The sequence below is a fragment of the Ktedonobacter sp. SOSP1-85 genome (assembly GCF_016587415.1).
Taxonomy (GTDB): Bacteria; Chloroflexota; Ktedonobacteria; order Ktedonobacterales; family Ktedonobacteraceae; genus Ktedonobacter.
This window is the reverse complement of sequence record NZ_BNJI01000003.1, coordinates 342,027-399,156: the sequence shown is the minus strand read 5'-3', so window position 1 is coordinate 399,156 and position 57,130 is coordinate 342,027. Positions and strand designations below refer to the sequence as shown.

56 protein-coding genes and 3 pseudogenes (2 of these 59 only partly in view) are annotated in these 57,130 nt (G+C 53.0%); 27 read left to right on the top strand and 32 right to left on the bottom strand.

The features are described 5' to 3' along the window. Positions 1 to 196: the final stretch of an RNA polymerase sigma factor gene (locus tag KTE_RS39860; protein ID WP_201391789.1), read on the top strand. The gene continues 1,082 nt to the left of window position 1, outside the view; 196 of the gene's 1,278 nt are visible here — the last part of the coding sequence; its start codon lies off the left edge, out of view; the stop codon is at positions 194 to 196. A gap of 1,390 nt (positions 197 to 1,586) precedes the next feature. Next, complete coding sequence (locus tag KTE_RS39855) at positions 1,587 to 2,102, top strand: DUF302 domain-containing protein (RefSeq protein ID WP_201391787.1); 516 nt, start codon at positions 1,587 to 1,589, stop codon at positions 2,100 to 2,102. A gap of 612 nt (positions 2,103 to 2,714) precedes the next feature. On the opposite strand, the gene KTE_RS39850 is transcribed toward KTE_RS39855, so the two are convergent. Both KTE_RS39850 and KTE_RS39845 read right to left on the bottom strand, forming a co-directional pair. Then, positions 2,715 to 3,284, bottom strand: a complete 570-nt coding sequence (locus KTE_RS39850; RefSeq protein WP_236600945.1) for a transposase — start codon at positions 3,282 to 3,284, stop codon at positions 2,715 to 2,717. Positions 3,285 to 3,456: 172 nt separating this feature from the next. Continuing rightward, entirely contained in the window at positions 3,457 to 5,196 is a 1,740-nt protein-coding gene (locus tag KTE_RS39845) for an ISL3 family transposase (RefSeq protein WP_201387531.1), read from the bottom strand. 416 nt (positions 5,197 to 5,612) lie between these two features. Between KTE_RS39845 and KTE_RS39840 the strand changes: the two genes are divergently transcribed. Together KTE_RS39840 and KTE_RS39835 are read left to right on the top strand one after the other, a co-directional pair. Next, positions 5,613 to 6,218 (top strand): helix-turn-helix domain-containing protein, encoded by a 606-nt coding sequence (locus tag KTE_RS39840; RefSeq protein WP_201391785.1) that lies wholly within the window; start codon positions 5,613 to 5,615, stop codon positions 6,216 to 6,218. Between the two features lie 72 nt (positions 6,219 to 6,290). Next, positions 6,291 to 7,108, top strand: a pseudogene (locus tag KTE_RS39835) (IS6 family transposase). 152 nt (positions 7,109 to 7,260) lie between these two features. Here the strand turns inward: KTE_RS39835 and KTE_RS48420 are convergent. After that, positions 7,261 to 7,470, bottom strand: a pseudogene (locus KTE_RS48420) (IS6 family transposase); the annotation flags it as partial. A gap of 333 nt (positions 7,471 to 7,803) precedes the next feature. Between KTE_RS48420 and KTE_RS39830 the strand changes: the two are divergent. After that, complete coding sequence (locus tag KTE_RS39830) at positions 7,804 to 11,100, top strand: PAS domain S-box protein (RefSeq protein WP_201394539.1); 3,297 nt, start codon at positions 7,804 to 7,806, stop codon at positions 11,098 to 11,100. Between the two features lie 132 nt (positions 11,101 to 11,232). Further along, entirely contained in the window at positions 11,233 to 12,303 is a 1,071-nt protein-coding gene (locus KTE_RS39825; protein ID WP_236600944.1) for a glycosyl hydrolase, read from the top strand. 48 nt (positions 12,304 to 12,351) lie between these two features. On the opposite strand, the gene KTE_RS39820 is transcribed toward KTE_RS39825, so the two are convergent. Both KTE_RS39820 and KTE_RS39815 read right to left on the bottom strand, forming a co-directional pair. Further along, positions 12,352 to 12,630, bottom strand: a complete 279-nt coding sequence (locus KTE_RS39820; protein ID WP_201391783.1) for a hypothetical protein — start codon at positions 12,628 to 12,630, stop codon at positions 12,352 to 12,354. A gap of 174 nt (positions 12,631 to 12,804) precedes the next feature. Further along, positions 12,805 to 13,353: a 2-deoxy-5-keto-D-gluconate 6-phosphate aldolase domain-containing protein gene (locus tag KTE_RS39815; RefSeq protein WP_374226871.1), complete on the bottom strand. Its 549-nt coding sequence runs from the start codon at positions 13,351 to 13,353 to the stop codon at positions 12,805 to 12,807. Between the two features lie 70 nt (positions 13,354 to 13,423). Here KTE_RS39815 and KTE_RS39810 point away from each other — a divergent pair, with 70 nt between their 5' ends. Then, complete coding sequence (locus tag KTE_RS39810; RefSeq protein ID WP_201391781.1) at positions 13,424 to 14,140, top strand: IS6 family transposase; 717 nt, start codon at positions 13,424 to 13,426, stop codon at positions 14,138 to 14,140. A gap of 249 nt (positions 14,141 to 14,389) precedes the next feature. Next, positions 14,390 to 14,776 carry a helix-turn-helix domain-containing protein gene (locus KTE_RS39805; RefSeq protein ID WP_201391779.1) on the top strand — a complete coding sequence of 129 codons (387 nt, stop codon included), beginning with the start codon at positions 14,390 to 14,392 and terminating at the stop codon, positions 14,774 to 14,776. A gap of 28 nt (positions 14,777 to 14,804) precedes the next feature. On the opposite strand, the gene KTE_RS39800 is transcribed toward KTE_RS39805, so the two are convergent. Then, positions 14,805 to 15,719, bottom strand: a complete 915-nt coding sequence (locus KTE_RS39800) for an LLM class flavin-dependent oxidoreductase (RefSeq protein ID WP_201391776.1) — start codon at positions 15,717 to 15,719, stop codon at positions 14,805 to 14,807. A 123-nt stretch (positions 15,720 to 15,842) separates the two neighbouring features. Next, on the bottom strand, positions 15,843 to 16,133 hold the full coding sequence (locus KTE_RS39795) for an antibiotic biosynthesis monooxygenase (protein ID WP_201391774.1): 291 nt from the start codon (positions 16,131 to 16,133) through the stop codon (positions 15,843 to 15,845). A gap of 303 nt (positions 16,134 to 16,436) precedes the next feature. On the opposite strand from KTE_RS39795, the gene KTE_RS39790 reads away from it, so the two are divergent. Together KTE_RS39790 and KTE_RS39785 are read left to right on the top strand one after the other, a co-directional pair. Beyond that, on the top strand, positions 16,437 to 16,760 hold the full coding sequence (locus KTE_RS39790) for a hypothetical protein (RefSeq protein ID WP_201391772.1): 324 nt from the start codon (positions 16,437 to 16,439) through the stop codon (positions 16,758 to 16,760). A gap of 375 nt (positions 16,761 to 17,135) precedes the next feature. Further along, positions 17,136 to 17,786, top strand: a complete 651-nt coding sequence (locus KTE_RS39785) for an isochorismatase family protein (protein WP_201391770.1) — start codon at positions 17,136 to 17,138, stop codon at positions 17,784 to 17,786. 173 nt (positions 17,787 to 17,959) lie between these two features. On the opposite strand, the gene KTE_RS50230 is transcribed toward KTE_RS39785, so the two are convergent. From KTE_RS50230 to KTE_RS39765, 4 genes are all read right to left on the bottom strand, one after another. Continuing rightward, the gene (locus KTE_RS50230; RefSeq protein WP_374226884.1) at positions 17,960 to 18,340 is read right to left on the bottom strand and encodes an arylamine N-acetyltransferase; all 381 of its coding nucleotides are present in this window, start codon (positions 18,338 to 18,340) and stop codon (positions 17,960 to 17,962) included. A gap of 75 nt (positions 18,341 to 18,415) precedes the next feature. Next, complete coding sequence (locus KTE_RS39775; protein WP_201391766.1) at positions 18,416 to 18,835, bottom strand: DUF302 domain-containing protein; 420 nt, start codon at positions 18,833 to 18,835, stop codon at positions 18,416 to 18,418. 148 nt (positions 18,836 to 18,983) lie between these two features. Beyond that, positions 18,984 to 20,291: an FAD-dependent oxidoreductase gene (locus tag KTE_RS39770; RefSeq protein WP_201391764.1), complete on the bottom strand. Its 1,308-nt coding sequence runs from the start codon at positions 20,289 to 20,291 to the stop codon at positions 18,984 to 18,986. 209 nt (positions 20,292 to 20,500) lie between these two features. After that, the gene (locus tag KTE_RS39765) at positions 20,501 to 21,397 is read right to left on the bottom strand and encodes a cupin domain-containing protein (RefSeq protein WP_374226870.1); all 897 of its coding nucleotides are present in this window, start codon (positions 21,395 to 21,397) and stop codon (positions 20,501 to 20,503) included. Positions 21,398 to 21,502: 105 nt separating this feature from the next. On the opposite strand from KTE_RS39765, the gene KTE_RS39760 reads away from it, so the two are divergent. The 4 genes from KTE_RS39760 (at position 21,503) to KTE_RS48410 (ending at position 25,147) form a co-directional block, all read left to right on the top strand. Beyond that, a complete protein-coding gene (locus tag KTE_RS39760) occupies positions 21,503 to 22,345 on the top strand; it encodes an NmrA family NAD(P)-binding protein (RefSeq protein WP_201391760.1) in 843 nt (280 codons plus the stop codon). 13 nt (positions 22,346 to 22,358) lie between these two features. After that, positions 22,359 to 22,769: a VOC family protein gene (locus tag KTE_RS39755; RefSeq protein WP_201391758.1), complete on the top strand. Its 411-nt coding sequence runs from the start codon at positions 22,359 to 22,361 to the stop codon at positions 22,767 to 22,769. Between the two features lie 464 nt (positions 22,770 to 23,233). After that, positions 23,234 to 24,463 (top strand): hypothetical protein, encoded by a 1,230-nt coding sequence (locus KTE_RS48415; RefSeq protein ID WP_236600942.1) that lies wholly within the window; start codon positions 23,234 to 23,236, stop codon positions 24,461 to 24,463. Between the two features lie 48 nt (positions 24,464 to 24,511). Next, the gene (locus KTE_RS48410; RefSeq protein ID WP_236600941.1) at positions 24,512 to 25,147 is read left to right on the top strand and encodes a hypothetical protein; all 636 of its coding nucleotides are present in this window, start codon (positions 24,512 to 24,514) and stop codon (positions 25,145 to 25,147) included. 510 nt (positions 25,148 to 25,657) lie between these two features. On the opposite strand, the gene KTE_RS39745 is transcribed toward KTE_RS48410, so the two are convergent. The 3 genes from KTE_RS39745 to KTE_RS39735 are packed head-to-tail and all read right to left on the bottom strand — an operon-like array spanning position 25,658 to position 27,035. Beyond that, positions 25,658 to 25,822 (bottom strand): hypothetical protein, encoded by a 165-nt coding sequence (locus KTE_RS39745; RefSeq protein WP_201391756.1) that lies wholly within the window; start codon positions 25,820 to 25,822, stop codon positions 25,658 to 25,660. Continuing rightward, entirely contained in the window at positions 25,804 to 25,962 is a 159-nt protein-coding gene (locus tag KTE_RS50225) for a Tn3 family transposase (protein WP_201391754.1), read from the bottom strand. Before KTE_RS50225 ends, KTE_RS39745 begins: the two co-directional genes overlap by 19 nt. 11 nt (positions 25,963 to 25,973) lie before the next feature. Then, on the bottom strand, positions 25,974 to 27,035 hold the full coding sequence (locus KTE_RS39735; protein WP_236600940.1) for a MarR family winged helix-turn-helix transcriptional regulator: 1,062 nt from the start codon (positions 27,033 to 27,035) through the stop codon (positions 25,974 to 25,976). Positions 27,036 to 27,218: 183 nt separating this feature from the next. Between KTE_RS39735 and KTE_RS39730 the strand changes: the two genes are divergently transcribed. Continuing rightward, a complete protein-coding gene (locus KTE_RS39730) occupies positions 27,219 to 28,163 on the top strand; it encodes an ATP-binding cassette domain-containing protein (RefSeq protein WP_201391752.1) in 945 nt (314 codons plus the stop codon). Next, complete coding sequence (locus KTE_RS39725; RefSeq protein ID WP_201391742.1) at positions 28,160 to 28,951, top strand: ABC transporter permease; 792 nt, start codon at positions 28,160 to 28,162, stop codon at positions 28,949 to 28,951. The genes KTE_RS39730 and KTE_RS39725 overlap by 4 nt, the downstream gene beginning before the upstream one ends. Here the strand turns inward: KTE_RS39725 and KTE_RS39720 are convergent. The 7 genes from KTE_RS39720 to KTE_RS39690 form a co-directional block, all read right to left on the bottom strand. After that, complete coding sequence (locus KTE_RS39720; protein ID WP_201391740.1) at positions 28,927 to 29,244, bottom strand: hypothetical protein; 318 nt, start codon at positions 29,242 to 29,244, stop codon at positions 28,927 to 28,929. The genes KTE_RS39725 and KTE_RS39720 overlap by 25 nt on opposite strands. A gap of 13 nt (positions 29,245 to 29,257) precedes the next feature. Next, positions 29,258 to 29,446 (bottom strand): hypothetical protein, encoded by a 189-nt coding sequence (locus KTE_RS39715; RefSeq protein ID WP_201391738.1) that lies wholly within the window; start codon positions 29,444 to 29,446, stop codon positions 29,258 to 29,260. A 339-nt stretch (positions 29,447 to 29,785) separates the two neighbouring features. Then, on the bottom strand, positions 29,786 to 30,370 hold the full coding sequence (locus KTE_RS39710; protein ID WP_201394533.1) for a dihydrofolate reductase family protein: 585 nt from the start codon (positions 30,368 to 30,370) through the stop codon (positions 29,786 to 29,788). 98 nt (positions 30,371 to 30,468) lie between these two features. Further along, on the bottom strand, positions 30,469 to 31,302 hold the full coding sequence (locus tag KTE_RS39705; protein WP_201391737.1) for an AraC family transcriptional regulator: 834 nt from the start codon (positions 31,300 to 31,302) through the stop codon (positions 30,469 to 30,471). Positions 31,303 to 31,946: 644 nt separating this feature from the next. Next, positions 31,947 to 33,716, bottom strand: a complete 1,770-nt coding sequence (locus KTE_RS39700; protein WP_201391735.1) for an ISL3 family transposase — start codon at positions 33,714 to 33,716, stop codon at positions 31,947 to 31,949. Between the two features lie 157 nt (positions 33,717 to 33,873). Continuing rightward, positions 33,874 to 34,647 carry an IS21-like element helper ATPase IstB gene (istB, locus tag KTE_RS39695; RefSeq protein WP_201391733.1) on the bottom strand — a complete coding sequence of 258 codons (774 nt, stop codon included), beginning with the start codon at positions 34,645 to 34,647 and terminating at the stop codon, positions 33,874 to 33,876. Continuing rightward, complete coding sequence (locus KTE_RS39690) at positions 34,644 to 35,660, bottom strand: transposase (RefSeq protein ID WP_201391731.1); 1,017 nt, start codon at positions 35,658 to 35,660, stop codon at positions 34,644 to 34,646. Before KTE_RS39690 ends, istB begins: the two co-directional genes overlap by 4 nt. On the opposite strand from KTE_RS39690, the gene KTE_RS39685 reads away from it, so the two are divergent. Next, positions 35,645 to 36,067 (top strand): hypothetical protein, encoded by a 423-nt coding sequence (locus tag KTE_RS39685; protein WP_201391729.1) that lies wholly within the window; start codon positions 35,645 to 35,647, stop codon positions 36,065 to 36,067. The two genes, KTE_RS39690 and KTE_RS39685, sit on opposite strands and share 16 nt — an antisense overlap. Positions 36,068 to 36,363: 296 nt before the next feature. Here KTE_RS39685 and KTE_RS39680 read toward each other — a convergent pair whose 3' ends face one another. Then, on the bottom strand, positions 36,364 to 37,683 hold the full coding sequence (locus KTE_RS39680; protein WP_236600938.1) for a hypothetical protein: 1,320 nt from the start codon (positions 37,681 to 37,683) through the stop codon (positions 36,364 to 36,366). Positions 37,684 to 37,770: 87 nt separating this feature from the next. Here KTE_RS39680 and KTE_RS39675 point away from each other — a divergent pair, with 87 nt between their 5' ends. Then, on the top strand, positions 37,771 to 38,058 hold the full coding sequence (locus tag KTE_RS39675) for a hypothetical protein (protein ID WP_201391727.1): 288 nt from the start codon (positions 37,771 to 37,773) through the stop codon (positions 38,056 to 38,058). Between the two features lie 46 nt (positions 38,059 to 38,104). Here KTE_RS39675 and KTE_RS39670 read toward each other — a convergent pair whose 3' ends face one another. Further along, positions 38,105 to 38,389 (bottom strand): hypothetical protein, encoded by a 285-nt coding sequence (locus KTE_RS39670; protein WP_201391725.1) that lies wholly within the window; start codon positions 38,387 to 38,389, stop codon positions 38,105 to 38,107. Between the two features lie 65 nt (positions 38,390 to 38,454). Next, on the bottom strand, positions 38,455 to 39,501 hold the full coding sequence (locus KTE_RS39665) for a LacI family DNA-binding transcriptional regulator (protein WP_201391723.1): 1,047 nt from the start codon (positions 39,499 to 39,501) through the stop codon (positions 38,455 to 38,457). Between the two features lie 654 nt (positions 39,502 to 40,155). Between KTE_RS39665 and KTE_RS39660 the strand changes: the two genes are divergently transcribed. The 4 genes from KTE_RS39660 (at position 40,156) to KTE_RS39645 (ending at position 44,947) form a co-directional block, all read left to right on the top strand. Continuing rightward, the gene (locus tag KTE_RS39660) at positions 40,156 to 41,181 is read left to right on the top strand and encodes an ABC transporter substrate-binding protein (RefSeq protein ID WP_201391721.1); all 1,026 of its coding nucleotides are present in this window, start codon (positions 40,156 to 40,158) and stop codon (positions 41,179 to 41,181) included. 82 nt (positions 41,182 to 41,263) lie between these two features. Continuing rightward, complete coding sequence (locus tag KTE_RS39655) at positions 41,264 to 42,808, top strand: sugar ABC transporter ATP-binding protein (RefSeq protein WP_201391719.1); 1,545 nt, start codon at positions 41,264 to 41,266, stop codon at positions 42,806 to 42,808. After that, positions 42,805 to 43,803: an ABC transporter permease gene (locus KTE_RS39650; protein WP_201391717.1), complete on the top strand. Its 999-nt coding sequence runs from the start codon at positions 42,805 to 42,807 to the stop codon at positions 43,801 to 43,803. Before KTE_RS39655 ends, KTE_RS39650 begins: the two co-directional genes overlap by 4 nt. Positions 43,804 to 43,864: 61 nt before the next feature. Beyond that, complete coding sequence (locus KTE_RS39645) at positions 43,865 to 44,947, top strand: ABC transporter permease (RefSeq protein ID WP_201391715.1); 1,083 nt, start codon at positions 43,865 to 43,867, stop codon at positions 44,945 to 44,947. A 379-nt stretch (positions 44,948 to 45,326) separates the two neighbouring features. Here the strand turns inward: KTE_RS39645 and KTE_RS39640 are convergent, their stop codons facing one another. Then, positions 45,327 to 46,049, bottom strand: coding sequence for a VC0807 family protein (locus KTE_RS39640; protein ID WP_201391713.1), 723 nt, complete (start codon positions 46,047 to 46,049; stop codon positions 45,327 to 45,329). A gap of 51 nt (positions 46,050 to 46,100) precedes the next feature. Continuing rightward, on the bottom strand, positions 46,101 to 46,964 hold the full coding sequence (locus KTE_RS39635; protein ID WP_201391711.1) for an SDR family NAD(P)-dependent oxidoreductase: 864 nt from the start codon (positions 46,962 to 46,964) through the stop codon (positions 46,101 to 46,103). 509 nt (positions 46,965 to 47,473) lie between these two features. Here KTE_RS39635 and fxsT point away from each other — a divergent pair. Together fxsT and KTE_RS39625 are read left to right on the top strand one after the other, a co-directional pair. Next, a complete protein-coding gene (gene fxsT, locus KTE_RS39630; RefSeq protein ID WP_201391709.1) occupies positions 47,474 to 50,161 on the top strand; it encodes an FxSxx-COOH system tetratricopeptide repeat protein in 2,688 nt (895 codons plus the stop codon). 573 nt (positions 50,162 to 50,734) lie between these two features. Next, positions 50,735 to 50,890 (top strand): hypothetical protein, encoded by a 156-nt coding sequence (locus KTE_RS39625; RefSeq protein ID WP_201391707.1) that lies wholly within the window; start codon positions 50,735 to 50,737, stop codon positions 50,888 to 50,890. A gap of 202 nt (positions 50,891 to 51,092) precedes the next feature. Here KTE_RS39625 and KTE_RS39620 read toward each other — a convergent pair whose 3' ends face one another. Next, complete coding sequence (locus KTE_RS39620; protein WP_201391705.1) at positions 51,093 to 51,386, bottom strand: hypothetical protein; 294 nt, start codon at positions 51,384 to 51,386, stop codon at positions 51,093 to 51,095. A gap of 210 nt (positions 51,387 to 51,596) precedes the next feature. On the opposite strand from KTE_RS39620, the gene KTE_RS39615 reads away from it, so the two are divergent. Next, the gene (locus tag KTE_RS39615) at positions 51,597 to 52,022 is read left to right on the top strand and encodes a heme-binding protein (protein ID WP_201391704.1); all 426 of its coding nucleotides are present in this window, start codon (positions 51,597 to 51,599) and stop codon (positions 52,020 to 52,022) included. Between the two features lie 71 nt (positions 52,023 to 52,093). Here the strand turns inward: KTE_RS39615 and KTE_RS39610 are convergent, their stop codons facing one another. The 5 genes and pseudogenes from KTE_RS39610 to KTE_RS39590 form a co-directional block, all read right to left on the bottom strand. Further along, a complete protein-coding gene (locus tag KTE_RS39610) occupies positions 52,094 to 52,276 on the bottom strand; it encodes a hypothetical protein (RefSeq protein ID WP_201391702.1) in 183 nt (60 codons plus the stop codon). 132 nt (positions 52,277 to 52,408) lie between these two features. Beyond that, a complete protein-coding gene (locus KTE_RS39605) occupies positions 52,409 to 53,326 on the bottom strand; it encodes a GDSL-type esterase/lipase family protein (protein ID WP_201391700.1) in 918 nt (305 codons plus the stop codon). A 100-nt stretch (positions 53,327 to 53,426) separates the two neighbouring features. Continuing rightward, positions 53,427 to 53,840, bottom strand: a pseudogene (locus tag KTE_RS39600) (nucleotide disphospho-sugar-binding domain-containing protein); the annotation flags it as partial. Between the two features lie 79 nt (positions 53,841 to 53,919). Next, on the bottom strand, positions 53,920 to 54,609 hold the full coding sequence (locus KTE_RS39595) for a TetR/AcrR family transcriptional regulator (protein ID WP_201391698.1): 690 nt from the start codon (positions 54,607 to 54,609) through the stop codon (positions 53,920 to 53,922). A gap of 197 nt (positions 54,610 to 54,806) precedes the next feature. After that, complete coding sequence (locus KTE_RS39590; protein ID WP_201391696.1) at positions 54,807 to 55,187, bottom strand: hypothetical protein; 381 nt, start codon at positions 55,185 to 55,187, stop codon at positions 54,807 to 54,809. A 142-nt stretch (positions 55,188 to 55,329) separates the two neighbouring features. Here KTE_RS39590 and KTE_RS39585 point away from each other — a divergent pair, with 142 nt between their 5' ends. Both KTE_RS39585 and KTE_RS39580 read left to right on the top strand, forming a co-directional pair. Further along, complete coding sequence (locus KTE_RS39585; RefSeq protein WP_201391694.1) at positions 55,330 to 55,968, top strand: hypothetical protein; 639 nt, start codon at positions 55,330 to 55,332, stop codon at positions 55,966 to 55,968. A 427-nt stretch (positions 55,969 to 56,395) separates the two neighbouring features. Beyond that, positions 56,396 to 57,130: the start of a glycoside hydrolase family 15 protein gene (locus tag KTE_RS39580; protein ID WP_201391692.1), read on the top strand. It continues 1,122 nt past the right edge of the window; the window shows 735 of its 1,857 coding nt (coding positions 1–735); the start codon lies at positions 56,396 to 56,398; the stop codon falls past the right edge of the window.

Here is a 57,130-nt window from a genome sequence, read left to right as displayed (position 1 = left end):
TCAACTTGTCTACTGGTCGCATCCCCGTACCCGGCAGTTTTTGCAACGCCACTCACGATGGAGCAGTATGCCGGGAAAGCTGATCGAGTATAATGGCGAGCCTGCTATTTACTTTCAACTCTCTAATAGAGAGAGCTCCAATAATCTAGCTGTTGTGGCTCATCGACAAACACTACATACTTTGGCAATTTTGTAGGATGCTTGGATCTTGCAGCGTACTAACAATTTATCTGTTAATTCGATCTACCTTCCTTCTGCGTTGACGAGTAGTGCGCATGGTATCTGAGATATTATCCCATACTTCTCGATCTGCATCTATTCATTTGGGGGGAGCACTTGGTAGATAAGAATGTGCCTTACTTGCATTGTAATTGGATAGAAAAGCCATACTGATAAGTTTATTGAATCGGGTGAAAGAGGTGGGAGAAAAAAGAATAGGATAGAGTTGCATTTGGAGATAGGAATAGTGAAAGTGTTAGATATTCCTGCATAGCTATCGAGAAGGAGCATCTAGAATATTGCGCAAAGAGGGAAGAAAAAACAGGGAAGGATAAAGCAAAAAGACCAGAAGGTGAGAGAAACAGAGCAAAAGCCGGGCGAGGCCTCCACCTCCTGTTGGGTATTTCACAAACACATGTATGGCGATTGGCTTCTTAAGACCATCCCAAAAGATGTGGGTAAGAATCAGGCCTAAAGGCAGGGGTTTCCAGAGGCCGACTTTGATGATCAGGTGGTGTTGCAAAAAATGTTGAGCGGAGAAAATGGAGCAAAAGAACAGAATGTTCTGCATCTTTTCCTTGGGAGATATGTTCATATAGACTTCAGTTTGCTGAACTTTAATTTTTTTTGCAACACTCCCCAACCAGGCCTACATAGACGGCTTTCCCACTCCGCACGCACAGGCTGTAGAAACCATCATCTATGGAGGCGAACGAAAGTCCTAAAAGGAAAACAGGAAGGCCGCTGCGCATAGTGCCCTCACAGCGGCCTTCCTGTTGCCAAAGTCAAATACATCTATATAAACGCATAAGAGCGCAAAAAGTAATGAGATCTTTACGAGCATTCGTGGTGCTCGCTGGGGCTGTGTTGCAAAGCCCACGGGTTGCGCAACGAGATTTATCTCAGCAGTGACTTGGTTTGAGAGCATCCTTCTTGCCTCTCTTGTTTCTATAAAGCAGAAGTATTTCCAATCCTTTGCCAGTAAAAAGCACGAGCATTGAACGAACCTGTAAGGGTATTTGAGCACAAAAGCACTTCTCGTTACGCAACTCTTCTGAAAACGTTTTTTTCATCCTGGGTGGTGTGGCCCTACATGAGCGTCTCGTGGGTAATGCGACCAGTTTGCATGGAGACGTAGGGAACCGTTCTCTCTTCTGCTTGCATCTCTCTGTGAGAGATATTATCCTTGCTCTAGGATCAGGAAAGCATGCGCAAAAAGGATGTCTCTTGACCACATTCCCCTATTGAGTTTGTTCTACGCTCTCTGCATCCTGTGAGAACCTGCTCCAAGGCAGTAATGTACAGGATACACAGCAGCCAAACGATCCCAATAGACGTACTTGGAAGATACAGAAAGGGCAAAGAGAATGTCTACCTCGGAACATCAGGCTCCTGTGAATCACATAGTGGTCGAAGCCACTCAGCCTTATGAACGTGTCATACAAGCATTTGAGGCACAAATTGGGAGAGAGAAACAGGAGAAGTTCATTGAGGTTGTGCAATCCAGTCGTACCCCAGAGGATTTTACGCACGGCATTGAGCACCTTCTGGGGCCTAGCGGATTCATGGAGTTTTACTCCATTGACCATGGACAGTGGTTTTCTCTCTACTTTCAACCCCTCAAATCAAAACTGTATGACATTGGGAACCCCCTGATTGCGCAACACTTCTTGAAGTACTCTGCTGAAGCAGGGCTGCATGTTCCCATTCGCGTGGAGATCTACGAAAATGCGCAAGGGAAGACCTGTATTGGGTATGATCAACCATCGACGTTGTTGCAGCAATCAGGCGTCACGCAGGAAGAGTTTGTGCGCACCGCAACAGAACTTGATCAAAAAGCCGCGCATCTGGTCCAAAAGGCGGCGACCACACAAGCAGGATGATCAGCTCTTCAGAAGATCTGGTGGAGACATGTTTGTCGCTCCCTAACGATGACGGCTTCTCTGGGTGCAGATACAGAGGATTTGTAGCCAAAAGTCCAGGATACCACAAGAGCCATGTCCTCACACGGACTTGCCAGAGTACTTCGTCTACTTGAGTTTAGCTCGTTGCGCATCCTGTGGGCCATGTAACGCTCTTCATCTACAGCTACGAGTGGATATGGGTGTGGATTATGTGTAGTTGCTTTCCCTATCGTCTTCTATCGGTAGTAACCCTTGAGAGAAGTGGTAACATAGAGGTCAGGAGGGCTGACCATGACACCGCCACCATCCCTGCCAGCATGTGTATGATGTTGCGTCATCGTCTCCCCAGCCAAGTAGCCTCATCGAAGCCATGTCAGGGAAGAGGAGCAACAGATGAGAAAATGAGACGTTGCTGCTTATGAAAAGCGGAAAAAGGGGTGGATGGTCGAGGTTGAGAGGGAGTGGAAGTGGGTGCAAGGGAGTGGAAGTGGTGCAAAAGAGACGCTGCTGGACAGACGGCCCCAGCCGTTCAGCCGCAGAACTGAACAGATCGGAGAACGTCTCCATGGTGTTCGTTGGCCAAACTGCGCTTCACCAGAGAGCCAGTTGCTGGATATGCCGTTGGCTGGCTGAGAGGCGACGCACCTCGGCCAGCGCTTCCTGCACCATCAGGGTGAAATAGTCCTCCAGCGGCATGGGTGGCCCATGCAGGTGTTTGATCGGCACCGTTTTGAGCACAGTGGGGCCATGCCAGACCACAAACATCCTTTCACTTGCCACGACCTGTAAGGCCATATACTGGCCTGCGACCTGTTGACTCACGTAGTAGGTAGTGAGATCCACGTTCACGCAGCCATCCGCTCCCACTTTGCGCACGAAGATCTGCCCATCGATGGCTTTCAACCAGACATCGGGGTCCACTGTCTGTGGAAGCGCGGGCAACGTCGGCAAGGTCGGAAAAGCTACCCGCGGCGGGACGTTGCGGCAAGTGCGCCCTTGATGGGGCCGCTCGCCATTGTAGTGCTCCATAAACGCCTCAGTCACTTCTCGGACCTCTTGCAAGGTGCTGGGGTGCTGCACTTGAAGGCACTCTTGCTCGTAACATTTCTGATATCGCTCGACAAATGCGTTGTCGTTTGACTCATAAGTTGGCTCATACACAAGTTTGGTGAATGCTGAGTTTATGATGGCAGAAGTGATCCATTCCTTGAGCACAAACGCCAGAGTATTTACAAGGTTATTGAAGAGGTTTCACCAAACCTGTGTATGAGCCATAAGTTCGCCAGAACGGGGAGATATGCGTCAGAAGGAGAAAATGGCGAGGATATGATTCTTACGCAACCTTGCTGATCGCAGTTGTGGTATGCTGGGAAATTACGCCATTTTTCATACTCTTCGGTTTCTTCAAATGAGCCACTTGTTGTTTTTGCTTCCTTTTTCTCTCCTGACTCTTTTTGCTGTGATGGAGCACACGAAGCTTGAGCAGATCGATTTCGGCGCGACCATACATACTTCTTTTGATGAGCTTAAGCCGATTCACATTTCCTTCCAAAGGACCATTGCTCCAAGGTAACGTCAATCCCGCAAGAACGGCATCTTTGTCTTGTTGCACACCCGTCACAAAGGACTCAAACGCTTCAAGATGGCTGGCTTTCACCGCTGCCAGCCAGGCGTCAAGCTGTTCTCCTGTACGCTCACGGACCATGTGAAGAAACATCTCTACCAGTTGGTAGGCGGTCTCAAGGTGTGGGCTCATCTGCCTTAACTGTTGAAGGGTCTCCCGTTCTTCTTCCTTCAAATCCTCATGTTTGCGGAAAAAGAGCCAGGTGGCCTGTGGTGCCGAGAGAGTCAAGAGGGGATTGAGTGGTTTCGTCGCTAATTGGGAACCGCTTTTGCGGGCAGAAAAGCTCAACGCATCTACCGTCTCCAGGTAGCGATAGATGGCTCGTGGTGATCCTTTATACCCTTTTGCTCTCAGTTCTCTTTCCAGTTGTACTCCCTGGCGGCACCCTTGTTGCCAGCGTTCCAGGAGATAGGTCTTGTAGGGATCGATGAGACGTGTTCGAGGCTTGCGAGAACCGGAATAAGGAATATCTCCGCGATCAAGCCACTCCCGAACGGTTCGTGGTGCCATACCCATGTGAGCCGCAATCTCAATGCTTTTCATCCCTTGCTGTTGCAGTGCCATCATCTGCTCGTAACGAGTTGTTCGCTCCGCTTGACGAGCGTGTTGTGCTCGTTTCTCAGCGCGTGTCCTGGGATGACTTTGACGTTCAGGTGAGGGTTGCTGCCCGTCGAGGGTCTTGGCTTCTGTCTGCTCAGCACGACGCAGTTGCGTCAGGCTTTGGGTCAATTGCACTGAGACACATGCAGCTAGATTCTTCACCAAATGCCAGCGGTCACTTACCTGTACAGCTTGGGGGGCCCCTTTTTGAATAGCTGACGCATATTCCGAGGACCCATCGCGGCTAACCACCTTGATGGAGGGATGCTTGAGCAGCCAGGTGGAGACCGTTTTGACCGAGCGGTCGGGAAGCAGGTCAATGGGCAGGCCCAATTCCAGATCACAGATCAGGGTTCCATAGCGCAGCCTGCGCCTGCGTGCCCAGTCGTCCAGCCCAATAACGTGTGGGGCTGATTGAGCTGACGGGTGTGATTGGCGAACCAGACGCAAGATGGTATCGCGACTTCCGCTGATGCCCAACTCACTTCCCACATCCGCTCCGGCTTGGCCCCCGATTTTGAGTCCGAGCTCACAGAGGGCCTTTTGGAGCCGTTTGGTGCGCTGAGCGTGAGGGTGACAAAGCTCTGGAAGCCGTTCAACGAAGATCTTTTGCGCACAGGTATTCTTTTTGCAAAAGAAACGACGCACATGCAGAATGAGACGAAGCGGACGTCCAACCGAAGGAAGATCACGGAGTGCACGTGAATAGAGACTTTGGATGCGCGAAGATACGGTCCCACATGAGGGGCAAGGAGCAGTTGGGGAGGTCGTCCGTAAGGTCAGGGTGATCTCCTCAGCTATTTCTACTCCTTCTACTTCGACGTGAGGAAGGTCTGGAAAAATGATCATAGAATGGTTTTTGAATCCTCAAAAAAGCTCTAAAAAAGCGAAAAAATGTTCAACTTTTTAGTATACCACATTACTCATCAGCAAGGTTGCGTAAGATTCAGGATATGTGTCAAATTTCGATCGCAACTCGTTTCGCTTGTCAGTGCGAAACGTCAGAAAGACATTGACAGGCGACTTCATCTTCCGAGTTTTGAGCCTGGTTTCCTTATCTTCCCTGCTTTTCCATAATGCTTATGGCGTTTTGGAAAAATACATTATGGCACCATACACCTGGTATTTTCTTGAAGGTTCTCAATGCCGAGGAATGTGTAGCTGCTTTCACTCAAATTAAGAAGGCGTTACTTCATTCTGATGGGTAATGTAAGTTCAGAGAGATGAGGAGCAGAAGCATGGGCTTTATTTATGAGGAAAGACTATTGGACTCACCTTATGTAGAAACCATTACGCATGGGCGAACGGAGGGTAATGGTTCTTCTCTCCGTCCCGCAGAGACGCATTGGCACATGGTCTTCGTAAAATACAATGGCAAGACCCAGGTCATAGCCGCTGGACCTTTGACGACATCTGGCATTGTATCTTACACAGAAGGAGCTGAGATTATTTGGGTCAAGTTTCAACTTGGCACATTTATGCCCCATCTTCCCACAAGGAAACTCCTGGAGGCCCAGACCAGCCTTCCAGAAGCCTCTGGACAATCTTTCTGGCTGCATGGCTCGACGTGGCAGTTTCCGAATTACGAAAATGTAGAAACGTTTATAGATAGGCTTGTGCGTAAGGATGTGCTGGCTCATGATCCACTTGTGAGTGCGGTGCTACAAGACCGCCCGCAAGAGATGTCATCCCGTACAGTACGGCATCGTTTTTTACAAGCAACCGGATTGACCCAAAGCCAGATTCGCCAAGCCGAACGTGCTAAGCGGGCGGAGGCGCTCCTATTGCAGGGCACATCTATCCTTGATACCGTTCACGAGGCTGGCTATTTCGACCAGCCGCATCTAACCAGATGGAAGCGTCAGAACTGAGAGCACCGTCTGGTTTGAGAGCACTTCTTGTGGTACATTGGCAACTGTTAAGAACACCTCAGAGGAGTGACCATGAACTGTCCATACTGTCTCTCATTGAAAACCAAGCAACGTAACAAGAAAACCACCCTTGGCTATCGAACCTATCGATGCCAGCAATGCCAACGAGCTTTCAATGAACGGACAGGAACTCCTTTTAACTCCCTCGAATATCCGACGGATATCGTCTTACTCGTCGTTTTCTCTCGGCTGCGTTATACATTGAGCTTACGTGATCTCGCCGAGATCTTCCTGGAACGTGGTTTTGCGTTTACTCATGAGGCGGTGCGCGACTGGGAAGCCCGATTTGCTCCCTTAATAACTGATCAGTTGCGGAAGAGGCGTCGTGGACAAGCAGGGGCCTCCTGGCACGTTGATGAGACCTATGTAAGAGTCCAGGGAAAAGGTGCTACTTGTATCGTGCCATTGATCAGGATGGCAATCTGGTTGATTCAATGCTGAGTCAGAAGCGGGACATGGACGCCGCTCAGCGCTTTTTCCAGCAAGCACTCCAGACAGTCGGTCATGCTCCAGAGCGAGTAACCACGGATGGGCACCGTTCGTACCCACGTGCGATCCGTGAGATCCTTGGCCAGGACGTTCTCCATCGGTGTAGTCATTATCTCAATAATCAACTGGAACAAGATCATCGTGGCATCAAACAGCGTTACTATCCCATGCGTGGGTTTGGAAGCTTCACATCTGCATCGCGCTTGTGTCGGGCCTTTGAGGAAGTGCGTCAGTTTTTCCGGATCCGTACAACCATAAAGCAACGTACCTCTCTACAACAGCAACGCGAGATGTTTCTCCATCGATTGGTAGCTTTGCAGGCTCTGGTACAGGCGATCTAACAGACAGAAGTTTGGGCGAGGCGTGCCTCAGCACATTTGTTTGACTCTTGTGTTCCCAGTTCTGACACATCCGATGTTGCTCTGCCATGATTGGTCCTCTTTTTCTTCTTTTCTCACCATTCCGACAGATCAGCTTTCTTTTTGCAACACAGCCTCAAATAGGGACGACATCGCCTCTCCAGTTCTGGCGCATAGCACTGAACCCAGTGGTAGATGGTCGTGTGACCAACGCGTAAACCTCGCTCTATCATCATCTCTTCGAGGTCTCGATAGCTCAGCGAATAGCGCACATACCAGCGAACACAGAGCAAAATGATCTCAGACGGGAAGTGACGCCATTTGAACAACGAACCATTGTGCATAGAGAAATGCCTCTCACTCAGCAGGATCCTGTTGAGTGTACCTCATCACTGCCATTTCTTGCAACACAACCATCCTCGTCAATGCTTTGCCCACGCTTTGGGCGAGGTTTAGTTGGCTATGCTGTGATCAATAAGAACAAAGAGAAGGAAGCCAAAGACGCCAGCGACGGATCATATCGCCGCCAGATGGACGAGCGATTCCACAAGGAATAAAATGGGAAGCTTGCTTGTTTCTTCTATATATCATATGCATTGGGTGCTATTTCTTGATGTTCAGGAAAACCTCTTTGTCACTAGGGATGGGGGATACGTGAAAGGGAGACAGACCGCATGATGTTCAATCCACAAAGCAACGAGTCTCTCACGCTCACATCGCGTGACACGCTCCTCAGCACGCTTGAGACGCTTCCTGATGCGTTGTTTGTCGTCGATGACGCCACAACCATTGTGTATGCCAATGCGAGCGCGCAGACCATGCTCGGCGCATCACGAGCGCAATTACTGGGGAACCCCTTCTGGCACGGGGCTCCCCAACTGGTGAGCCCCTCACTCTATCAGGCTATGCGCAAGACCAGGCAAACCCAGGAACCGACCCAAATGGAGTATTGGTCTCCCATGACCCAGAACTGGCTGCACGCGCAACTCACTCCAACCATTGGGGGACTCGTCTTGCAATTCCACCAGATGAGAGCACCAACCCCACGCCAGGAGATGGTTCCCCAGGGCGAGCGCCTCTGCATCGATGACCTGGATGGCTTGCATACCAGGATCGGGATTCTGACGCCCGAGGGGATCGTGTTGGACATCAATGCAGTCCCGTTGGACGACGCGCACATCCGACGCGAGGAGGTGATTGGCAAACCGTTGGCTGAAGCCCCCTGGTGGTCCTTTGCTCCTGCCAGTCAAGAGCAGCTCCGCGCCGCCATCGCGCGAGCCAGCAGGGGAGAAACGGTGCGTTTCGAAGCCCTGGTTCGCCCGAGGGAAGGAATGCTCCTTTCCTTTGAGAGCGTGATCACCCCCCACCTGGATGCGAATCACCACGTCGAGTACCTCGTCATCGCCGGCATCGACATCACCGCGCGCAAGCGAGCCGAAAGAGACATCCATGCCTTGATCGATGCCATTCCCCAGTTGGTCTGGACGGGGCGACCGGACGGGTATGTCGACTCGTATAATCAACGCTGGCGCGATTATACGGGCCTGACCACTGCACAGGCCCAGGGGAATGGATGGATGCAGTGTACCCATCCTGCTGACCGGCAACGCGTCCTGGAGACATGGCAGCGCGCCATCCAGACCGGCGAGCCCTATGAAACGGAACAGCGCCTGCGCCATGGCACGACCGGGGAGTATCGCTGGTTCCTGATGCAAGCAACGCCCTACACCGATGCGCAGGGGACGATCCTCAAATATGTTGGTACCTGCACCGATATTCATGACAAAAAGCAGGCCGAAGCAGAACTGCGTGTCCTGATCGATGCCATCCCCCAACTCGTCTGGATGTTGGGCCCCGATGGCTCGAGTGAATACGGTAATCAACGCTGGTGTGACTATACCAACATGACCGTTGAACAATACCAGGGGGACGGCTGGATCCAGGCCATCCACCCCGACGATTCTCAGCACATGCTGACGCTCTGGCGTCATGCGCTTGAAACAGGTGAACCCTTCGAGTGCGAATATCGTCTCAAGAATGGCAAAACGGGGGTCTATCGCTGGTTCTTAGCTCGTGCGCTCCCGGTACGCGATGAGGCAGGCCAGATCCTCAAGTGGTTTGGCACCTGCACCGACATCGAGGAGCAGAAACGGATCGAGCAACAGCTCAAAACCAGCGAGGAGAATTTGCGCGTGCTAGCCGAAACACTGCCGCAACTGGTGTGGACAACGCAGCCCGATGGCCGTCTTGACTACTGTAATCAGCGCTACTGTGACCTGACGCAGACCGATTTCGAGCAGATACGGGACGATGGATGGCGTCAGTTCCTGCATCCCGAAGATGCCGAGCACACGCTTGCACTTCGGCAGCAATCCCTTACCACCGGTGAACTCTTTGAGAACGAACAGCGTCTCAGAGATGGGCGAACTGGAGAGTATCGCTGGTTTTTAGCCCGCGCGCTGCCGGTGCGCGATGCAACCGGTCAGATCCTCAAATGGTTTGGCACCTGCACTGACATAGAGGAGCAGAAACAGGCTGAGCAGCAGCTCAAAACCAGTGAGCAGAACTTTCGCACGCTCGCCGAAATGGTGCCGCAACTGGTGTGGACCATGTGGCCCGACGGCCGTCTAGACTACACGAATCAGCGTTATCGCGACGTAACGCAGGCCAATCTTACCCTCGAAGGAGACGATATATGGCGTCAGTTCGTGCATCCAGAGGACATTGAGCGGACACTGGTGCTCCGGCACCAATTACTCAGAACAGGGGAAATCTACGAGAACGAACATCGTCTTAAGGATGGACGGACTGGAGAGTACCGCTGGTATTTAACCCGTGCGCTCCCAGTGCGCGATGAAGCGGGTCAGATCATCAAGTGGTTCGGCACTGGCACTGATATTGATGACCAGAAGCGCGTCGAGGAAGCTTTACGCCAGAGTCAGGAACAAGCGAACGTCCTGATGAACTCTAGCATTATCGGGATCTATGTCGGTGAAAGGGAGCAGATTGTGGACGCCAATGACACCTTTCTGCGCATGACCGGCTATACACGAGAAGACCTCCGCGCGGGGCGTATGAACTGGATGCAGATGACGCCTCCAGACTATCTGGCTCGGAGCTTAGAGGCCTGGCAGGAACTTGACGCCCAGCAGTCGATAACGCCCTATGAGAAAGAATACGTGTGCAAAGATGGCAGTCGCCTTCCCGTGCTCGTGGGCGGGGTCCTCTTAGAGCATCACTCATTCCAGGTGATTACCTTTGTGCTGGATAACTCGGCACGCAAGGAACTGGAACAACGCAAGGATGACTTTATCAGCATGGCCAGCCATGAACTGAGGAACCCACTTACCGCCTTGAAACTGCAGACCACCTTGCTGCACCGGCAACTCGACAAGCAAGGCCTTCAGGCTGCTGCTCCAGCTCTTGTCAGCATGCAGACCCAGATTAACAAACTCACCCGGCTGGTGGAAGACTTGCTGGATGTCTCCAAAATCCAGGCGGGCAGGCTCGAGTATCGGCAGGAATCGGTGGATCTCGATGCCTTGCTGCGGGAGATCGTCGACACCATGCAGCAAACGCATCCCAGCCATACCATCCTGGTGCGGGGAGGCGTGCAGACAACCCTGCTAGGTGATCGCGACCGGCTGGGACAGGTCTTCACCAACCTGCTCAGCAATGCCATCAAGTATTCTCCCAGCGCAGAGACCGTCGAGATGGAGCTCTCCGCCTCCGCAGAGACAGTCACGATCCGTGTGCAGGATCATGGCCTGGGCATCCCACGCGAGCAGCGCGACAAGATTTTTGACCGCTTCTATCGCGTCACTGATCCCAAGCAGAAGGCGATTCCCGGCCTGGGCATGGGGTTATACATTGTCGCGGAGATTGTGAAACACCATGGGGGAACCATCACCGTCGAGAGCGAAATGGGAAAAGGATCGACCTTTCGGGTGACGCTTCCCTGCCAAAGAACATGAGGAACGCACATGGAGACTTCCCAATACCAGGAATGTAATGAGAGTGTAGTTGTCAAGAGTATTCTCATTGTCGAATATGTAGACGCGTGCTTGAGCAGCGTCGGTCTAATTTCCACAGAAAGGGGACGCGCTATGAAGATGTATCTCGCTATGCAGAGAGAGCTGGTCGTCGTTGAGCAGGCTGGTGAAGGCTGGCAGGCCCACTCGTTTCTTGAGGGCTTGCAGCCAACCTGCCTGGCGGTCGATCCTTTTAGGCCGGAGATCGTGTATTGTGGCACCTTTGGGCGAGGACTCTGGCGGAGCGCAGATGCGGGCAACTCCTGGCAACCCGTTGGTGATGCCGGAGCTGCTATGGAACCATACAATAACGATGGCATCACCCAGTCCCATATCACTTCGCTCGCGGTCAGCTCGACCGAGCAGAACCAGGGCTATGGTGTGGTGTACGCTGGCACTGAACCAAGCACTATCTATCGCTCTGATGATGGTGGGCTGAGTTGGCGTGAACTGAAAGCCTTGCGCGAGCTACCTTCCGCGCCCTCCTGGCGCTTTCCGCCTCGCCCCTACACCAGCCATGTGCGCTGGATTACGCCCGATCCCAGGGTGCCGGGACGCCTCTTCGCGGCCATCGAGGCCGGCGCGCTTGTGCGCAGCCTGGATGGTGGCGAGACCTGGGAGGATCGCGTCCCCGATGCCCCTATCGATACCCATACCCTGGTGATGCATCCCCAGGCACCCGACCGCCTGTACTCGGCGGCGGGTGATGGTTTCTCCTCACCAGGACGAGGCTACAGCGAGAGCTATGATGGCGGACAAAGCTGGCAGCGACCCGACGAGGGCTTGGAACAGCACTACCTCTGGGGCCTGGCTGTCGATCCCGCCAATCCGGATACCATTGTGGTCTCCGCCTCGCCGGGTCCCTATGCCGCCCATCACCAGCGCGAAGAGGCCCAGTCCGCCATCTACCTGAAGCAAGCTGGCCAGCCCTGGCGACGCATCTCGGATGGACTCCCCGATATAGAAGGAACGGTCGTACCCGTCCTGGCAAGTTACGAGGCCGAACCCGGCGTCTTTTACGCGCTCTGCAACCGTGGCCTCTACCGTCCAGTCGACGCAGGCCAACACTGGAAGGCACTTCCCATTCCCTGGAAAGAGGAGTACCTCACCCAACACCACCAGGCCCTCGCCCTCAGCCCAATCTAAACAACACCCAGCAGTAGCCGCGTACGCCAGTAGCAGAGTACGCGGCTACTAGATGCGGCTACTCTGCTGAACCGGTGACTTCGGCGATGATCTCCTGGTCATCGGTTTTTTGTAGCGAATCACAATCACATCCACAAACAGAATGACCATCGAGACACACCAGATAACGGTTACCGCCGCTTGCAAAATGTCATAGATGATAGTTGAAAGGTCGGCGGACTTGAGGCCAGCATTTAAGACATACGGAGCCAGGATAAAGTCCGCGCGAGGTCCGAGAATGGCTGCGCCAACCTCTCCCTTGTAGTTGATAAAACGGGTGGTTGTCAAAAAAAGGCAAAATCGGTAAGGATGGCTCAACAACACAGTAGCACAGCAGGACGGTCAGAAAACAGCCAAGCATGAGCATTTTTGCTTAGTGAACAGTTGATGAAGATTGCGCTCAACCAACCGCTAGCTCACATTCGGTGAGCGATTCAGACCGCCGTGGACCGCCATACCTGCCTAGCGTCCCGCCTCAAAGCACTGGTTCCACTCCTCAAAATGCTGCGCGATCTGCGTCGCGGCGGCGTCCAGAGAGAGGCGTTTTGCCTCAAAGTCAGCAACGGCGTTCCAGAAGCTGGTACGACCAACGGCAAAACCAATAAAACCCGGCACGCTTGCAGCCGTCTGGAGCCAGTGAATAACGCGCTCCTGGCTTGCTCCACGCCCAAGCACAATAAGGCCAACATTCTGGCCACCATTGCGGTGTGCGACTTCGACAATGTTCTCGCAATCAGCGCGTTGATCCAACCCTTCAATTTTCCAGACATCTGGTTCCACCCCAGCCTGCCGCAATTCTTCGATGGCCCATACCATTAAGCGAGGCCGAAGCTGGCTGTCATAGGCATCTTTATTCTGATCGACGAGTTCAAGTTGGTGGAACTCAGCTGGGACAAGGAGTTCAAACAGGAACAGATGTTGTGATTGGTGCAGGTAGTCGGAGAGACGTTTCAGACGTTGGGTTTGACGCTGATTCAGCATACAGTCTCCCTCGGGATTATAGCGAACCAACGCCTTGGCAAATGTCGGCTGGGCATTGTCAACTTGGGAACAGAGCTGAATACTGTGCTAAAATAGCTGCATGAAAATAAACCCCACCACTCCTGATTACAAAGGCTACCGCTTTCCGCCTGCAATCATTAGCCATACTGTCTGGCTGTATTTCCGCTTTTCGCTGAGTTTTCGCGATGTTGAAGAGCTTTTGGCACAGCGCGATATCGTGGTCACCTATGAAACCGTGCGTCAGTGGTGTCTCAAATTTGGGCAAAGGTATGCCAATGAATTGCGTCATCGTCGCCCTCGCTGTGGCGACAAATGGCATTTGGATGAGGTCTTCCTCACCATCCGTGGCGAAAGACACTACCTCTGGCGAGCGGTGGATCAGGATGGGAATGTGCTTGATATCCTGATGCAGAGCCGACGCAACAAACAAGCGGCCAAAAGATTTTCCCGCAAACTCCTCAAAGGGCTGCAATACGTGCCACGTGTGATTATTACCGATAAACTGAAGAGCTATGGGGCGGCGAAACGCGAGATCTTCCCTGGCGTGGAGCATCGGCAGCAGAAAGGCTTGAACAATCGGGCAGAAAACTCGCATCAACCCACGCGACTTCGAGAGAAGAAAATGCGGCGCTTTACATCAGCCAAACACGCCCAACGCTTTCTTTCCGCCTTCGGTCTGATCTCGGGACATTTTCAACCGCGACGACACCGTCTGAGGGCCGGAAAATATCGCGCTCTTTTACAGGACCGATTTCAGACGTGGAATGAACTGACTGGAGCAAAGCGAGTCGCATAACCATAGGTATCCCCCACATCTTCCATGACCCATCAACATCCTTCTTCGCTATAACTCAGCAATATTCTTCATTTTTCTGGTTAAGTTGACAATACCATCCATAGCAAAACGAATTTTCCTCTTACAACACAGCAAGCGCCCTTGACGACTAAATTAATAGCTTACTTACAATGTAAAAATAGCCTGGCTACTAAAAGTAATGAGGTGGTATAATACTTATACTGTCCAAAAAGAAAGGGAAGCGTTTCAATGAAGACATCAGATGCCAGCATACAATTACAACCATCTGAAGAGGGATCCAGTGATTCTTTACCTGCAACTGACCAGTTTACCAAGTTCTGTCCACGTTACCATCATGCGATGGTAATTATTGGCAAACGATGGACAGGTGCCATTTTGCGCGTCCTCATGTACGGACCCCATCGCTATAATGAGATCCTCTCCGCAATTCCAGGTATCTCAGACCGACTCTTAACAGAACGATTACGAGACCTGGAAGCGGAGGGACTTGTGACGCGCCGTATCGCCTCCACAACACCGATACGTGTCGAATACGCATTGACGGCACAGGGTCAGGAACTGGAAACAGCGGTACGCGCTATCTCAGCCTGGGCTGAAAAGTGGCTCCCAGTATAACCTATCATCTTGATTTTATCACTATTGATCAGGCAGATCGCTCCTTCGCAACAGCCGTACGCACGGCAGGAACGACCTCACGCGCGAAACGCTCTATCTGTATCTGCGAAGGCTCTTGCGGCCAATAAACAAATGTGTCAAATCCGTCCTCCAGTCCAAGCGCCGTCAGCACCTCAGCCCAATAGGTGCTGGTTCCCTCAAGTGGAGCATGTCCCTGTAGTGGCCTGTTAGCGGCACTGGTACCGCTATTCGAGATATGCCCAACGAGATTTGCTACACGCACGATACTAGATGGATCTCGCCCTACTTCACGCGCACCGTTATCAATCTTCTCCTGTGCCCATTTCCAGCGTTCATATGGGAGATAGGAAACAATAGGTGCAGCCCATCCATCCGCCAGTCGGCCCGTCAGACCGAGCATCTTTTCGCTCACCGATCCGATCCAGATGCCTATGGGATGAGCCGGTTGAGGGCCACCATGAGCGCCGTGCAACGAATAATACTTCCCTGAGAAACGCTGACCACGTTGCCCACTCCAGAAGGCACGCATGACGATGATCGCCTCCTCAAGAGCTTGGATTGCCTCTCCTGGCGCACGTCGTGGACCTCCCAGAGCCACAATACCGTCCCAAAAAGCACCTGCACCTATGCCTAACTCAAAGCGTCCTCCACTCAAAAGATCTATTGTTGCCGCCTCTTTGGCAAAAAGAGCCGGTTGATGCATGGGTAAGTTGGCAACATTTGGAAAAAATCGCAGCTTCCTGGTCTCAGCCAGAAGCGTGGCGATCAAACTCATTGTATCCAGATATTGTGGCACATAAGGATGATCTTGAATCCCACAGAGATCAAGATCCACGGTATCGGCCAGCCGGACAAGTTCACGCAGCGAACTGGCATCCGCTGCTCCTGGTTCTAACGAGATACCAAATTGCAGGGTCCGCATCTCTTTTCTCCTTCATGTTCGAAAATGACTATGGCAGATTACACCAGAGAGAAAACATCTCACCTCGTGACTCTCGAGCAGAAATACAGCCAGACGCTATAATCAGCACACAATCTGCAGCGACTAACTCGCGACAGTCTCTGTATAAAACACCTGGATATGCTGAGGGTCCATATACGATGAAAAACGTTGACCCGCTGGATCGCTTTGGAATACAGAAACTGCTTTTTTCGCCGCCTCTACCGACGCCCAGTCGAGGATATCCAGCCATTCACCACTCTCAGCCTGACTCACAGTACGACTCAGGAAGCCACCTTGCGTCTGTAGTAACGCAGTCGTTTCAGCAACGGCTGCGAGGAAATCCCCACGTGCTACATCTGGTAATACATGGAAGATAACAACTTCAATAGCCATAACAGATTTCATCCCTTCTTTTTACTCTCGATGAGAGAAACAGGATTTTTGCTTACTAATAGTAGCCTGGCAATAGTATATTGCCGAAAAATCTATCTGTCAAGATATTGTTAACACTTCTTGCAAGGAGAGTGTTGTGACATCTCAATTACTGGTGACGTCACCGAAATCTTCGTATGGACAATCCGAAAACATCCAGGAGCCCTTTCCCAGCGCACCCTTTTGAGTCAAGAGATGCAGAAACGCTCGTGTCTCTTAATGATCCATGGTTGCAGAGACTTCTGCGCAGCCAGGCGCGGCGACGTGGCGGCGAACCATTATGCTGCGATGCTCACCTGCAACTGGCATCTTCACTCCTGCCAGAAGCCGATGGGTGGTCACAAGGAGGCAATCAACGTCTATCTGGATGCGTGTCAGGAGGAGAATGGGAAGCGTTATGCACGTCTGGAAATCAAGCCATCATATAATCGAATGCCGGAGCTAATTACGGTGATGATCACGATCCCGGAGGAACCAGCCACATTTCCCTGGATTCAACCTGTGGAGGAAGAGCAGCCCGCTTTTGTTTTTTTTCTCGTGTATTGCTCCCCAAAAGTGAGGCCGTATGTGAAAGGAACAAACTTGTAGCAGGTCAGCACCTTGAACGCAGCATTGTCCGTTTCCATATCCTGAAGCAGCACAAAGAGTGCCACAGTGCAAAAACAGAAACGAGCATCCAGGTATTTCCACGTGTCTTGAGTGCTTCAACGAATGCGTAATATTCCACTATCGCACAAAAGAAGCAGGACGGTGAAGAGATGTACCAGCTCAATGTATCGTACCACTCTTTTGGTTCACGTTGCGACTTTCCACATACGTCAAACCTGTGACGGTGAAGTACCTGTTCCAGTTTGACAAAGCCTCTTTTAGGCAATATACTATTGCTAGGCTACTATTAGTAGCTTTGTTAAGAATCCATACTTTTTCGTATGGGGAATGGAACGTGAAAGGAACGCATTTCGTATGAACGCTTCTCACATCAATACAGATGATCGGAACGTTTTTTCTGAGCAGTTAACCCCTGAGAATACTGCGGTTGTCCTCGTCGATCATCAGATAGGCCTCTTCACCGGAGTCGTCGATACGGATGTGCTCACGCTCAAGCACAATGTTGTCGCGCTGGCACGGGCAGCAAAAGTATTGGGGGTACCAACCATTGTTACGGCCACCGCTCCTGATGGCATGTGGGGGCCCATTTTTCCTGAGTTGCTTACCGCTCGGCCTGATGTGTCGATTCTTGCTCGTACCACGGTCAATCCCTGGGATGAGCCGCGTTTTGTGCAGGCAGTTGAAGCTCTGGGGCGCCAAAAGCTGATTATTGCCGGTATTTCTACGGAAGTATGCCTGGGCTTGACGGCAATCAGAGCGGTTGGTCTTGGCTATCATGCATACGCAGCGATAGATGCCTCGGGAACCTTTAGTGTGACAAAACGTGAAACGGGCTTATTGCGTATGACGCAGGCAGGCGTTATCGTTACAGACTACGCCACGACGATGGTTGAGATCTTGAAAGACAATGCACATCCTCTGGCAAACGAGCTCTATGCGACGCTTGATATGCCCTTTGCCACGCTCGTCGGTCAGATTTTTGCAGCCAATAACAGGAAAGGGTAAGCTGCTGCTGTCGAGAGAAGGGAAAAGGATACGCCACATTCTGAGGCGTCCTTCTTGCGACGAAAGCAAGGTGTGCGGTCTGAGTGCATGAGAAAACGATCTTCTGGCCGCATATTCTTTTTGATACACCCCTTCCACGCGATTCCGAGAACCAGGCGCTTCATCCTTACCCTTTAAAGGCTGGGCGAAGCACCTGGTTCATATTGACCTGGGGGCTGCTGTAAATGTTGGCGTGCGCTTACTGGGGCTTCTTTAAGGTCTATAGTAACAGATGAAACAGAGAATAAGGAGACTGGTAAGGTATGCCCATGGGGCAGATCAATACCAAAATAGTGCTGTAGTGGCTCATGATAGACGTCTGTATCCGTGATATGCATTGTGATTGTCCCGTCCGAGCGGCGAATTCTCAACTCGTGACCCCGGAGAATAATATGAGCATCATTGGTTGCAATAATACAAAGACAATGCAGTGTAAACAGAGAAACCGAGGCATTCGAACGAAAAAATTTACCATAGCATAATTGACGGGATAATAGTCCTCCGGGACAAGACATGCAAGGAGTGTTAAACCCGGCGTCCATGCTCGCGTTCTGGCCAGTAGAAGGGCTCTATTATATTCAATTGAAGCATCAACCTTGCAGCGTCTGCTCAATCATAGTATCAGCTCCGGCGATATTACCAAGCAATTCCTCCGGGAACCCATAACGGGCTTTCATGTAGGTAGCGCTGGTAGAACTTACCCAGACCCGCTTGTCTCCATCCTGCCAAACGAGTACTTTTAGTGGTAGATCAAGTGCGATGAGTGGAGAGGCAATCATGAGGGGGGTGCCGGCTTTCGGATTGCCAAATATAAGTACATGTGTCTGCGGCATTATAAGTCCCACTTTGTCCGCCTCTTTCCCATGATCAATATGGGCAAAGAGTATCAGGTTTCGGCTGTGTATAGCCTCCTCAAGACGAGCCAGCGTGTCTTCCACAGAAAAGGGGCTCAATCGATTGACAATTCCTTCAACAAAAGGAGCGGAGCCCGCAGGTGTCGAATTCTTCATATTTCTTCCTTACCCCTTCATATTTCAGCAATAGAGATATAAATCGCCATCTTCTCGTATCACGCCATGGTATTGTTGGATCATTTTACTCACAATCGGTGATGTCACGAAGAAACCACTGTGAGGAGGAACATATACGTGAGAGTCCCTACTGAATCTGGCCAAAAAGATCATTTAAGACTTCAGAAACACTGGGATGGGTAAAAATCGTATCGCGGAGAACCCGATAATCCATTTGAGCGTGCATAGCCATTTGAACCGTATTAATAATCTCATTGGAATCAATACAGTAGAGTGTACATCCAAGGATTTTGTCGGTACGCGCATCAACAATTGCCTTCAACAATCCAACCGTTTTCCCCATCATCTGCGCACGTGTTGATGCCGCTGCGGCTAACTTTCCAACTTTAATCTCATAGCCGTGCTGCAATGCCTCTTCCTCAGAGAGTCCCACACGAGAGAGAACGGGGGAGAGGAAGACGGAATACGGAATATGCTGGCGGCTAAGGGTAGACCGTTGACGATTACCATAGAGTTGATCACGCACAATACGATAATCATCCAGAGAAATATAGGTAAACTGAGGACCGCCATTCACATCACCAATAGCCCAGATATCGGGTATATTGGTCCGTAGGTATTCATCAACCTCCACAAAACCACGCTTATTAACAACAACGTTTGCCCTTTCAAGCTCAAGCTGTGATGTCTCTGGCACGCGTCCAACCGCAACGAGAATGGTATCGCCAGTCACAATTTGGCACTGTCCATGACTATCAACAAAGGTGAGAGATGTGTGATCAGCACCATCCTCGATAGAGTTGACCGTCGCGTTGAAATGAAAACAAATTCCCTGTGCCACCATGGTTTGTTGCACTGCATCAGCGATATCACGATCCTGTCCGGGAAGAAAAACGGCATGCTGTTCTAAGACAGTCACCTGCGAACCAAAGGCCCGATAAATTGAGGCAAACTCTAACCCCACATACCCACTCCCGATTATGATCAGATGTCGAGGTAACTGCGTGCATTCCATAAGCGTCGTGCTTGTGTAAACGCGTTTACTCTGCGCCAGACCAGCAATCGGCGGAAGAAATGGCACGGTTCCGGTACTGATGATGATATGTTCTGCCTGAATCAGGAGCGCAGTCTGTGTCTCGCTCAGAATAACCTGAATCTCGTGAGAAGAAAGAAAACTGGCGGTCCCATCGATCACCTTAACATTCGCGTTGTTGTTGAGCATCTCATAGTTTTTCTGGCGCAGAAAAGTCACCAACCGATTTTTCTCTTCAATAGCCTGGAGATAATAGGATTGCTGCTCTTCAAAGGTTGCTGGATGGTGACTGGCGGCATGTTCAGCGGAAAGATCCAGCGATTTGGTGGGAATACAGGCCACATTGCCCACGGGATGCGCAACGAGGTACATATTCGGTTGAAATGGTCTCTCCAGGCTCATTCAACGTGTCCATTTTGGAATGAAACCTCAACATGTTCAGACAGCCTGGAGAGCATGTTCCGCAAAACCAAGCGGATATTTGTTGTCTGGCTGGTAGATAGTCGCAAGGGTCCCGGCACTGAGCCTCTTGCTTTCGACAAGCCGTAACTTCGTCGGAGCCGTCCCCTCTGGGAAGAACCGCCTTCCTGATCCCATGATGTAGGACACGACTAAGAACGGGCCAGTCGCCACTCACCTGGCCGTTGTTCGTGGTGTCGAAGAAATGCGGCCGAGAAAGCGTTTGTTGAGCTATAGCCAACTCGCCTTGCGATTTCGGTAATGCTCAGCTCTCCTGCTTGTAAGAAGTCTCGTGCAAGCGCCATTCTCCAACCAGTTAGGTAACGCATAGGTGGCTCGCCCAGTGCTCGTTCAAAGTTACGCGCAAATGCGGCTCTTGACATCCCACAGAGAGAGGCGAGTTCAGGAACAGTCCATGTATTCTCTGGCTGTGAGTGAATAACTTGCAGCGCCGCACCCAGTTGCGAATCAGTAGCAGCTCTAAACCAAGCTGGAGGTGCTGTGCTCCGCTCTAAGCTCGCACGAAGCGCGTACACAATGAGCAGATCTAATAACCGATCCAACACCGTTTGATGGCCAGCACTCGGTTGATTAAGCTCGTCCGAGAGGAGCGTAATGATTTGGCGTAGCGGCTCGTTGGGAGTTGTCTGTAGTATGAGAATTGGAGGAAGCGTTTTTAGCAGTCCCGATCCGATATCTCCTGAAAACTGGTAAGCTCCACACATAAAGACGGAGGGGTTTGGGTTACTTGATGTATCGTTACTGATACGTTTTGTTAAGAAGTCCTCATGTGGAATACAGGCAGAACCTGGGCTATGCGCAAGGTGGTGTTTTCGCCCACCAGGAACAAGCGCAAGATTACCAGGTACCAGTTCCTGAGCGTCCGAGTGGTCATCAGTCCATAGATAGACTCGGCCCTTCAAAACTATATGAACGGTTAGCTGTATACTCCCTGGTACAATCAGGCCCCATGGAGGTGAAACCGCAGATTGCGCAAATACCCCGCCAGATGATCGCGCTCTTACTAAGTGTTCTTGCAAGATATCCATTGGCTTTATTGTACACTCTATGACGTCAGAAAATCGAGCGTTTTAAGTAGTAGATTGAGCTTTTCTCACATTGACGCTCTCATTTGTTTGGTTGATACTAAAGACATGAAAAATTTACCCACAATCCTCATTTTGGGAGCAACCGGAAAGACCGGCTCCCGTGTGGCCCGAATTCTGGAAGAGAATGGGGTCACAGTCCGTCGAGCATCCCGCTCGAGCAAAGATGTGTCGTTCGACTGGGATGATACTACAACATGGAATACTGCATTGCAAGGTGTCGATCGCGTCTACCTTGTAGGTCCACTTTTGAAAACGGATATACTCCAGCAAGTTTCAGGTTTCTTAGACGTTGCTGAAGCAAACAGTATAAGTCATGTGACCTATGTAAGTCTACATGATTATCGGGCAATGCCTGAAGAAACTGGACCTCGCCGTGTTGAGATTGAGTTCGGAACTCGGTCAGGCTTCACCCACACAGTCCTCCGCCCTGCCTGGTTCATGCAGAATTTTAGCCAAACGTTCCTCAGACCAAGCGGAGGCCAAATTATCGTGCCGGCTGGTAGTGGCAGCGAGGCATTCATTGACGTAGAGGACATCGCTGCAGTTGCAGCTGAAACACTTCTCCATCCCGACAAACATAATGGTGAAACATATATGTTAACGGGACCTGAGTCACTCACCATGTCACAGGCCGCAAAAAGTATAAGTAGCGCAAGTGGCCAGGATATCAAATATGTAGATGTTAATCGAGAAGATTGGGTGAAAGGTGTCGTTGCTAGCGGCATTCCTGCTGCATATGGTGAAGTGCTAAAGAAACTGACACAAACTATTGCAGACAAGAATGGGTCGAAACCAACCCAGGATGTACAGAAAGTAATCGGGAGGAATCCGATAAGCTTTGCCGACTTCGCTCTTCGTGAGGTGGCTGCATGGTCACAAACTGGATAGGAGGTAAAAAAGGATGATTGATCACATATACATTTCTGTGAGCGATGTAAAAAAGTCACTCACATTCTATCTGGAAGCATTGAAGCCTTTAGGTTGGCGAGAGTTCGGAGCATACGACTCTGGTACCGGTCCAGAGGGTATACCTGACCTTTATGGTATAGGTGACACTCAATACATGAAGAATCCAGGATCAGGTTCTAGCATATGGCTACGACAGCGACAAAAGGGTGAAACTGGTCTTTATGTTGGCATTCACGCAGATAGTACAAAAGAGGTAGAGGCTGCTTATACTGCTGCGTTGAAAGCGGAAGGCAAAGATGAAGGTGCGCCAGCGGAAAGAACATACTTTGCTCGTGGATATTACGCTGCAAATATAGCAGACTTCGATGGTAATCATATTGAGTTCGTCTACAAAGACTTTTAGGGACAGTGCGGGATAATCTCATCTACAGAGTGGTACACTTTTCGATGAGCAAATGCACGAAAAACGTGAAATGGCGGCTACCGATTTCGATGTCCACTGACTTTTCCAGTGCCGTTCTCTCTACTCATGGTCGAGGAAGTGGACGAGCTATTTTCTCCCTGTGTGAGGAAACTCCCTCATCCTTGGGAAAGCTGGCCATAGTAGTTCGTGCGCAACAGACGATCATAAGGAAAGGAAAACAAAATGACTCCACAGAACACGACTGAGGAAAACATGAGCTTGCCCCGGTTTGAAAGAGTCCCGAAAGCCCACGAGACGCACATGTAGGGCTACACCACCCCAATGAAAATGGTCGTTTTCAGAAGAGTTGCGCAACGAGATGTAGCTTGTAGCAGACTCATCTAAAAATATGCCTTCTTAATGAGGAAGTACGAAAAGATTCCTCACAGATTAAGGAGGCACAGGTGAATACTATCACGAGTTCGACCGTCACCATTCAGACCACTTCGCATTCCCTCCCCTCAGTACCTTGCTGGTTTGGGGAGGTAGTGATCATCGCAAAGTCACTTCAACGCACCGGTGTGCTTGCGAAGATTTCCGAGCGTGTGCGCTTCGCTCGGCGTCGGTTCGGACACTATGAGGTCATCGACTTTCTCATCGTGCTCTTTGGCTACGCTGTCAGCGGTGAGCGAACACTGGAGGCGTTTTACGAACAGGTACATCCCTTTGCTACAGCTTTCATGGCGCTCTTCGGACGAGATCGCTTGCCAGCCCGCTCGACGCTCTCACGCTTTTTGGCTGCGCTCACCACAGAGCCAGTTGAAGCTTTGCGTGCACTCTTTCTCGAAGATCTGCTGGAGCGGCGAGCAGACTTTGAGCAGCAGCCCAGTGGACTCACCGACCGAACAGGCAAACTGTGGAAGGTGTTCGATATCGATGGCACCCGGGAGGCCGCCCGGCAACGTGCCTTGCCACAGACAGGAGAGCAGCCTGCTCCCTTCCGTCGGTTGGCAGAAGTGTGTGCTCCTGGTTACACCGGTCGCAAACGAGGAGAGGTCGTACGCACTCGCAGCACGGTCTTGCAAGCACATTCGTATCAGTGGCTCGGCACCTTTGGCAATCGGGGCAACGGAGAGTATCGAAAAGAATTGCGCCGGGCGGTGGAAGCGATCCAGTCCTACCTGCAAGCGCATCAGTTCGCAAGAGAGCGTACCCTCCTGCGGCTTGATGGTCTGTATGGAACGGGAGCTGTTCTGACTGATCTGCTCGGGTTGCCCTTCGTCATGCGCGGCAAAGACTATGGGCTTCTTAACCTGCCAGCGGTCCAGACCTGTTTGCATTTGCCTGCTGATCAGCAGTTCTCCCTGCCGGAAAGTCCTCTGGTCCGCACGCTCTACGACTGCCCTGACGTGCCAGTTGGTGCGGAGGGGCAACACTACCGCCTCGTGGTGGCAACGCATCCCAAAGGCCCGAAAAAGCAGAAAATTGGCGTTGAGCGAGATGGGCTCATCTACGAGCTGTTTTTGTCAAAGTTGCCACAAGAAGCCTTTACGGCATCTGATGTGGTAGCGCTCTATCTGCATCGTGGATCCTTTGAAACGACCCTCTCAGATGAGGACACGGAGCAAGACCCGGATCGCTGGTGTTCTCAGAGCGCTTGCGGACAAGAAGCCTGGCAGATCATCTCGCAATGAGTCTGGAACCTGCGGCTGGAACTAGGACATCAGCTTCATCCCTATCCCTTGCGTACCACCGAGTTTGCTCCTGCCATCCCCCCTTCCTCACCCACTTCACCGCACACGACTCCTCCTTCAGGCTATGCTCCTCCTCAAGTGGGCCTGCCCTGGAAAGCGGGCCGTTTCTCCAGCCAGGACTTTGCGCTCCAGCCCGATGGCACACTGCGGTGTCCTGCCGACCAGAAGCTTTACCCGCATGAGCAACGTCGAGAAGCCGATGGAAGCCTGCGTGTGGTGTATGGAGCCAGCATTCGCAGTTGTCGTCCCTGCCCGCTGCGCGAGCAGTGTCAATGGAATGGCAGCGCTACTGCGAAGCCTCGCCAGGTAAGTGTACTTCTGCATCCACTTCGGGTGGGTCCTGCGCCGTTGCTCTGGCGAGATTGGAACCGCAGAGAGCATCGGCGCAGATGTCAGCAACTCGTGCAGCACCAACGCGTCGAGGTATGCCTGTTGCCTGCTGCCGCTGCACAGCCTCGCAAAGCGGAAGTGATTCTGTCACGTGCACAACGTGCACATTCTCGTCTCTCATGGCAAGAGCGGCTAGCTCGCAATACTCGCGTTTCAACCTCTGGGCAAGTGACGATCAAATTGTTTGGTGTCCCAGAAAGCTTTGCCACCTCGCTCGGTTTGGCGACGGCTTGACATCGTCTTGATAACTGATGGGTTTCCTCTTCTCGGAAAAGTAAGCTTCTCCGTGTGGTGCCTCATGGCTTTTTTTCCTGGCTGTTCCTCAATTCTTGCTCTTTTCCGCCTTTTTTCCTCTCTGTCCTCCTGTTTCTGACATCTCTCACGGGTTGGGCGTCCAGTTTTGAGCCACTTTCGCTTCTCTGATCAGATTTAGCTCTGCAACACTCTCGTTGCGCAATTCGTGGGCAAAGAGCAAGTTGATTTGGTAGAGTGGACCTAAAAGAAGACCGAAGAGGATCTCTCATTAGTTTTTGAGGCCGAGGGAACCCCTTTTGCGCTGGAGCAAGCATCGCTGGCATACTCATGAGCGTTCAGCTCTTTCTCGCCTCGCTGCTTTCTGAAGCTTCCAAGCACGCTTGTACCTCGGCAATAGTCTGGTCGGTATCGTTGAAGAGGATAGCTTTCATGCCCACTCGTTGCGCTCCCTTTACACACTGCTCGCGATCATCAATGAAGACCACTTCTTCAGTGTACCCCAAGGCGCTCGCAGGCGAGTAAGTAAAAGTCCGTCTCTGGTTTCTGCATCCCCTCCTCGCAGGAGTAGAGCATAACCTCTATCCTCAGCATTTCCTCAGGAGTCTCGAGGAGGAGCACTCCACCAATATCAAAGATCACGGCACGAATGGCCATGAGGGAACTCCTTTCCGACCAGACATAATCCCAGTCAGGTTAATATGCTCCCAATCCATGGGAGAGAGATGGGTGAGTTGTTCTGATGTGATGGTCATCTCCTCTTGTTGCAGTCCCTCAACCGCTCGTGCTAGTTCCAATGTGTTCCAGGTCAATCAGAGGTGATAGTGAGCTGGCTTGCAGAGCTTGCGACTTCGATGTCGTAGTACGGCGTAGTCGGATCAAAGCCCTGGCTTTGCAACCGCACGTCGTTGCCCACAGCACCAAAGGTTTGATCGTCGAAAACAAATTCGGCAGCCCAGCCCTTGAGGTGGACGAGGGCAGCGACGCCTGCAGGTCGTCGAACGATGACCTCCGATGCTCCTCCGCTAATTCGCATGGGAACTCGGCCTGTGGGTGCAGGGAGATCCAGCTGGCTCCTGTGGAGTCCCCCTTTGACCTCGAGGGAGGCGAGATTGAGCTCGCCCAACTCGGCGGTAATCTCAGACGCGCTACCCTGGATGACAATCTGCCAGGGGATGGCGATGCTGAGCGCAACCTCCGCTGCGGTCTTCTCCTTGCTCGGAACCCACAGGCGCCGTGGATAGCGGATCGTGACCACTCCATCTTTGGCCTTCACCTCTGGCACGGGCCCCTCGAAGCGAGCCTGGTAGAGCGTACCCTTTCCATCACTCGCACGCAAGTTCATCCGGAAGGCCCCGGAGGGGAAGATAAGCCGGGCGCTTTCCAGATCTGCCAGTGGAGCAGAGAAAATCCGCTCCTTGTTGAGTGGCGCCTCTTGCAACTGGACGAGTTCCTTCCTGGACAGCGCGTGGTTGTGCTGGAGAAACTCCAAGAGAAAAGCGAGTTGCTCCTCGTCATAGCGCGACATCGCCTCATCCCACGTCTCCTCAAGAGAATTCAGGATCGAGCGAACCGTGTGCATTTCATCCTTGCCTCTCTCAAGCCGAACGATGACCTTGCGACCATCGTTGGGGTCACGATCCCTTCGTACAAGTCCGGCCTCCTCCAACCGGTTGAGCATCTTGGCGATTGCCCCAGTAGTCATCCCCATAAGATCGGCGAGTTGACCGGCAGAAGCTTCGCCAGCAAGATCCAGAATATCCATCACCTGCATGTCCGTGTCAGCCGCCATCCCGGTCTGAGCCGCTGCCACCCGGAAGAAGGAAGCGCCGAATCCATTGAACTGCCTCAATTCCCGCCTGAGTGCCACGAGAATCTCCCCCGGTTTTTCTGAGAACCTCTTGACAATGTCTGTTCCTCCGTGTACGCTATATTTAGCTTACTTAGTCACTTAATTTTCACGCAAATTTTGCTAATTAAGCTAGATACAAATATTATGTATTCAGTGATTGGTTCAGTGATTTGAGTATACCATAGAAAGATCTCATGTGTCATGACGATGATGATTGAAACGCGGGGATTATGCAAGTCATTCGGCGACCACGTGGTGCTCGACGGCATCGACCTGGATGTGGCTGAAGGGTCAATCTTCGCGCTGCTCGGCCCTAATGGTGCTGGCAAGACCACAGCGGTTCAGATCCTCTCCACGCTCATCAGCGCCGATCGTGGTGAGGCGCGCGTTGCCGGGCACGACGTGGCCCGTGAGCCCGATGCAGTTCGTGCTGCGATTGGCGTCACCGGTCAGTTCTCGGCGGTAGACAACGTGCTCACCGGCGAGGAGAACCTGCTCTTGATGGCTGACCTGCACCACCTGGGCCGGCGCGAGGGGAGGCTTCGCACGGCTGAGTTGCTTGAACGCTTCGACCTGGTTGATGCGGCCAGGAAGACGCCGGCTACCTACTCCGGTGGCATGCGGCGTCGGCTCGACCTGGCGATGACCCTGGTTGGTGACCTGCGAGTTATCTTTCTCGACGAGCCGACCACTGGCCTGGACCCGCGCAGCCGCCACACCATGTGGCAGATCATCCGCGACCTTGTAGCAGGAGGTGTCACGATCTTGCTCACCACGCAGTATCTGGAAGAGGCGGATCAACTCGCCGACCGGATCGCGGTGCTCGATCAGGGAAAGCTGGTTGCCGAGGGGACCCCCGATGAACTTAAACGCCGCATCCCCGGCGGTCACATCCGCCTTCAGTTTGCTAACGCGAGCGGACTCGAAGCGGCCGCGCGAATACTGGACAAGGTGCTGCGCGATGACAACGAGTTGATGCTCCAGGTCCCAACTGACGGCAGCGTCCAGCAACTTCGGGCCGTACTCGACCAGCTCGACAACGAAGCTATTGTGGTCGATCAAGTCTCGGTTCACACTTCTGACCTCGACGATGTCTTCTTCGCCATAACCTCCCACTCAGACACACAGAAAGGTTTTGTACGATGAGCACTCTTTCCTTGACACTCCGCGATTCGGCGACCATGCTGCGGCGCGATGTCCGGCACTCACTGCGCAACCCGACGATGACGGTGAGCGGTCTGCTGACGCCAATCGTCATGCTGCTGCTGTTCGTCTATATCTTCGGCGGCGCGATAGGTGCTGGCCTGGGTTATGGGACACACGGCGGCAGCTATATCAACTATGTCGCTCCTGCGATTCTCCTGATGACCGTGGGCAGCGGGTGCGCAACGACTGCGACCAACCTCTGCATGGACATGAACGAAGGCATCATCGCCCGCTTCCGCACGATGGCGATCTTCCGTGCCTCAGTACTGACCGGTCAGGTCCTTGGAAGCCTGCTACGGACGATGATCAGCGTCGTTCTCGTCATCGGGGTTGCACTGCTCATCGGTTTCCGGCCCTCTGCGAGTCTCGTCACCTGGATCGCGGCACTTGGCCTCATCGCGTTGTTCACCTTGGCAATCACATGGATGGGAGTGGTGTTCGGTCTGATAGGCAAAACACCTGCAGGAGCCAATAGCCTCTCCCTCATCTTCCAACTCCTACTCCCATTCACCAGTAGCGCATTCGTCAGCCCGGACTCGATGCCAGTTGGGGTCCGCTGGTTCGCGAAGTTTCAGCCCTTCACGCCTGTCATCGACACGCTGAGGGGGCTGCTGCTGGGAACCCCGAACGGCAACAGCGCGATCCTCGCCGTCGCCTGGTGCGTCGTCCTCGCCCTGGTTGGCTACCTCTGGGCACGAGCGGTCTATAACCGTGATCTGGTAAGGTAGGTAGGCGGAACGCACCGCAGCCGCTCCGATGAGGGACACGACGCTCGGCAACGTAGGTGGGGGGCGCGAGATCTCCCATCCTCGGCCTCCTCCACGATGGGGAGGAGGCTGTAAAAACCGACAATTCGCTCATCAATTTCACATGCGTAGACACTATCCTTCTCAATCTGCTCCGAGGTGATGTCAATGTTCTTGACCATAGCGTGATACTGCCCATCGTAGGCATGAGAGGTGCGAACAAGAGCGGTCAACAAGGAACTGCCTGTTCGTTGTGCGTGTCGAATAGATGGCATGCGTTACAAGCTCCTAGAAGAGTGCGACAAGAGAATCAGGCGTTGCGAGCAGCCAATCAAACGCTCCGTGAGTGTGCGGGAGTCCATCCAGGCCATTGATGCTCTTCATAAGCAGCACGACTTCTCCGAACCAGGGAGGCGAACAGGGAGCCAACTCGGCAGACGTGTGGATATGGACGGACGAATCGACGATACTTGCCATGGAGGTCTCCTTGTTGGAAAAACAGTGGTTCTTTTCCTTCAAAGAGACCATTTGGGGGCAGACGTTCGCTACCCGTCAACTCGTTGCGCAATCCGTGGGCAGAACCAAAGAGTGAGCCAGATCCGAGATATGAGCAACACAGCTATTCAGATCGATCTACCTGCTCACTTTTCGGGCTCAGTGCGAATTACAGAAAAGGTTGCTCTCCATCGAATTTGTTCAGGATGAGCTTACTTCACTGCGATCCGCTCCTTACAGAAAAAGGAGCGGATCGCACGCATCTTCTCAGAGGAGAGGAGTGAAGCTGCATCAAGGAAAGCTTTGCAAGGAGCGGCTCCTTTAGCGGTTTTCTTTAGCCAACTGGTAGGTTGCGATCACAACGCCTGTGCTTGTCGTCCTGGTGCCGACAAGCTGGAGCGTGGCTGCTGCACCGCCTTCCGGGAAGAGGTGGCGTCCCGATCCCAGCACTAGCGGGTGAATAAGGAGCACGTACGTATCGACGAGGTTCGCCTGCATGAGCGACTGGACCAACTCTCCGCTGCCCATGATCACCAGATCCGTGCCTGACTCCTGCTTGAGCCTGGCCACAGTCTCTGCGGCGTCGCCTTTGAGCAGCGTGGAGTTGATCCACGGGAGCGGCTCAGAGAGCGTGGTGGACGCGACGTACTTCTGCATGTTGTTGAGCATTGCCGAGAAAGGGCTGTCCGTTCGCTTGGGCCAGACGGAGTAGAAGTCCTCGTAGGTGCGCCTGCCCAGTAGCAGGGCAGGGATAGTGGGCATGCTATCCCCCGCCAGCGCCATCGCGTTGTAGGGCGCTCCCCAGCCGCCGTGCTCGAAACCGCCCCGGCGATCCTCGTCTGGCCTCGCCGGGGCCTGCATGACCCCATCGAGGGTCAGATTCGTGAAGACAATCACTTTGCGCATGAACTCTTTCCTCCTTCTGTCGAGAAACCATGGTGCTTCTCTCGTTTGTTGGAGTATACCTTGCTCATCCCTCGATGACTTGTAAAAAACCGTCATCATCAGACAAAAGCATAGCCTGCTTGCTCATGATAGAAGTCATCGACCTGTTGAGCAAGGCGTGTAGGAGTCATGCCAGAAAAGGCTTTAATGTCGTGAATCAAATGAGACTGGTCAGTGAAGTTAAGAGCAGCTGCCACATCGGTCAGCCGTGCAAAGCGCCTGGTTTTGATGAGGTGGATCGCTGCATTAAAGCGCTTTACCCGAAGATACGCCTGGGGGGTCAGGCCCACTGCCTGGGTGAAGCGCCTTTCAAACTGGCGTTCAGAGAGATGGAACGTGTTCAGCAAGTCTTTGACATGCAGCGAACCAATGTGCGCGTGGATCAAACGGAGGCTTTCTTCCACGAGCATATCTCGCGGTTTCTCCTGCTTGAGCAGAGCCACCAAGAAGGTGGTGAGAAGCGCCATCTGTTCCTGCCCGCTCCGGGCTTCCATCAATTGACTTGTCAAATCGAGAGCCCCGCACTCCTGCGGGCCTATCCATCCGGGAGCAAGTTGCGAGGCATTGATCCCAAAGAGGGTTTTGAGGGCGGAAGGCTTGAAAATCACATGCACCGTTGTAAAAGCTGTTTTTTTGTATGTCATGACGCTGGGCTCGATCACGGGTCCAGAGAGAAAGAGGGGAGGCGGGCAAAAGCTGCGTCCCGAATGGGTGGCGATGTGTTCAAGAGCAGCGTGCCCCTTATTGTAATGAAAAACCATTCCTGGCGCACCAGTGGGAGAGACTTTAATGGTCACGGCTTCCTCGCCACGATAGTCGGCGATCCTTACGCACTCTACCTCGTTTTTGAGGATGGCTGGAGGTGGGAGAATGGCAAAGTGGATCGAGTGCATACAACACATTCTTTCGTTTCATAAAAAGACACATTATCCGATGGTTCTTTCTCAATTCTTCTTTTGCTTGCCTGCAAAGCTGGTAACGGCGAGAGATAAGGTTTACTATCTCCTCTCTGGTTTGCTCTTTATCCAACCTTCTTCGTCAAAAGTTCACAATAGCCTCTAGTGTGTGTCCTTTTCTGTAAGATACGCTCAAACGAGACGGTGTGAGATGACCGAGTGGCGAGGGTTGCTCGGTGTGCTTGTGGATGGCCTGATGGCACCGGGCAACACGCATCAGGGGCCCCACTCGCTCTCCTTACTAGAAGTAGTGTAGCGGAAATGGTGCTGGAGATGCGTGGAGTTGCCCGGCAAGAGGGAGGGAGGCCTTCGGGCAACAAGTTGGGGAAAGGATCACGCTGCATGAGGGGGAACGTCGCAGTATTTCACGAACTGTATGAAAAGCGAGCGTTGCAGGAGTGGGGATGGTCCTCCTGAGATCGATGGTTCTGTTTTCCTCATGATGGCATGATTTGCCTGCTTGAGTGGTGTAAACGTCAAGGGGATAGTGGCTCATCCTCACATTAAGTGAGCCAGCTTGCTTACGACGAAAGGAATCTTTCACGAGCCTGAAGACGAGGGCAAGAACGGAACATAGATTGCTAGACACGACAGAGAACGCGCAGCCGTAGGAGATCGAAGTTCGCCCGACCGAACACGATCCGTTTTTGAAGCTTCAGGCAGTTCACTTGAGCTTCGACCTGCCCCTGACTCCACTCGCTCGAAAATGCCGCTTTGACCGCTACATAATCGAGGCGAATCCCGTTTGCCATTTTGCGGAATTCGGGAAGCCCGCTGTGTTCAGCTTGTGTGAGCCAAGCGTCCAGATCTCCTCCTCGGCGCTCTGCCAGCATCATGACGAAGCCCTGCCCCAATTGATAGGCGGTTTCCAGATCTGGATGCGCCGATCTGATCTGCTCAACCGACTGGAGTTGCTTCTCATCGAGCTTCTCGGGCTGGCTGACGCAGAGCCAGGAGGCACGGGTCCCAGACATCCGACGGGTAATACGAGGCTTGGGAGGGAGAGAAGGAGGAATTTCGAGCGTCCGCAGAGCCGGATCGAGCCTCAAGACGGAAGCTGATCCGGCCTCCTGGTGTTTTCTCCTTAGCTCTGCCAGAAACATTCCCAACAGAGGAGCCGATCCTGGATATCCGCGAGCTTTGATCTCATCGTAGAGCTGAACCCCGTTGGTGCATCCCTGTTGCCATCGATCTAAGAGGTAGCGCTTGTAGGGGTCAAGGATACTCCTTTTTTCTCCGCGTTTCGGATGGTGCATCTCTGGATACTCCTCAGCTTGAGCAAATTTGCTGACCGTCGCCCGCGCCAGATGCAATTTCCGTGCAATGGCACGCAGTGAGAATCCTTGTTCCACGAGAGTACGCACATCTTCATAGCGAGCCGTGCGTTTGTCTCGTCGGACCTGCTTTTGAAATTCGTCGTAGCTCATCCTTTCTGGTTGCTTGTTGGGAAAGGCTGATCTGTTTTTGTAGTGTTTCTCTGGTCCAGACTCCGCTAGTGGTTCTGCCATCTGGAGGATGCCCTGATCTTTGATGCCTCGCGCCTTGGCCGGGATTGCATCAGAAGCGCGCTCTTCGACTTCAGGTAAACAATCTTGTTTGCGATCCATGACCTCTTTGAGCCTTTCACGTAAGTTCTGCAAGAGGTGGAATCTATCAGCCACCTGAGTCGCTTGGGGGGCACCTTTTTTGGCTGCTGCTGCGTAATCTCCACCCCGGTCGCGGCTCACGACCTCCACTTCAGGGTGGGTACGTAGCCAGGCTTCCGCAGTCGAGGTTGTTCGATCTGGCAGTAATGCGATGGGCTTACGTAATTCGAGATCGACGAGAATACTGCCGTAGGTCACGCCTTTTTTCCAGCTCCAGTCGTCAATGCCTAGGATGCGTACGGAAGATGGCTCTGGACAAGCATGCGTGCGCATCCTCCGCAAGAGCGTGGGGCCTGAAACCTGCATTCCCAGTTTGGGGGCGAGACGTTCTCCTAATTCTCCGCACGTGGCAAAACCAAGTGTTTGGAGAGCTTCCGACAGTCGATTGGTCATGCGAGCATACGACTGCACCAGCTCCGAGAGGCGCTCCGTGAAAATCTGGCGCAAACAGGTGGCTGTGCCACAGACAAATTTGCGCACGGAAAGCTTCAAAATGATGCGACGACCGCCACAAGGCAGGTCTGCAACTGTCCTCACATAGTTGCCATGTATCCGCTCAGATGGCTGCCCGCAGAGGGGACAGTGGGCGATGGAAAAACAGCAGCCAAGATGAACGACCACCCTGCTCGTCTCCGCATCAATAGAAACAATGACCATGCCATCTGGAAGAGGTAAAAAGGGAGAAGAGGCGTCTGCCTGGCTCATCGATGATGCCCTCCTTGCAACATAACAGCACATAACCATCGATGAGAATCTATCAGAAAACCGAACCGTTGTCCAAGCAAGCTGGCTCACTTAATGTGAGGATGAGCCGGGATAGTGAGCCATCCGCTGATGGAAAAGTGAGCCACCTCCTTGCCATTTAAACCGTTAGAGCCTGCGAGCCCTGCTGCTGCAAGCTCTGACGGAAACGAAAGCTTTCGCCTTCCATAGCCAGAATGTGGCTGCGATGCACCAGTCGATCTAAGAGTGCTGCCGTCATTTGCTCATTGCCAAAAACCTGCGTCCACTGGGCAAAGGCGAGATTCGAGGTGATGGCGACGCTGGCCCGTTCATAGCGATCACTGAAGAACTGGAAGAGCAGTTCAGCCGTTGGCTTGGAAAAGGGCAGGTAGCCCAACTCATCCACTAAGATCAGATCAAACCGGCGATACGAAGCCAGCAAGCGTGGCAGTTTCAGCTCTTTGTGCGCAACTTCCAATTCGGTGGCTAGCGTGACCGCTGGTCGAAACACCACCCGATAGCCAGCCAGGCAGAGGGCTCTCCCCAGGCCCATGAGCAGATGTGTTTTTCCAATCCCACTGGGGCCAATGAAGAGCACATTCTCGTGCGCCGCCAGGAAGGCTCCTTGGGCGAGCTCCAATACCTGGATCTTGGGAATGCAAGGCACCTGGGAAAAGTCAAAGTCCTCCAGGCGTTTCTGGTAGGGAAAGGCTGCGGCTTTGAGCCGTTGGCGCAACTGCTGCTCGTGCCGCTGAGCCAGTTCGCCTTCAAGCAAGGCTTGCAAGTAGCCGAGATAGCCTAACCCACGCTGCTCAGCTTCGCGAGCCAGCGACTCACATTCTCGTGCCATCCGGTTCAGATGCAGTTGCTTGAGGGAGGAGATCACGATGTCATTGCACAGCGTTTCTGTCATGGCTGCACCTCCAACAAACGATTGTAAGCGCAGAGATCTGGCAAGGGCATCACTCTCTGGTAGGCTGGATACGCTCGCGGATCAAGAGGAGGAGCTGGAGGCTGCTGTCCGCTGGCAACATTGAGCAGCTGCCGCACGGTATCCGCACTCCAGCCGCCTTGCGTGCGTGCCTGGGTGAGCGCTGTCTCGACGGCCTCCACCGAGTGCGTCAGACACAGGTCTAGCAGGCGGACAAACTCGCGATTGCCATCAGTACGATGAGCCACCAGATCCAGGCGTGCCGCTTCAAAGGCTGGTGGGAGCTCTCCATGCCTCAAAGCCGAGGCCCAGGGAACAGCGAAGGACTTTTTCAGGAGTAAGGGGACGTAATGGCGCCAATCCTCCATCACCTGGCATTTCTCATAGCAGCGAGGATGATCAGCGACGAGTTCTTCACCTGCATACAGGCGCACCCGGAAGGGGTCTGCTTTGAGCGTTAAGCGCTGATAGGCATACTGAATGGGAACGGAATAGTCGTTGGTTTGGAAGCGCACGCGTCCGGTCGAGTGCACCAGCACTTCCACGACCAGCGCAAGCTCCGGCGCATGTGTCGGCAGAGGCCCGAGCATCCTGCGCTCAAAGGCCAGGCGAGCGGCAATAGAATCGGTCTGCCTGGCCATCGTGCGCTGCTGATCGGAAAGGCAACACGCTCCTAGGTGCACATTGATGGTTTCCAGATCCGTGCCCTCGGGAAGCGGCACAAAGTAGTTGCGGCGAGCATAGCCCACCAAATTTTCGACACTTCCCTTCTCCCAACCAGCATGCACATTGGCAAAGAGCGCCTCAAAGCGATAGACACTTTGAAAGTGCAGAAACACGTCGTGCTCGCGGCGGCTATGTCCTTGCAGTACTTGAAGCACCGCCGGCTTGAGGTTGTCGTAGACTGCGATGCGCGGCACGCCTCCCCAGAACTCAAAGGCATGGCGCTGACCGAGGAGAAAGGCTTCTTGTCGTTGAGTTGGAAAGCATTCCACAAACATGGCCCCGAAAAGCGGAGCCGCCCGGCCAGGAAAGGAACTTTGGCGATCTGGCCCTTGAGCATGATGGTTGCTTCACCGAAATCAAACTCTGCCCGCTCTCCAGGCGCAAAGTCGAGCGGGACATACACTGGCTTCGACGACGTTCGCAGCTCCTGCACGAACAGACGCACGGTAGATTCTCCGATAGGAAGACCGAGTTTGCGCAGTTCTCCCCACATGCGATGGGCCGTCCAGCACTGCTTGGGAGCCCAGCGCTCAAGCCACTCGTTCTCTTGAAGCCATTTCTGGATGTGTGGCAGTGCCGCGTCGCGCACAGGCGTTTTGGTCGGTGCCTGACGCTGATACTGACGTTCATTGGTCGCTGGCTCCTCCGTAAGGAGCTTGGCAACCGTATTGCGTGAGAGCCCGAAGTGGCGGGACGCTGCCCGCTGGCTCTTGCCCTGGATCAAGACCCAGGTGCGAATTTCATCTCGAAGTGCCACGGGATACACCTTATTTTCCTCCGCTCGCTTGAATTTTTTTCAAGTGTAGCGGATTCTTGGGAACATGGCTCACTTTTCTGGTAGCGAGTGGCTCTCTATCAGTCTAGCGTTTACAAGTGGGTATCATCGGCTCAGGGTGCCTCATGCGGGCGCTTGTTGCGAAGCAGGCAAGCGCGCAGGGACGAGTGATGTCTGGAGCCCTGGAATGGGTAACTTTACGAGGCGAGCGGAAAGGAGAGGCAACAGATTGATACGGGCGGGGGAGATGAGGGAAGAATCTTGCTCCTATTGAGATTGGCAATCGAGCGGCGGTTGCGGAGTCGGGGTCGTTCAATCCCCAGCTCTTTGGCCTGGCTGTTGATGCGTTCGCAGCTGGTGCGCTGAGTGTAAACAGCCTTGTAGAGCGGGCTGCTACGATCCAGCAGGACACGCATGAGGCCGCCTGCTTCCCAGTTGGGATCTTTGTGACAGCCTTGTCCATGATTGGATGAAAGTCGTTCACAGGTTTCCCCAGTTGGAGTGGGGAAGAGCAGGGGGCAGCCGAAACGCTGAGCACGGTAACCGTTGGTATGCTGAAAGGCAAAGCGAGGGGTCATGCGGAGCCCTTTGGCACACCTGGGCACGCCATCAGGATCACGGAGCATTTCAGGATGGCCATGTCCATTCTTAGGAACGGCTGCAATGCCCCCATGACGAGTGGCGGCTTCGTAGACATACCAGGCATCGAAGGCCGCATCGGCGGTCACATGGATTGGGAAGGCTTGGAGCGCGACCGCAGCGCGCTGGTAGAGGGGGCGAAAGGAGGTTACATCTCCTTCATTGAACGGTTGGGTATACTCAGCCAGCACCACATCGCCGTAGTCGGGAGTCGTGGCAGCCGCAACGCCAGAGCCGTATCCCCAGAGCAACTCTTTTCTCTCTTTGGTCGACCCATCTGGTTGCTCCTGATTGGTACTGCGTTTGACGCCAAGCTTGCAGTCAGGATCACCTGAAAGGACCTGATGTTTGTCAAAGCGCTCGGTGACATAGGCTCGTAGGTTGTTCTCTTTCACCCAAGCGTAAATGTGCTTGACATCGAAGGCCACTGTTTCGCCCAGACCAGGAATCTCTGCCTGTAAGGAATGCACGGTTGCCTCAAGGAGCTGTTGGAGGAGCAAGGGGTCAAGGGTGCGCAGTTTTTCGCCCAGCCAGTAGCGAGAGGGAAGCGTCTTGTGAGCATCAAAGCCGTAGGGAGCCTTGGGATCGAGTTCCAGATGGAAGCCCAACTCGATGATGAGCAGGGGATGTTTGAGCAGAAAGCGTCGCAGTTGGGTCGAGTACATGAAGCCTTCACGGATGCGTAAAAGGAAGGCTTTGATGTAGGCTGCTTCGGAATGAGTCGGTGGACGTCGATGGAAGGATTGTTGGCCTTCCCACTGCTGGACGAGGGACCAATCGAGCAAAGCAAAGAACTGGCGATAGTCTTGCACCATCGGATCATGATCGAGAAGTGTGGTCAAAATGGTCTGGTCAAGAACATGAGAAACAGGTATCATAACCGAGGACTCCTTTGTCGTGAGATTTGTGGTTATGAATACTCTGCAAAGGAGTCTCTCTTGTGTCAAGCAAAAAGGACATTTCTCGTGAAAACAGGCGCGTTTTCGATCTCTGATTTACTTGCTCCTGTTTTTAGAGAACATGAAGGCGATCAGGGATCGATGAAGAGGCAATTTTCCAGTGCTGATTTAGTTGCACCCCTCTATATGGTGAAAGAGGGCTCATCGGTGGAGTACAGAACGCTGTTGGGAAGGGGAGTGTCCGTGATGATGCAGGAGAAGCGGGCAAAAAGAAAGGGCCACCTGGGAGTGGTCCTGTGCAGACGATATAGTAAAGTGTACCTGATGTTGGGGGAAAAGTCAAGCGTCCTGTGATCGTTTATTCACTCCCCCAGGGCTGTTGCAAAGTCCACAATCAGGTTCATGCGACCACGTTTGATAAGGCTTTGTCGATCTGATAGCTGAATGTCCGTTTCGCATGAGGCAGATTGGTTTCGCCTCGACGAGCCATCAAGCCAATGGCCGTATTGTTGAGTAACGCGAGCACATGAGGAGCATGATCCATTCGCAGTTGAGAATGATCTTCTTGCAAGGTCCGATCTCGACGATCTTTGACGTGCTGTAATTGTCCATATAAAGCCTCTAAATCAAAGAGGAGAGCTTGATTGGGTAGATCAAGCCGATGGGAAATTGTTGTAATGGTCATGAACAGGCGTTTCGTCGCTAGGAATTGGATGCCTCAACCATTCCTAAAGCTCGAAAAGTTCTGTTTTATTCCTCTTCTTGGATTTTATTCCCAACTTTGCAACAGCCCTGGTTGATCCTGGCGGTTGATTGGCGTACCTTGAGATGAGGGCTGACCAGGATCTTCAGGGGTTCTGTAGGGATATCTATTCCCTGGATGTAGCGCAGCAACAATTCGGTAGCGGCACGAGCCATCTCCCGTTTGGGAATACTGATGGTTGTAAGAGCAGGGTGGGAGTGTGCGGCTTGACTGATATCATCTACTCCTACTACTGAGAGATCATGTGGTATCGATAAGTTCCGGCTTGCGATAGCTTCCATCGCGCCCAGGGCCATCCAGTCGTTGCCAGCAAAGATTGCGGTAGGTGGTTGAGGCAGCGCTAACAATGCTAAAGCAGCTTGATAGCCGCTCTCAAACGATGAATCGCCCTGGCGGATATATTCGGGCAAGACAGGGATGCCCGCTTCTGTAAGTGTGGTCTCGAAGCCCTTGCGCCTTGTCAATTGTACGGGTTCTTCCACGATAGCCGCGATGCGACGATGGCCGCATTCTAGAAGGTGCCGCGTTGCTAATTCGCCTGCCAGACGAAAATCAATATCTACCACGGGCAGGGTCTGGGTAGATGCATCTTGATTCCATACACTCAGTACCACCTCCTTGCCACTATCCTTGAGAGCGAGGACATCGGCGATATCGGCGGCCATTCCCATCACGATGAAGCCGTCTGCCCAACGACTGGCCATGCGTTCCAGGTGGCGTTTGCCCTCTTCTGGAGAATTATGGGTCATACTCAAGAGCAATTGATAATCGTGCATGTCCGCGACGCGCTCGATTTCTTCCACGACTTCGGCAAAAAAGGGATTTGAGAGGGTGGGCACGACCAATGCTAATGTCAATGTTTTGCCCTGGGCTAATCCCCGCGCCACTAAATTTGGACGATAGCCTAATTCTTTGATGGCTTGTAGAACACGTGCGCGTGTCTTATCGCTGACGGGCACGCGCTGCGTAAGCACATTAGATACGGTCGCCGTCGTTACTTTCGCCCGGCGGGCTACATCAGCAATTGTCGTCATTCCCTGTCGCATCCTCTCCGGTTTAAGCGGTTAAATTCAATCATCGGGTACCGAACGGCTAGTATTTCACTTAAAGTATACGATGCACTTTTGGCGGCGTCAATTTTTGCCGGATTTGTTCATTCGCGCAAGAGTATTGCGCATTTGAGCAAGAGTCCTTGACAAAGTTGAGTTCCATCATTATACTTCTTTTAAAGCGGTTAAATTTAATCGGCTGTACTCCAGGTCAATCCACAGCTTCGTGGCAGGACGCTACGATAAATCCCGCATCATAAGGAGGTGAGGGCATTTCAGCTTAGAGCTGGAGCTCGTCAATTGTTCCAGGCATCTCTATCATCCCGGGGTTGCAAGGGAAGCATGGAACAGATCATATCCTACACGTCATAATTTCACTTGGTTTGCACTTCTTGCCAGGCTTCTAATGCGCTGACGAAGGCGCTATATTAAGCCGTACTGGTGGGGCACTTTTGGTACCTTGAAATTCCAACAAGCGGTTGAAGAAGCAATACCTTACTATCGTAGCGCACTAGGATGTGAGTGAATCGATATCAGTAGATACGGACGCTTCACTCTGCTCGGCGGACAACGCTGTCATCTGTTACGAAAGGTTGGTTCCTAATGCAATTTTCCAGGTCTCCACTCAAGCGATTGTTCATGATGAACATCGCCCTCATCGCGGTTCTGGGCATGGCGCTTTCTGCCTGTGGGGGCAGCGGCGGCAACTCGGCAAGTTCTTCCTCTAGCTGTGTCCCCGGCAGCAACACAAAGTTAGTCAGACCCTCGGGCCCCGTTCATAAGGTCGCCTGGTCGCAGAATGCACTGGACGGCGCCTGGCGCTTTGCTGAAGAAGCTAGCATCGAGGCTGCGGCCAAGGCCCATGGCTACCAGTTGTTGAAAACGAATGCGAACAACTCTGATGTTCAGCAGGTCCAGGATATCCAGAACCTGATTAATGATCATCCTGATGTACTGTTGGTCGACCCACACACCGAAGATGCGGAAGCGGCTCAAGTTGTTGCCGCTCGTAAAGCCTGTATTCCCGTAGTTGTTGTGGATCGTGATGTCAATGAGCAACAGGCGTCGCCAGGCCGTGACTTTGCCACATTCGTGGGTGGCGACTTTAAGAAAGAGGGAGCGCTGGCGGCTGATGCGTTGATCGAGGCTCTGGGTGGTTCGAGCGCGAAGGCGACCATCGTCGAACTGGATGGCACAACTGGCTCCTCTCCCGCTATTTTGCGTGGTGGTGGTTTTAATGGCGAACTGGCTGCGAAGGCGCCTGGCATCAAAATCGTTGCCGAGCAGACTGCTGATTTTAACCGCGCGACAGGTCAGCAAGTCATGGCGACCTTGATCCAACAGTACCCCGATATTAAGGGTGTATTCGCACATAACGACGAAATGGCCATTGGCGCGATCACAGCACTCAAGGCGGCCGGCAAACATCCCGGACAGGATATCAAGGTGGTTTCTATCGATGGAACGAAAGATGCTGTCAATCTCGTAGTTTCGGGTGAAGAGTATGCGGTCGTGGAATGCAACCCGCGACTTGGTTCCCTGGTCTTCGATACCCTCGATAAGTTTGTCAAGGGCGATGATCTGCCCGCGTGGGTCGTGCAGCCAGATAGAGTCTTCAAGAAGGCCGATGGCACAGCGGCAGCTTACCTACCTAACGCGTTCTAAACTTCTCTAAGCGCATTCGCGTTGATACTGGCGCTGCCGTGATAGCGAGTTGCGCCAGTATCAACGATTTAAGAGGTAGGTCATGGAAGAAAATAAGGTGCTTCTGCACATGGAGCATATCACCAAGCATTTCACCGGCTCGGTTGCCCTCTCAGACGCCTCGATAAGAGTGGCGCGTGGCGAAGTGCATGCGCTGATCGGAGAGAATGGCGCGGGTAAATCCACGCTCATCAAGGTTCTCACGGGCGTATATCGCAGCGATAGAGGGACGATCCTCTTTGATGGGCAGCCTGTGGCTTTCCAATCGCCACAACAGGCACAGCGCCATGGCATCAGCACCATTTATCAAGAGGTCAATCTTGTTCCATATCGCAGCGTTACCGAGAATATTTTTTTGGGGCGCGAACTCTTTCGCTGGGGATTGCTCGACTGGCGAAAAATGAACACCGAGGCCAGCACATTACTGAAGCGGTTGCATCTCTCGATCGATGTGACAAAGCCACTCAATACCTATAACATTGCGACTCAGCAGATGGTGGCGATTGCGCGTGCCATCTCCTTCAAGAGCAAACTGGTGATCATGGATGAGCCCACATCCTCGCTCAATGATGATGAAGTTGCTACTCTGTTTGCTGTGATTCGGCAATTGAAAGCGGAGGGAGTTTCCATCATCTTCGTCAGCCATAGACTGGACGAATTGTATGCGATTTGTGACAGCATTACTATTTTGCGCGACGGCGTCATGGTGGATGCGCGGCCTATCGCAAGCATCAGCAAGCTCGAGTTAGTGTCCAAGATGCTCGGCAAAGATTTAGGTAGCGTGCAACAGAGTGGGCAGACCAGCTTTGATGCCAGTCGTCACCACGCCCAGCAGGAAGTGCTGCTGGATGCAGTCGGATTACGCCAGGGTCGTAAGCTCCAAAATGCGAGTGTCAGGGTGCGTGCGGGGGAGATTGTTGGCCTGGCGGGATTGCTCGGTTCCGGGCGGAGCGAAGTTGCTCGTGCTGTGTTTGGAGCTGATCCCATCGAAGCCGGGAAAATCGCTATTGACGGGAAAGAAGTTCATTTCCGCGCGCCTATAGACGCCATTCGCGCAGGCATCGGACTGTGTTCGGAAGACCGTAAGATTGATGGGATTATTCCGGATCTCTCCGTGCGCGAAAATCTCACGCTGGCGGCACTTCCTACTTTGACGCGATCTGGCATCGTTGATCGCAAGAAGCAAGAACAGATTGTTGATCGTTTCATTCAACGTTTAGGTATCAAAACGGCGGGGCCAGAGCAAAAGATTCGCGAACTATCGGGCGGCAATCAACAGAAGGTCTTGCTGGCGCGCTGGCTCTGTTTACATCCTCGTTTGCTTTTGCTTGACGAGCCGACACGTGGCATCGATGTGGGCGCCAAAGGTGAGATACAGAAGTTGGTCGAGGAATTGGCGGAGTCAGGTATGGGGGTCTTGCTTATCTCCTCTGAACTTGAAGAGATCATTGAAGGAAGCGATCACGTGGCGGTATTGCGTGATGGAGTAACAGTGGCCGAACTTTCTCGTGCGGATATCAGCCAGGATGGGATCATGGCCGCTATGGCGCATGGAGAGGAGCAATCTGGCACAGGAGAAGGCGCATGATTCGATTAGAGCAGCGTTTGACAACGCTCAAAGAGTTGAGGGGTCTGCGTACTATTGGGCAGGATTATGGAGCATTAATTGCGCTAGTGGTGCTCATCATCTTCAACGTTCTTTTTACCAGGCAATTCAACTCGTGGATTTCGATCACCGATCTGCTGGTCCACGTGACGCCAACGTTGATCCTTGGGGTTGGCATGACCCTGGTGATTGCAACTGGAGGCATCGATATTTCGGTGGGCTCGATCATGGGCCTGACGGGGATACTCACGTACCTGATTTTCAGCGGGAAATTGTTTGGCATCCAGAACATCGTGCTGGGTACCGCAGTTGCGATGCCGATTGCGCTGGTGGTTGCCGCATTGATCGGCGCATTCAACGGGCTACTGGTGACGCGTTTCAAGGTACAGCCTATTGTTGCCACGCTGATCACCCTGATTACGATCCGTGGAGTTGCTGAGGTCACGGTCAATGGATTCCAGTTTGCGTTTTTAAGCGCGCCCATTGTGAGCTGGCTGAGTGGCAATCTGTTCGGCTTCCTTCCCAGGCAAGTGATCCTGATGGCCGTCATTGTTGCTATTTTTGCCTGGCTTATGCGTGCCACCGCCTTTAGCCGGTATCTGCTTGCGGCTGGTGGGAATCAATCGGCGGCGCGCCTGGCGGGTGTCCCTGTGAACCGGGTTTTGATCATCGTCTACGCGATTAGTGGTCTGCTGGCCGGAATCGCCGGATTGGCGTATATCGCCTTTGATTCTGCGGCAAATCCAGTTACTGATGGTCTGGGTAAGGAACTTGATGCGATTGCGGCGGTTGCAGTGGGCGGCACTCGACTGACCGGCGGGCATGCAACCATCGTGGGAACAGTGGTTGGGGCCATCTTCATTCAGCTTATTCGTCAGACACTGGTGGCGCTGAATGTGCCAAATGATATTGCCAGTATCATCATTGGTATGCTTATCGTGCTGGCAGTCTTCCTCCAGCGTCAGCGCAAAGCATAATAAGGGGGCAATTGTGTGCCACAGCGAGTGCGCACAGTTTATGAGTATGGAGGACTCACTTATGCCGAAGGTTTCATCACAGCCAGGCATCGCGGCGCTGGCAGAGCCGAGCGAAGCAAACACGCGCATCGGGATTAAAGAGCGCCTGCCCAGAATTGGTGAGTTTGTGAGACAGCAAGGAGCGCTGATCGCGCTCATTATTGTCGTGACCTTTAGCTTTCTTCGCTATGACAATTTCAATACACTCACTATCTACAGCGTACTGAATTTCAATGCGCAATTTGGACTTATCGCACTGGGAATGACGTTTGTGATCATGACTGGCGGCATTGATCTCTCTGTCGGCGGTATAGCGGCGCTTGCCAGTGTGGTTGCAGCGCTCACCAGCTCGCATGGTTTCTTTTATGCACTGTTTGCGGCGGTTATTGCGGGTACGCTGGTAGGGATTGTGAATGGTATTGTCGTTGCGTGGATGCGTGTGCCACCCTTCATCGCCACGCTTGCCACCTTGTATATTGTGCGTGGTGTGGCTTTGAGACTCATCAATGATGCAGCCAGCGTCAACCTGGATCAGAAAAGTGATTTCATAACGGTTGCGGGAACAACAGTGGGGGACGGCTTTCTTAATCCACCGGTGCCGTTCACTATCCCACTTCTGCTGGTGGCCTTTCTCATTGGCATCCTGGTGCTACGGTATACGCGCTTTGGCCGCTATGTGCTGGCCATTGGGGGCAATCCCGAAGCAGCGCAACTGATGGGGTTGCCCGTCAAGCGGACGCTTTTCTGGGTGTATACGCTCAGTGGCGCGTTGGCTGGACTTGTCGGAGTATTGTTAGCCATCAATCTGAATGGTGGTTCAGCAACAGAAGGGAACGGTTGGGAACTGATTGCCATCGCGGCGGTGGTAGTTGGTGGCACATTATTGACCGGCGGTGTTGGCTCAGTTTTTGGTACGCTGGTGGGTGTGCTGTTATTAGGCACGATTGTGGAGATCCTTCAGTTAGAAAATAATTACACGCTGGATCATGGTGGAGGGCTCTACCTCAATTCATTCTGGCAGAATGTCATTCGTGGCATATTTTTGCTTATTGTTGTTCTCTTGCAAAGCCGCCTTCAGCAGAAACGCGCCAGACAACGTACCTAGACTTTCACTTCCTGTTGGGCCGAAAGTTCGGACAAAGGCCCCTCAACCCAGCATTTGCGTCCGAACCTTCGACCCTCTTGCACAGGCAAAGCAACTCAAGTAGCTCCTAATCTTCTGCGAGAGGAGAAGGATCTCTCTGAGACAGAGATCGTGTTTTCTGATATCCTGGAAGTCAAATTGGCTGATGGATCGCGTGTAAGAGGCTGTTTCGCCTTATGCAAGCATACGCGAGAGATCTTGGGTATGGCCTTTGATTATCACATGCGTGTCGACCTGGTGACCACAACGATTGAGACCATGACCTTTGATGTTCCTGGGAGCATTCACATATTTTGTGATGATATAACCTAACGCACGTTCTGACAAGGCTTTTTGCGCTTTACTGGATGGGAAAGGCACGCGTTTGTGGTGCGTTATTCTGCGTGCTCCGCTTGCGCAGGCGCGCGCCTAAGCGGAAGGTCAGCACGCTGGCCAGAATGGTGAGCGCGTAGAAGAGGATGGATGAGAATACTAACACCTGGGAGATGGTGAGCGTGTAGATCATGGCCAGGCGAATGAGAAACTCGATGATGTAGAGAGCACCCCACAGGATCGTGACCGTGCGGATATAGCCTCGGAAAGAGCGGAATTTCCAGGCGGCCTCATACGCGAGCATTTGCTCCTGACTGTTGCCTACGGTAAAGTACCGGATGATATAGAACCAGATCGGCTTCGGGAAGAGCAGCGAGATCAGGCAGATGACGCCGAAGAGCACCGTCAGTAACGATTCGCGGATCAGGAAGAGTTTGGCATCGCCAGTCAGGAAGGTCAGGCCGATCGATGCCACAATCGTGATGAGCGTGAAGGCACCCAGCACATCGACGCTGCGCTGCCGGATCAGGGTGAAGATCGCCCCGACCAGGGCAGGCAGAGCCGAGAGCGCTAGCGCGGTCACGTCGGAGGCCGAGGTAAAGTGCTTCACCAGTTGGTAGACGGCAATGACGCACACGCCGTTGAGCAGAATGCTGGGCCACAGGCTGACGATCAGGCTCCACAACGATGGCGCTTTAAACGACTGAGCGAGTTCCGCGTCGGTCACAGAAGGGTTGATGGTTGAGTTCATGATAGTATTTCCTTTGTTCATTGTTTCCACGTCAATCAGATTGTTCGTCTCTTATTTCGGCAACAGCAGAGTGGGATTGCGCGGTGTCAGAATATCTTCCATGTGAACCTGAATGCCCCCTTTGAATTCAGGCGGATAGATATAGAAACGATCCTCGCGCATAGCAGCAAAGGTCATGTCGGCGAGCTGCTGGGGAGACATCCCCTCGCGAATGGCTTGCTGCAACAGTTGCCCACCCTCCTGCTCTTCCCGCGATGCCTTTTGCTCGTGGAAAACAGGTACATCTGGTGCATTCTGCAAGCGCGCCGGGCGATTGCGTTCCGCGTCCTGAATGCGCGTCTTCACGAAGCCGGGACACAGAACCGAGACCCCGATGTTGGACTCTCTGAGGGTCAGTTCATGGTAGAGTGTTTCAGTCAGGCTCACGACCGCGTGTTTGCTCGCCATGTACACACTCAGACCGGGGCTGGAGGTCAGACCCGCCATCGAGGCAGTATTGACAATGTAGCCCTCAGCTCCGCTCTCAAGCATCCTCGGTACAAAGGAGCGAATGCCATGAATGACTCCGTAGAGATTGACGCCCAGTACCCATTCCCAATCGGCCAGGGTGCTTTCCCAGGCGGTCTTGCCTGCTCCGACGCCCGCATTGTTGAACAGCAGATGCACCGCTGAATAGGTCTCGAACGCTTTTTGCGCAAGCCTTTCGACATCTTCAGCCTGTGAGACATTGGTCTGTACGGCGAGCATTTCGGCACCCTGAGCGGTGAGTTCGCGGCTGGTTTGCTGAAGGGCTTGCTCTTCGACATCAGCCAGGACGACCTTCATACCTTCCTGAATGCAGCGTTCGGCCAGGGCGCGACCAATGCCGCTGGCTGCGCCGGTAATCACCGCGACTTTTCCTTGAAATGTGTTCATCCTCTCTTCTTCTTTCTCCTTTTTTGGGTCTCTGTATCGCCCATCCTGCAGAGCGATCTCCCCTTTGGTATGAACAGCACGAAGTAAACTAAACAGTACGCCATCGCCCGTTTTACTGGCGGAGACGACCCTGCACTTACTTGTTGAAAGGTGTGGCTCTCCAGCATGGCTCGGATCAATTGCCTTCAGGTCAACGCCAGGTGACCTCTCTCCCGGCTTCCCAATTCGTGTTCTTTGCCCATATGATGAGCGCTTCTCCCTCTTACCCAGCCGGCGAAGGCACAAAGCACAGTGAGAATAGGCCCCCTTTCGAGAAAAGACGCGGCAATCAGTTCAAGCATGCAACTCACAGCATACAAAGTTCCTATCGTTTTTCGAGACAAGATATCACCTCGTTGTTTTTGGATAATTTCTCTGTTCTATGCTACAATAGCAGAATCACAGTACTGCTGTGATTCTCTATGATTTTGTGTGACCGTTCTTGTGAGGAGAGAAGTAGACACCGTTTTATGCTCATCTCACCATTCGGAGATATACTCAAGGCGTTTCGCAAGCGCAAACGTCTCAGTCAAAGGGTGTTGGCTGAGCAGTTGGGCGTGCATCACAATACCATCTGGTCCTGGGAACAGGGCAACTACCTCCCTGAGAGGAAAAGTGTCGTCCTGGAACTGGGGCGTTTGCTTGGACTGAGCGAAGCAGAAACACGACAGCTTCTCGAAGCCAGTCTGACCGCGCTTTCGCCTCACTGGTCTGTGCCCTATCAACGCAATGTGTTCTTTACCGGACGAGATGCCTTGCTTGACCAGTTGCATCAGCGCCTGCATACGGACCATGCGGTGGCCCTCACCCAATCCTATGCATTATATGGGCTTGGCGGGATTGGCAAAACCCAGATCGCCCTGGAGTATGCATATCGTTACGCCCTGGAGTATAGTGCGATCTTCTGGATTGAGGGGGAAACGGTTGAGAGCATCCTGGCGAGTCTGGGTCGCATTGCCGGACACCTCCAACTCCCGGAGCGTGGAGACAGCGATCAGCAACGGATGGTGGCAGCGGTACAGCACTGGCTGACCACGAATGGTACATGGTTGTTGATCTGGGATAACGTCGAGGACCCGGAACTGCTTTATTCCTTTCTCCCTCCGGCCCGTCAGGGAGCCATTCTCATCACAACACGCCGCTCCTCGCTGGGAACCCTGGCTCATAGCCTTGAGTTGTCACCCATGACGCTCGATGAGGGTGCAGCGTTTGTTTTGCGACGTGCTCATCTCAACAAAGAAATGAGGTCTGACGAGAGCAAACCACACCCTTCTGAGTGGGGGACTGCCCAGGAACTCGTCAAGGTGATGGGAGGATTACCCCTGGCCCTCGACCAGGCTGGCGCCTATATCGAAGAAGCAGGATGCGGTCTGAGCGACTACTTGCAACGGTATCAGCAACAACGGACCCCACTGCTGGGACGGCGAGGAACCGCGGGGCGCGATCATCCTCACCCCGTCACCACCACCTTTCGTTTGGCCCTCGAACAAGCGAGGCAACAACATTCTCTCGCCGCTGATTTGTTGTGTTTGTGCGCTTTTCTTGCACCGGAAGGTATTCCTGAGGAATTCTTTCTTGATGGAACCGCCTCTTCCGAAGGAACTGCTGATCCCTTTGTCACAGATCTCTACCAATTCGATCAGGCAATCGCTGCGTTGCGGAACTTCTCGCTGGTGCAACGGCAGCCCGAGACGCAAATGCTCTCGCTGCACCGCCTGGTCCAGGTGATTCTGCAGGAAGGGATGAGCGAACGAGAACACATGCAGTGGCAGCAGCGCGTGGTCCACCTGCTCAATGCGGCCTTTCCGGCAGTCACGAGTGACACCGGGACAAAAATATGGGAGCCCTGTGAACGACTGCTTCCCCACGTGATAACCTGTGCCGCCGCGCTCCCTGCTTGCCTCCAGAACCAGGAATTCGCTGAGCTACTCCTGAAGGCGGCAGACTATTTGGACCAGAGGTCCCAGTATGAACGAGCGAAATCGCTGTATCAACAAGCGCTCCAGATCCAGATCCAGTTGTTTGGTCTGGAACATCCCAACGTTGCCTCTTTGCAGAGCAAGCTTGCCTATCTCTATCGACTCTTGGGCAACTATGCGCAGGCAAAACCGCTGTTTCAGGAAGCTTCGTACGTTCTGGAACAGGCGTTGGGGCCGGAGCATCCGGAAGTAGCGTACCCCCTCGAAGGACTCGCGATGGTCTACTATGAGCAGGGCAAGTACGAGTTGGCCGAGCCGTTGCAGCAACGAGCGCTGCAGATCCGGGAGCAGGCTCGGGGTCTAGAGCATCTGGAGGTTGCCTTGTCGCTCAACCGGCTGGGAAATGTCTACTACGAACAAGGCAAGTATGAGCTGGCAGAGGGAGTATATCAACGAGCGCTACAGATCCGCGAACGGGCATGGGGGCCGGAGCATTTTCGGGTGGCGGGCCCACTCAGCAATCTGGGCGACCTCTATCGGGAGCAGGGCAAGTATGAACTGGCGGAATCGCTTTTCCAGCGGGCAGTGCGCATCGAGGAACAGGCCTTAGGCCCAGCACATCCAGATGTGGCTTTTACGCTTGTGAGCCTGGCTGATCTCTACCGCGAGTGGGGCAACTCGACGCAGGCCGAGGTGCTGTATCAGCGAGCCCTTGCTATTGCTGAGCAAGCGCTTGGGCCGAAGCATCACGCAATCGCGTATCCCCTACATGGTCTGGCGCTTCTCTGCCAAGAACAGGGCCAATATGAACAAGCCGAGGCCCTGTTCCAGCGCGCATTGCAGATCCGTGAACAGCGTCTTGGCCAGGATCATCCGAAGACAGCACAAACGCTTCACGACCTGGCTCTCTTTCACCAGTTTCAGGGCAATATGAGCGAGGCTTATGCTCTGACCAAACGTGCCCTTCAGATCCGTTTGCGGTCTTTGGGAGACACACACCCTCAAACGGTTGTCTCACGCGCACTTGCTGCTCAGTTAGAAGAAGCGCGAGGCATCATGCAGGATGGAGGGCCTTTTCCTCACAATGGAGAAGAACTCCTCGATGTTGTCAGCACAACGCACTTGCGAGAGGAGATCCGCATTACACCTCAAGAGGCGAGCCACAGCGCTCCACCCGAGCACGATCTGCACATCAACTCCTCACTCAGTGATCTCGACCACCGCGACCTTTGGGAGTGATCAGTTAGAACGGCGGTATACTGACTTGTGTGTAAATTGAAGAGTCTGGTATCCTGAACTGCAGAAATTGATCAGTTCAAACCAGCGAGAATGGACCTGGGGAGACACCCTATCGCTTAACGTTGTTTTTCGGGTTCTGACGCAAAGTTAGTGATAAGCCCAACAATGGAAGGGCAGAAACGTTCTTCTGGCGACTGGTCTTGTCAAGCCAGAGCTTCCTCAATCTCCTTTCCATCTCAGCATCAGGCTGCACACAGCACTCGTATGCGCAGTAAATCGAACTTCGCACGCCCATACATGCTCCGTTTGATCAATTTCAGCCGGTTCACTGCCCCTTTGTACTTGTCCCGGTTTGGATGACTCAATAAACTGAATGTGAAGAGTCGAAGAAGAAGTGAGGAAATGATGGCAACGGGACACACATACGATAAAAGGAAGAAAATATGAATTCAACATAGTGTAACAGGCGAAATTAAAACAGAGGTTATTGCAAGTGATCGAGCAAACATAACCAGGCTGATCGAGAATTATCGCCTGTATGAAGGGGTGGACTTTCTCGTTTCCCTGGAAGAGATGCTTGCACCATCAGGAAACAAACCAGCACAGTTACTCCATGATCAGGGAGACACCCTCACCGGCTTCGCCTACCTCCAACACCTCCGGCCTGACTCAGAGATCGAGATCTACGGTATGGTACATCCCGATCACAGACGTAATCGGCAGTTGTAAATTCACGAGCAAAAATTGCTGGAATTGTCGATCTGGCACATTCTTGGTGACCATTCCTCGCCCAAAAATGCGACAGGTCCTGCGGTCGGCGTGAACTCATGAAGAGAGCAGGAAAGGAGTATGGTTTCTCTCCTGCTCTCTCCCCTGGCGGACTCGTGCCCGAACGCACCACCCACTCCTCTCTGGCTCAACACGGACCGGGCTACTGAGCTAGAATACGCAAAGCGCTCTGGCTGTTGTCATAGGCGACTTGAGAACGCTCGGCAGGTGTGACGCAGACATAATCTCCACCAAAGCCATTACGCCAGACGTAGCCATTGACACAGGTCTTTGGCCCATAGGCTCCATTGGGATCGACGCGATAGGGCGCATAGTAATTATCATAGTAAACCTGCGTCCGCTGATCTGGAGTCACACAGACCTGATCATACGGGTTGGCCTCGCGGAAGACATAGCCATTCTGACAGAAGATGTTGCTGTAGGTGACTAGGATCATATGAGGCGACCAATCGCTACACCCGTACCCACTGTAGCATGTGCCCTCAACCAATCACCTAGTCGGCAAAGAGGGGGCGAAAGCTGCTTGATCTTGCGAGAAGGATGAGGTATGCTCTCAAGAGAACGGGGATCCTTCAAGACGTCTGCTGATATGCTCGCGTCGTTGGATTTTTCTGTGTTCGATCCTGAAAGAAAGAATGGATATCTCATGACTCAACTGCCAACGAAACCGGTTCTCACACTTGCAGCGGCCAAAGCGATTGCGGCAGCGGCAGAAAACGAAGCTGTCAAAAATGAATGTTCTGTGGCTATCGCCATTGTGGATGACAGTGGTCGTCTGCTCTATTTCCAACGGATGGATGAGAATGCCAACGCGAGTGTGGATATGGCACTTGCGAAGGCCGTCCACGCTGTGCATTTTCGCCGACCAACCAAATTCCATGAAGAGCTTCTTGACAAAGGGAACATGGCCGTCCTGGGGGTGCCTGGTATGGTCCCCGTTGAAGGTGGACTTCTCTTATACGTTGGAGAACAGGTGGTCGGAGCCATTGGAGTGAGTGGTGCGCGATCCAGCCAGGATGGGATCTTTGCTCAGGCGGGCGAAAGAGCGCTCCAACTCTATCTCTCTGCCTGATCCCAGCCTCCCAATGGAGCTGATTGCTCTCTCTCGTCCGCGCTCGCGTTCGGAGTAGGAAGACGCAAGGATCAACCCATCAAGGTGGCAACGAGATCCGAAACCCCAAAGAGTTGAATGATGACCAGACGAGCCGTTTCGGGACGTGCATTGCGAGCCAGCCGCTTTGTCCACGAAAACTGAGCATGAATACGCTCGGCACGGGAAAGAGCTGGAGGAATGCCGACTGGAATGGCAGCGTCCCCAGCTTCCACCCGGATCTCCACGTGTTGATGGCGCAAGAGCCGTATGCCTGCCTGCCGGTGCTCTCTGCGGCTCCAATCCCGCCACGTGACAAGTGGTAGCAGATGACCATTACATATCCCCTAAGAGAGTGTTGAGCACACTCATCTGGAGCCGTCCCCATCGTTTTTTGTGCTGAGGAGGAACTCCTGCACCAGGTCGGCCAGCAGTTTCCCACTTCTGCTATTCAAGTGAAGACCGTCGCGATGAAAGCGCCAACCGTTGAGTTGTCCAATTTCATCATTACTTTTGTGTAAGACAAACTGCCGGAATATATCACGATAGAGCGGGAGAAAGTCGAAGCTCGTGAAGGCGCGACCAGGGGACGCGAGAATGAGTTCGTGCATCCGCTCATAGAGGGGAATATAGCCCACCTTTTCCTCCCGCGCGATGTCCTTGATGATGGCGCTGTACTCCTCAATGCGCCGATTGGCTTCGGCCTGGAAAGGATTCGCTGAGTTCGGATCCTCCCCAAGAGGGATCAGCGAGCAGAGGGCGACGGCGGCTTGCGTCTCACCCTTGAGGCGCCGGACCACCGTTTGCATCGCCTCGCGGAACCACTGCGGAGAAGGTTCGGCTGGGAGATGTTTGGTCAGGCGCACAAACTGGGCGTGTTTCGGTGCAATCAAGGCCAGCACATCATTCTCCCCAAGCAGCACGATCACGTAGTCTGGATGGGAGTTGATGATGGCAGGCACGCGCTGGAGACCATTGTAGGCGAGATCTCCCCCTTCGGCGAAGCGGTAAAAACGCAGAGATGTGTTTTGAGGCCGTTGCGCCAGGTCTCGTATCCAGTCGTAGCTACCCGCTGCATCAGTCGCGCTGGCTCCCAGACAGGCGACGATGGCTTTGACTGTGCCAGCAGGAGCTCCTGTCACGACCACTCTGCTGCCTTGTCGGCCACCTCTCCTCAGCAGCCCTCGAAGCAAACGGAAGATCCATCCAAAGATGGTCCCCGCTACCGTCCCGTGTGTCTGGTGCTGCTTGTCGTCTGTTCTCGTGTCGTTCTCTGATCTGTTCATGTTTCTCCTCCCGGATGAGATCTTGTCGTTCTCTTCTCGAGCAAAGGCTACCGTCGTGCTGGTGGACTGGAGCCTGCCACGACCGTCTTCCCGCGTAGTGTTACCTGGTACGTTCCTGTGCAAAGTGCATGATCGCTTCCACCGCACGCCGATATCCACCTGCTTCGCGCGCGAGGCGTTGCATGTGTTTGCCATTCTGGTGAATCGTTTCGCCGGTGGCAACGCGTTCGACAGCCTCACGGAACCTGCCCACCGTGATTTCCGCCTGTGCAAGCGCGAGGCTCAACCCCAGTTCAGCCAGGCGTCGTGCGGTGATCATTTGATCCAGCGTCTCCTGGGGGATTACCACCATCGGCACACCATACGAGAGGCTCTCCATCACACTGTTTACTCCACCATGGGTGACAAAGACGCGAGCACGCGGCGGGATCTCCAACTGCGGCACAAAGGGAGCAAGCAGCACATTCTCTGGGATGGGACCAAGCGAGGCTGACTTAACCTGCCTGCCAAGCGAGAGGACGACTTGCCACGATTGCTCCCCGAATGCTTCAAATCACTGCTAAAAAAACGCGGGCTGATCTCTTCGGCGATGGCTAGGTGTTTGGCTCTGGGAGTTCGATGAGCATGCCAGCCACGATGAGCGTCACCAGGTGCTCGCGGGCGCGGGCGAGCGCTTCCTCCGAGGAGACATCTTCCTCTGGGAGCATCGTCTGGTACAAGGGCAGAGAGGCCAGATAGGACTGACAGATCGGGGTAATCATTGCCAACTGGATCAGCGGTGTGAAACTGGAGCGCAGCAGCCCGGCTTGTTCCGCCTGTTGAAAAAATAGCTCGAACTGCTCCTGATCTTTGCGCGGCAACTGGGAGGCGATCTGTTTGTACGTCTGCCAGCCCTCAGCCATTTCCCAGGTCAAGATACGCAGAAAGCGGGGATGGTTCAGGAGATATGCAAAGATGGTTTGTACCACAACAGTCAGAAAGGCTTTGAACCTTTGGGCAGGGATCGAGCCCGTATCCTGCTCAAACAAAGGGGCAAGGACACGAGCCTGAAGGGCGCCCAGATCTCGGTCAGTGCGCTTGAGCACCTCAGTATAGAGGCCAAGCTTGTCCTCAAAGTATTGAAAGAGCAAACTCACGTTGTACCCCGACGCTCTCGCGATCGCGTCGATGCGGGCCCCATCGAAGCCATGTTCAGCGAAGATCGCTTCCGCAGCATCCAGGATCACCTCCTGTGCCAGCCTGGCATCACGCATTCGTCCTCGTTTGCTTCCAGCTTCAGCCATATGGTTCTTCTCTTTCTCGTCTATTATCTAAGTAATTACTTAGATAATAGACGAGAAAGAGAAGCCTGTCAAGGGAAAAGGCGGGGAATATCTGCGAAAACACAGGCTCCTGCCTTCTGTGATACTTCTGTGACGATCTCCGGTTGCTCATATCTCTTGTCGTGTTTTCTCTCATTGTGTCCATGACCCCAGACTCTTCAGAAGCGGCTTTTTAATCGGGTGACGATGAGGAGAAACTGGGTTTTGATGGCGATAAACACTACAACACCTCGTTGCGCAACCCGTGGGTTCCAGGGGTCCAAGAGCTGATACATTTCGTTGAGGTTGCGTGGCACATATGGCAAAGAATCATTTGTTGGCACGCTCCAGGCAGGCGCAAAAAAAGCCGTAGAAGAGGGACGAGAGCGTGTGGTGGGCGCGCTAAGCGGGACCAGAATCAGAATCAGAGCAAAGGGGACGGCGATGCCACACAGCAATAACCCAACGAGCTGGAGCAGTGGCCCAAGAAACGACCAGGTAGCGAAAACGATGGCAGAGGGCACCAAGAGCGTGAGCGCGAGTTCATGTCGGGCACTCACTCTGTTTCTCACTTTAAACAGCATGCAATACCTCCATGCAAACATGCAAATAGGTCAACCATTACTTCCTCTTTCTTCTCGTCCTCAGAAAAACGGTAATACAACCTATAAGGCATTGCATAAGAACGAAAGCTATATAGATATGTTAACGGTTACTTCCTGCTTTATTGTTTTCTCGCGCTTTACGAGCTATGAAAAAGAGGCTTGGACTTTTAACCAAGCCTCTTTCTGCATCTCGCTCCTACCGGCATCTCCTCCGCTCCTGTATGATGGACAAGCTGATAGAATAAGAAGGCGAGAAACACGGGATGGAGACATTGGCCCTTCATTTGCAGCCATGTACCGATTGCCCATCCCCAAACAGGCTCCCTTTGCCATTGGCTACACCTTTGAGGGGAAACCCCATGATTACCTGCCCGATGTGGTGGGCCAGCTTCAGGATGGGACCTCCTTTATCGCCGAAGCTGGTATGGAGGACGAGAAACGACAGGATCGCAATCTTGCCAAAGCTGAGGCCGCTCGCCGTCCAGGCGCGTGGCTGAACGCGAACGGATCGGGAGGGACGCGCGCTGCGCGTCGCGCCATCATGGATGCGGCATCCGCGTCAAAACCGTTGAGGAGTCCGCCCTTCTCTGCGGAGAAGATCGCGCAGACATGCGTGAAAGGACGCAAGCGCCCTCTCCTCGTCGAGACGCTCGCTCTGCTTCTGGCCGTGTACGTTCGGTTGCTCCTCGCTCGTTTTGCGCGGCATCTACGAACCAGTTCCCACACACCCCATTAGGGAGTAAACCGTTTCCAATGGCCCTCGGAGACAACTTCGACTCTGCGCCAGCTCATGTAGTACTGGCGACGTTTGGCGAAAGCCGGATCTTGAGCAATATCTAGTTCGCTCATATCGATAGAGACGCGCTGATTTTGAGCTTACCCTGTTTTTGTGCAGTGTTCGGCATGAAGCCACCCTATCCACCTCACAAAAGGAACGCGCCATTCATCCCCATGTTTCAAAAACAGGGGTCTTCTGGCGCGGTTTGATAAAAAAGTCTCGTGCATGAGTATCCTTGAAGCGCTTCACAAAGAGATGAGACCCATAAGAGATATTGAAAGACGAGGTGTACGCCATATACGTGATTTTCATGGGGGTGTTAGCAGAGGGCATCGTCTGTCTTGTAACCTTCCCCGTATAAAAGGATCGAGAAAGGAATATAGCCATGAAATATGCTTCAAACCTTGAGGGAGATTACCTACCGATTGAAGATCATGCTATTATTGGCAACCTGCATACCGTCGCACTGGTTGGTATTGATGGAACTATCGACTGGTACTGCCTGCCGCGCTTTGACTCGCCAAGCGTTTTCGGCGCGATTCTGGATGCTGATAAGGGTGGTATGTTCCGTCTCACGTCTGATTATGCAAATACTAAGTACCTCCAAATTTACCTGCCGGAAACGAACGTCGTACTGACACGCTTTATTAGCGATTACGGCGGAGGGGAACTGACAGACTTCATGCCTATCAAAGAGAAGCATGCAGCCCAGTATCGACATAATCTTGTACGTTCTATTGCCGGTGCAGTCGGCACGTTGCCAATCAAATTGACCTGCCGACCCGCATTTAACTATGCAAGAGACCCGCATCACGTTGAATTAGTTGCAGGAGGCGCGATTTTTCACGGCCACGAGTTCGACCTCTATTTGACCTCACCAGTTCCTCTCGAGAGGGACGAGAAAGGAGGAGTAACAGCCACCTTCACATTGCAAAGAGGAGAATCCGCTCATTTTCAACTCATCAGCGACCGCGAACTAGAGTATTTGCCCGGTCCACTCACGGAAGCAGCATACCAGGACCTGTTGTACGAAACGCTACACTACTGGTATCGCTGGCTTTCGAACTGCACCTACCAGGGACGCTGGCGCGAAATGGTACAGCGTTCGGCGCTGGTGCTG

Excerpts from the sequence above, each read along its gene's own strand:
- KTE_RS39665 (WP_201391723.1), bottom strand. The coding sequence starts at position 39,501 with ATGACGACAATTGCTGATGTAGCCCGCCGGGCGAAAGTAACGACGGCG.
- KTE_RS39605 (WP_201391700.1), bottom strand. The coding sequence starts at position 53,326 with ATGAACAGATCAGAGAACGACACGAGAACAGACGACAAGCAGCACCAG.
- fxsT (WP_201391709.1), top strand. The coding sequence starts at position 47,474 with ATGCTCATCTCACCATTCGGAGATATACTCAAGGCGTTTCGCAAGCGC.
- KTE_RS39785 (WP_201391770.1), top strand. The coding sequence starts at position 17,136 with ATGAACGCTTCTCACATCAATACAGATGATCGGAACGTTTTTTCTGAG.
- KTE_RS39775 (WP_201391766.1), bottom strand. The coding sequence starts at position 18,835 with ATGAAGAATTCGACACCTGCGGGCTCCGCTCCTTTTGTTGAAGGAATT.
- KTE_RS39755 (WP_201391758.1), top strand. The coding sequence starts at position 22,359 with ATGATTGATCACATATACATTTCTGTGAGCGATGTAAAAAAGTCACTC.
- KTE_RS39715 (WP_201391738.1), bottom strand. The coding sequence starts at position 29,446 with ATGGCAAGTATCGTCGATTCGTCCGTCCATATCCACACGTCTGCCGAG.
- KTE_RS39650 (WP_201391717.1), top strand. The coding sequence starts at position 42,805 with ATGATTCGATTAGAGCAGCGTTTGACAACGCTCAAAGAGTTGAGGGGT.
- istB (WP_201391733.1), bottom strand. The coding sequence starts at position 34,647 with ATGACAGAAACGCTGTGCAATGACATCGTGATCTCCTCCCTCAAGCAA.
- KTE_RS39720 (WP_201391740.1), bottom strand. The coding sequence starts at position 29,244 with ATGCCATCTATTCGACACGCACAACGAACAGGCAGTTCCTTGTTGACC.
- KTE_RS39805 (WP_201391779.1), top strand. The coding sequence starts at position 14,390 with ATGAAGACATCAGATGCCAGCATACAATTACAACCATCTGAAGAGGGA.
- KTE_RS39765 (WP_374226870.1), bottom strand. The coding sequence starts at position 21,397 with ATGGATATCTTGCAAGAACACTTAGTAAGAGCGCGATCATCTGGCGGG.
- KTE_RS39700 (WP_201391735.1), bottom strand. The coding sequence starts at position 33,716 with ATGAGCCAGGCAGACGCCTCTTCTCCCTTTTTACCTCTTCCAGATGGC.
- KTE_RS39800 (WP_201391776.1), bottom strand. The coding sequence starts at position 15,719 with ATGCGGACCCTGCAATTTGGTATCTCGTTAGAACCAGGAGCAGCGGAT.
- KTE_RS39745 (WP_201391756.1), bottom strand. The coding sequence starts at position 25,822 with ATGGCCATTCGTGCCGTGATCTTTGATATTGGTGGAGTGCTCCTCCTC.
- KTE_RS39625 (WP_201391707.1), top strand. The coding sequence starts at position 50,735 with ATGCTTGCACCATCAGGAAACAAACCAGCACAGTTACTCCATGATCAG.
- KTE_RS39585 (WP_201391694.1), top strand. The coding sequence starts at position 55,330 with ATGTTAACGGTTACTTCCTGCTTTATTGTTTTCTCGCGCTTTACGAGC.
- KTE_RS39680 (WP_236600938.1), bottom strand. The coding sequence starts at position 37,683 with ATGATACCTGTTTCTCATGTTCTTGACCAGACCATTTTGACCACACTT.
- KTE_RS39825 (WP_236600944.1), top strand. The coding sequence starts at position 11,233 with ATGAAGATGTATCTCGCTATGCAGAGAGAGCTGGTCGTCGTTGAGCAG.
- KTE_RS39645 (WP_201391715.1), top strand. The coding sequence starts at position 43,865 with ATGCCGAAGGTTTCATCACAGCCAGGCATCGCGGCGCTGGCAGAGCCG.
- KTE_RS39595 (WP_201391698.1), bottom strand. The coding sequence starts at position 54,609 with ATGGCTGAAGCTGGAAGCAAACGAGGACGAATGCGTGATGCCAGGCTG.
- KTE_RS39725 (WP_201391742.1), top strand. The coding sequence starts at position 28,160 with ATGAGCACTCTTTCCTTGACACTCCGCGATTCGGCGACCATGCTGCGG.
- KTE_RS39640 (WP_201391713.1), bottom strand. The coding sequence starts at position 46,049 with ATGAACTCAACCATCAACCCTTCTGTGACCGACGCGGAACTCGCTCAG.
- KTE_RS39855 (WP_201391787.1), top strand. The coding sequence starts at position 1,587 with ATGTCTACCTCGGAACATCAGGCTCCTGTGAATCACATAGTGGTCGAA.
- KTE_RS39655 (WP_201391719.1), top strand. The coding sequence starts at position 41,264 with ATGGAAGAAAATAAGGTGCTTCTGCACATGGAGCATATCACCAAGCAT.
- KTE_RS39705 (WP_201391737.1), bottom strand. The coding sequence starts at position 31,302 with ATGCACTCGATCCACTTTGCCATTCTCCCACCTCCAGCCATCCTCAAA.
- KTE_RS39730 (WP_201391752.1), top strand. The coding sequence starts at position 27,219 with ATGACGATGATGATTGAAACGCGGGGATTATGCAAGTCATTCGGCGAC.
- KTE_RS39760 (WP_201391760.1), top strand. The coding sequence starts at position 21,503 with ATGAAAAATTTACCCACAATCCTCATTTTGGGAGCAACCGGAAAGACC.
- KTE_RS39635 (WP_201391711.1), bottom strand. The coding sequence starts at position 46,964 with ATGAACACATTTCAAGGAAAAGTCGCGGTGATTACCGGCGCAGCCAGC.
- KTE_RS39845 (WP_201387531.1), bottom strand. The coding sequence starts at position 5,196 with ATGATCATTTTTCCAGACCTTCCTCACGTCGAAGTAGAAGGAGTAGAA.
- KTE_RS50230 (WP_374226884.1), bottom strand. The coding sequence starts at position 18,340 with ATGTCTTGTCCCGGAGGACTATTATCCCGTCAATTATGCTATGGTAAA.
- KTE_RS39770 (WP_201391764.1), bottom strand. The coding sequence starts at position 20,291 with ATGAGCCTGGAGAGACCATTTCAACCGAATATGTACCTCGTTGCGCAT.
- KTE_RS39620 (WP_201391705.1), bottom strand. The coding sequence starts at position 51,386 with ATGATCCTAGTCACCTACAGCAACATCTTCTGTCAGAATGGCTATGTC.
- KTE_RS39710 (WP_201394533.1), bottom strand. The coding sequence starts at position 30,370 with ATGCGCAAAGTGATTGTCTTCACGAATCTGACCCTCGATGGGGTCATG.
- KTE_RS39660 (WP_201391721.1), top strand. The coding sequence starts at position 40,156 with ATGATGAACATCGCCCTCATCGCGGTTCTGGGCATGGCGCTTTCTGCC.
- KTE_RS39615 (WP_201391704.1), top strand. The coding sequence starts at position 51,597 with ATGACTCAACTGCCAACGAAACCGGTTCTCACACTTGCAGCGGCCAAA.
- KTE_RS39795 (WP_201391774.1), bottom strand. The coding sequence starts at position 16,133 with ATGGCTATTGAAGTTGTTATCTTCCATGTATTACCAGATGTAGCACGT.
- KTE_RS39670 (WP_201391725.1), bottom strand. The coding sequence starts at position 38,389 with ATGACCATTACAACAATTTCCCATCGGCTTGATCTACCCAATCAAGCT.
- KTE_RS39810 (WP_201391781.1), top strand. The coding sequence starts at position 13,424 with ATGAAAATAAACCCCACCACTCCTGATTACAAAGGCTACCGCTTTCCG.
- KTE_RS39830 (WP_201394539.1), top strand. The coding sequence starts at position 7,804 with ATGTTCAATCCACAAAGCAACGAGTCTCTCACGCTCACATCGCGTGAC.